The sequence below is a fragment of the Pseudooceanicola pacificus genome (assembly GCF_009789075.1).
Classification (GTDB): Bacteria; Pseudomonadota; Alphaproteobacteria; order Rhodobacterales; family Rhodobacteraceae; genus Pseudooceanicola; species Pseudooceanicola pacificus.
Genome location: NZ_WNXQ01000011.1, coordinates 56,391 through 107,835 on the forward strand (window position 1 = coordinate 56,391; position 51,445 = coordinate 107,835).

The window sequence follows — 51,445 nt, forward strand, 5'->3', positions numbered from 1 at the left end:
GCCTTGCCGAATTGCCGACGGGTCTTCATGTAGTCGCGTGCAAGGTCGAACGCCCCCTCGGCGACACCAAGCGCCAGTATCCCCATGCCGACGCGCGTGGCGTTATAGACACCCAGCGGGCGGACAAAGCCGCTGGAGTTGCCGGCCAGCCCTTCGGTCACGACGTTTTCGGACGGCACCCGCACATCGTCGAAATGGATCTCGCATTCGTTGCAGCCGCGCGCGCCCATCTTCTGTTCAAGAATATGGACCGAAACGCCGGGGCTTTTGCGGTGCACCAAAACGGTTCCGATGCCTCGCGCGCCTTTGCTTTCGCAGAACCGAGCATAGACCAGAAGGTAATCGGCCCTGTCGCCGAAAGTGGTAAAGATCTTGCCGCCGTTCAGCACAAACCCGTCCCCGTCCGGGCGCAGCGATGTCGTCACCGCGGTGGCGTCCGACCCGGCCTCTGGCTCGGTCCAGGAGATCGCGCATTCGATCTCGCCCGCGGCGAAGCGGGGCAGGAAAGACTGCTTCAACGCCTCGCTGCCGCAGGTGGCGATGATCCGGGGCGAGACGTTCTGATCGTGAACGATCAGCGCGGTATTGAAATCCACCTTGGCCAGTTCCTCGATCACGAGATAGCAATCCACCAGCGGCGCACCGCCACCGCCGTATTCTTCGGGAATGGTCATGCCCAGATAGCCAAGCGCGGCCAGCCGATGGTGGTTTTCCTCGGGGTAGATGCCGTCGCGGTCCCAGCGTGCGGCGCGGTCCCGGAATTCCCCGAGCGCCAGTTTTCGCGCGGCATCCTTGAGAGCGACCTGTTCTGTCGTTAGCAACGAGGGATGCATCCGCCCTACCCCCGCCGCTGGTCGAAGCTGTGGCCGTAGACCATGGCGGCGATCGTATTGCGCAGGATTTCGACGGTGCCACCGCCAAGCGCGAAGCCGCGCGCGTCACGCACCATACGTTCCAGCGGGTATTCGCGCGTGTAACCATTGTGACCGTGGATCTGCAGCGCTTCGTTCGTGACCCTCTGCGCCATTTCGTTGGCGTAAAGCTTGGCCATGGTCGCATCCATCGGATCGGGAAAGCCGTTCGGCGCGGGGTTGGTCGCGGCCCGATAGACCATCAGACGCGCAGCATGGATCTGTGTGGCCATGTCGGCGATTTTCCATTGCAGGCCCTGGAATTCCTTGATCGGGCGCCCGAACTGATGGCGAATCTCGGAATACGACTTTGCAGCATCGAAAGCGCCCTGCGCCAGCCCCACGCACATCGCTGCGTTGCCCACCCGCTCGGGTCCGAAACTGCTCATCAACAGCGCGAAGGAGCGCGAGCTTTCCGGGTCCCCTTCGACCAGCACATCCTCGGGACCGGCCTTGTAGTTTTCAAGGATAATCTCGGCCTCGGTCAGTCCCCGGCCACCCATCTTCAGCGATATGTGGCCGATCCGAGCGCCCGGCTTCTTCAGATCGACGACAAAGGCACCAATCCCCTTCGCCCCGCTGGCCTTGCCGAAACGGCAGAAGACCAGCGCATAATCGGCCACATGGGCGCCCGTGGACCAGCATTTGTTGCCATTCAGCACCCATCCGTCGCCGTCCCTTGTGGCCGTGGTGCGCAGGTCTGTCACCGCCGACCCCGCCTCGGGCTCGCTGATGGCGATTGCGATGAATTTCTTGCCGGCCGCCATGTCTGGCAGGAACCGCTTTTTCTGCTCGTCGCTGCCCAGAACGCTGATTGCCCGGGATGGGCCGTTCAGGTAGAGTTGCGAGACCAGCGCCGTGTTGAAACAGACCCGCGCCATTTCTTCCAGAAACACCGTGCCCTGGATCACTGGCGCGCCGGAGCCGCCGTATTCTTCAGGGATGAACATTCCCAGATAGCCAAGTTCGGCCAGCTTGTCGCGGTTCGCGGCTGGAAACTCTTCGGCTTCGTCCCAATGGGCGGCCCTGGGAGCAAACTCGCGCTCAGCCAGCTTGCGTGCCTCGTTGCGAAAATCCTCCAATTCCGGATCGAGCTTGAACATGTCAGTAGGTGTCCTTTGATTGAGCAGAGGGCAGGTCCTGTTCCAGTGCGGTCAGGATGCGCGCCGTATCGGCGCCTACGGTTGGTGCGGGGATAGGGGTGACCTGTGGGTGAGCCGCGAAACGCATCGGCAGCCCTGGAACAGGGACCGTGCCCAGGTCTGGATGCGGAAGGTCATGGATCATGCCGCGGGCGCGCATGTCATCGTCCGACACCACCTCAGCGAGCGTGCGCACCGGGGCGCCCGGCACATGTGCGCTGCTCAGGGCCGCGAAAATCTCGGCGCGGGTCTGACTTGAGGTCCACGCCGTCACCCAGCCATCGACTTGGGCACGCCGCGCGCAGCGCGCGGGTCCCGCGGCCAGTTCGGGATCTTCGGCCAGATTAGGGCGACCCATGGCCCGGGTCAGCTGCTGCCAGTGGCGATCATTCAGGCACATGATGGCCACCTGCCCGTCGCGCGCCGGAAACAGGTCGTAGGGTGCGACCTTGAGCACGGCCTGACTGTTGCCGGCCCGGTCGGCGAACCCGTCAGGCGCCAGCAGATAGCTTGCGACATTCGACGCCAGCGCGTGGTGCGTGACGTCCTGCATCGCGATCTGGACAAAATCCCCGCGCCCTGTCGCGCCGCGCGCATGCAACGCCGCCATAATGCCACCAAAAAGGTGGATACCGCCCAGAAAATCGGTGATCGCTGCGCCGCATTTCACCGGCGGACCATCGGGAAACCCGGTCACCGACATCAGCCCGGTCAGGGCCTGAATAGGAAAATCCATCGCCGGCGCATCGCGATAGACGGAATCGGCCGCGTAGCCCTTTCCTGACCCCATGACCAGGCGCGGATTGCGGGCACAGAGTGTTTCCCACCCCAGCCGCAGTTTCTCCATCGTACCGGGACGGAAATTCTCGATTAGAACATCGGCCGAATCTGCCAGCGCCAGCAGGGCGCTGCGCCCGCCCTCGGACCCCAGATCGAGCGTCACGCTCTGTTTGCTGGAATTGAGCATCATCGCTGCGGGGTTCTCGCGCCCGCCCGCGATGCCGCGGATACTGTCGCCGCCGGGCGGCTCGACCTTGATGACCTCGGCCCCCATGAGCGCGAACATCAGACCGCAATAGGGCCCAAGGTAGACCTGCCCGAGGTCGATCACCCGAAGACCGGCCAGCGGGCCACTATCGGGCGCCGCGTTCATGATCCGACAAAGCGCGGCGGGCGCTTTTCCTTGAAAGAGGCGACCGCCTCGCGGTGATCTGCGGTCTGCATGATATGGGCTTCGGCGGTTGCCTCGATCTCGAGATAGGTCGCGAAATCGCAATCCATGCCACGGTTCAGCATCGACTTGCCCAGCCCAAAGGCTCGGGTCGGCCCTTCGGCCAGACGCGCGGCCAGCGCATCGGCCTCTGCGTCGAGCGCGTCTTCTTCGTGGATTGCGTGGACGATCCCAAGGTCGTGCGCCTCTTGGGCATCGATCACCTGGGCCGTCAGGAACATCGCCTTCGCCCGCTGCGTCCCGACCGTCCGCGCCAGCAAGTAAAGCCCGCCACCGTCGGGCACGATCGCCACGCGCGCATAGGCCTGGCAAAAGCGGGCCGAGGGCGCGGCCAGGATCACGTCAGCCAGAAGCGCAATGTTGAACCCCACGCCAAAGGCCGGCCCGGCAACCGCCGCGACGACCGGCTTTTCAAGATCATATAGCATCCGGGTTACGCGGTGCTGTTGTTTCATGCGGTCCCGCATGGCCACAGGCGAAGAACCGGCGAAAGTGCTGATATCGCCTCCGGCGCAAAACGCGCCCCCGGCGCCCGTGATCAACAGCGCGCGCACGCGGTCATCGTCGCGCACCTGGGTGACGATGCGTTCCATCTCTTTGCGTGCGTCTTGATCAAGGGCATTCTTCTTCTCGGGAAAATCGAAAGTCATCCGACCAACGCTTTCCGAGCGGCTGTAGAGCAATGGCACCGCTTCCTCCTCCCAGGAATGGGCTAGCATGGAACACGATAGGAGTGGCATTGAGCGACGGGCTATAGTCCGGTGCGGAAAATCAGACATGTGTAAAATTCACCCGTTCTGTGTATTTCCTTGCGGTCTGCTGGCACGTTTTTTCGGCTTCCCTTCCCATGCGCGCCCGTCACGGCTACGGGCCTCGGCACCCCCTGTTGAAACAGCAAAGAAGAAATAGACAATGTACTCCGACACCCCTCTCGGCCGCTTGCGCCTGCCTGTGATCTGCTCGCCCATGTTCCTGGTGTCCGGGCCGGATCTTGTCGTCGCCCAGTGCAAAGCCGGCGTCATCGGCAGCTTTCCGGCGCTGAACGCACGCGAGTCCGAAGGTGAACCGCCGCTGCTTGGAGCCTGGCTCAAGCGCATCACTGAAGAGCTTGACGCGCACAATCAGGCCAATCCCGATCGGCCCGCCGCGCCATTCGCGGTCAACCAGATCGTCCATCGATCGAATGATCGGATTGAGCGGGACGTCGAAATATGTGCGCGCTGGAAAGTGCCTGTCTGGATCACATCAATGGGCGCACGGGAAGACGTCAACCAGGCGGCACATGAGTGCGGCGGCACTGTACTGCACGATGTAATCAACAACAAATACGCCAGGAAAGCGATCGACAAGGGCGCCGACGGCCTGATCGCGGTCTGCGCCGGCGCTGGCGGCCACGCCGGGGCCTTGTCACCCTTTGCGCTGGTTCAGGAAATCCGGAAATGGTTCGATGGTCCGCTTGCCCTGTCCGGGTCCATCGCGACCGGGCGCTCAATTCTGGCGGCGCAGGCCATGGGTGCGGATTTTGGGTATATCGGATCCCCCTTCATTGCCATGACCGAGGCGGTCGCGTCGGAGGAGTACAAGCAAATGATCGTCGAAGGCGGGGCCGATGATATTGTCTATACCGACTATTTCAGCGGCGTGCATGCCAACTATCTGAAACCGTCGGTGCGGGCGGTCGGTCTCGATCCGGACAACCTGGCCGGGATCGGCAACAAACTCGATCTGGCCACCGGCGACATTCGCCCCAAGGCCTGGCGTGACATCTGGGGCAGCGGTCAGGGGATCGGAGCGGTGAAAGAGGTGATGACCACGGCGGACTACGTCGACCGTCTCGACCGGGAATACCAGGGCGCCAAAGATGCGCTCTGTTCCTGACGAAAGAGGGCGGCCAGTTGCCCGGCCGCCCATCTGTTTCTGCGGTTGTCGCGAATGATCGAGACCCGATCTTAGCGGTCGTTTTGGTTGACGATCAGTTCTGCATTTTCGGGTAGTTCCGAAACAATGTTCACCTCGTCAGCACGAATTCGTGCATGCAGTTTGAAGGTATCAGCGGCGGCGGCTTCCGCGGCGGAAGCGTCGGCACCGTCTTCCAGCACAAGCGAGAGGCGGATCATGTCGCGATCGTTCTCGCGCGTTACCACGGCCTGCGCGGCCTTTGCGCCCGGCGTGCCGATGACAACTTCTTCAACCACGCGCGGATAAACGAAAATCTCGCGCACTTTGACCGCTGCCCCGACCCGTCCCTGCAATGCTGAAATCCGGCTGACGGTGCCATCCGCGTTGCTTTCCAGGGCAAAGGCGCTGTCGCCGGTGCCGAACCGGATCATCGGCCAGGTGGCATCGCGCGCGGTCACGACAACCTCGCCCGGTTCACCATGGGCGACCTGTTCGCCGCTGATCGGATCGCAGATCTGCACCACGCGGTCGGGATGAACCAGGTAGCCTTTGCCGCCATCCTCATAGGCAACAAGGCCCAGATCGGCGGTGGCATAGGCGGCCCAGGTGGACACGCCGTATTCGGCCTCGATCCGGCGGCGCTTGGTCATCCAGTCGCCCATCTCACCGCCGAGGAAGGCTGTCTTCACCTTCCATGCGTCGCGGCCATAGGTTTCGATCACCTTGTCCGCCAGCGTCAGGAAAAACGCGGTCGAGGCGCAGATCGAAGTCACGCCGGTTTCGACGATGATCTGTGCCTGAAGCTCCGTATTGCCGACGCCGCCGGGGATTACGGTGGCGCCAGCAGCCTGTGCGGCTTCGTCGAACAAAAGCCCCGCGGGCACCAGATGATACATCCAGGTGTTCAGGATGATACCCCCCGGCCCCACGCCTGCCGACTTGAACAGCAGGTCAAGGCCGTGGCCGCCGCCGCCCGAAAGGGCCGGTTCGAAAATCGGGCCGGGGGACACGTAGATCCGCCCGATATCCTTCAGATCAGACGCCAGAAACCCGCCAAAGGGCGGGTTCTCGCGTTGGATTTTCAGAAGTTCTTCCTTTTTCATCACTGGAAGACGCGAGAGGTCCGTCACCGATGTGACGGCTGCCGGATCGAATCCGGCAGCCGCAAATCGCGATTTCAGGCCAGGAGCCTTGTTGGCCGCAGCGGCATAGGCTTGAGCTATATCTTGGTAGATATCATCAGACATTTCCATGCCTCCTCGTCCAATCGGGCGTTAAATCGGGCAGTCCTTGCGGAAGTTCGGCGTGCGCTTCTCGCGGTGCGACAACACACCCTCCTTGACGTCCTCGCTCATGAAGCCAAGCATCTCCAGCGCGGTCGACGCATCAAAGATCGGCCCGGCCTGGCGCAGCCAGTTGTTCAGCGAATACTTGGTCCAGCGGATCGCGCTTTGCGAGCCGTTGGCCAGTTCGACAGCCGTGTCCAAAGCGATCTGCTGAAGCTCGTCATCCTCGACGCACATTGACACCAGACCGATACGCTCGGCCTCTTCGCCCGACACCGGCTTGCAGGTCATCAGATAGTATTTCGCCTTGGCCATCGAGGTCAGCAGCGGCCAGATGATCGCCGCGACGTCACCGGCGGCAACACCAAGGCGGGGATGACCATCGACAATCTTGGCCTTCTTTCCGGCGATCGAGATATCGGCCAGAATGGCAACCACAAGGCCCGCGCCGGCCGCAGGGCCATTGATCGCGGAAATGATCGGCTTGTTGCAGTTGATGATGTTATAGACGAGATCCTTGGCTTCTTTCCACGTCTTCATGATCTCGTGCGAATTGCCAATCATGTTTTCGATCAGGCTGAAATCACCGCCGGCGGAAAACGCCTTGCCCGCGCCGGTCACGATGACCGCGTTAATGTCGGGGTCGCGGTCGATGTCGATCCACATGTCGGTCATCTGGGTGTGGGTTTCCGCATCCACGGAATTGAAGGTCTCGGGCCGGTCGAAGGTGATGCGCAGCACGCGATCCGCCGGGTAGTCAAAATTCAGTTTGTCGTATTTTGCATAACGATCCGACATAGTTCTATTTCCTCCGTGGGGTATTGAATTAACCAGGCAGCCCGAGGACCGCCTTGGACAGGATGTTTCTCTGGATTTCGTTCGATCCACCGTAGATCGTGGTGGGTCTGGCCTTGTAGAAGCTGGCCAGAACATCGACATTTATGTTGCCGACCTGAAGCGGCCCGATGGAGCCGCCATCGGGGCCGGCTGCTTCGATCATCAGCTCGGTGATGCGCTGGAAGCATTCAGTCACCCAAATCTTCAGCATGGAGACATCCGCACCCAGCGTCTCGCCACGTTTGAGCTGATCTGCAAAACGGGCATAAAGTGCGGCATGATCTTCCACATCCAGTGCCGCCTGGGCAAAACGGTCGCGGAACACCGGATCGTCAAACGCGCCACGGCCACGGGCAAAGCTCTCCAATTGCCCCAGCGCGTTCTGGGCCAGACTGGGCGAGCCGATGAAGATACGCTCGAAGCTCAAAAGAGCCTTGGCCATCGTCCAGCCCTTGTTCAACTCACCGACAAGGTTTTCGCGGGGCGTCCGGGCATCGTCAAAGAAAACTTCGCAGAACTCGGTTTCACCCGAAAGGGTGGTGATCGTGCGGACCTCGACACCGGGCTGATCCATCGGGGCCAGAACGAAACTGATGCCCTGTTGTTTTTTCGGCGCTTCCGGATCGGTGCGCACCAGCATGAAGATATGCGTGGCGTCATGCGCCATCGTGGTCCAGATCTTCTGTCCGTTGATGACAAAGTCGTCGCCATCAATATCCGCGCGTGTGCGCAGGTTCGCCAGATCGGACCCGGCGCCGGGTTCCGAGTATCCCTGACACCAGATGTCTTCGCAGGTCAGGATACGCGGCAGCCAGTAATCTTTCTGTTCCTGGGTGCCGAATTTGATGATCAGCGGCCCGACCATCTGCACGCCCATGTCGCGGCCGCGATTGACGCCCCAGCGCTGCTGCTCTTCGTAAAAGATCAGCAACTTGGCGGCGTTCAGCCCCATACCGCCGAATTCAGCGGGCCAGGCTGGCGCGACCCAGCCCTTGGCGTGAAGCTTGCGGTGCCAATGTTCGATCTCGGCGAACTTCGGTCGGTGCGGCAGGTGACGCAGCTCCTCGGGATATTCCGCCTCGAAGAACTGGCGCACTTCTTTGCGGAACTCTGCATCGGTCATAGCGTTCCAGTCGGTCATTGTGCTGCCCCCTCTGCTTCGCGTGTCTCGAACCATATCCGCCTGTGATAGGCATCGTCGCCCAACCAGGCCGACAGCACCAGCGCCCGGTTCAGGTAGAGCCCGATATCGAACTCATCCGTGTACCCGACGGCCCCGTGCAGCTGGATGGCGTCGCGGGTGATTTTCTTGGCGGCCGTGACGGCGCGCGCTTTGGCGCGGCTGGCAATCGGGGCCCGAACCTTCGGATCGGTTTCGCTATCCATCTGCGCAAGCGCCTCCCGCACTCCGGCCTGCGCGACCTCGCACATCACGTTGAGGTCGACGGCACGGTGCTGGATGACCTGGAATGATCCGATCGGCTTGTCGAACTGCTCCCGCGTCTTGATGTAGTCGAGCGTGATCTCGAAGGCGCGCTCGCTCAGGCCGACAAGCTCGGCCGCGGCAAGCGCCGTTGCATCGGCGACAGCCTCGGCCAGTGCAGTGAGAACTGCACCGCTGCTGGCCAATTCCGCGGCCGGAGTTCCCGAAAACGAAAGCTCGCCCAGAGAGCTGCCATCCGCCTGCGTCCGCTTGTCGATGACAAGCCCCTGCGCGTCTGCCTCAGCCAGAACCAGAACCGGACCATCATCCTGTTCGGCCACGACAAGGAACCCGTGCGAACCGATCGCACCGACGACCCAGGCCTTGCCACCGGTCAGCTTTCCGTCCGCGTATCGGCAGGTCGCATCGGCAGGCGCCCCGTCGGGGCCGCGTTCCTGCCAGGCAACCGCCAATGAAATTTCGCCGCCGATGAGCTGTGCCATCTTCGGATGATCCGGACAAAGGCGGCGCAGAAGGCCGAGGCTCAGACCGATCGTCGACACGACCGGTTCCGGGGCAATCACACGGCCGACTTCCTCGGCGATGACACCCCCGGCGGCTAGGCCCATGCCAAGCCCGCCCTGATCTTCGGGCACCGCCACGCCGAAAACACCGGCCTCGGCCAGTTCCCGGACCATCTCCGGATCGAAACCGCCCCCGGCATCACGGAGTTGTCGGGCTCTGTCACTTCCGCCCGCCCGTTCAAACAACGTGCGCACGCTCTCGCGCAACAGGCGAAGGTCTTCTTGTTCGCTGGAAAGGATATCAGTTTGTGTCATTTTGTTTTCGCTGGATCATCACGGGGGTGTCGGTCGAAAAAACGACCTCGCCCTCGGGGTTTTTGGCGCTGAGCGTATAGTGCAAAACACCTCTGTCGGGCTTGCTTTTTGACGGTGTGACCGAGTTGACCGTCAGTTCGACATCAAGGGGTTCGTTCGGGTGCACAGGCCGCAGCCAGCGCAAATTGTCAAAGCCCATGCCGCCGATATTGGCAACATCGACCATCATCTCGGTCATGACCGGCTTGAACACCTCAAGCATGGTCTGAAAGCCCGAGGCGATCAGGCTGCCATGTATGGCGGTTGCATAGTCTTCATCGGTGTGCAGCCGCTGCGGATCCCATTCCTTGGCAAAGGCCTTTATTGAATCCGCGCTCATCGGAGCGCTGCGAAAGCGATAGACTTGGCCCGGCGAGAAGTCTTCCAGATACCTCAAGAGGCACCCTCCTTTGCGAAACCGTCATCGTATCCGCTCGCATCCTTGGATATCCGGATGCGGTTGAATTCTTCCAGCTTCGGATAGGTTTCCTTGAACGCCACCAGGAACTCACCCATCGGCGCGTCGAAATAGAGACCACGGTCGTTCACATATTCCATGTGCCGGTGATTCTGTTCGTCGAACTCATGAAAGAGCGCGTCGTGATAGCCGTCGAAGACCAGGGGTTTGACCCCGAATCTTTCACACAGTTCCATGTTGAATGCAGGTGTCACCTTGTAGGCCTCATTCCCCAACCACAGCTGAACATAGCCGTGGTAGATAAAGAGATCGGTCCCCATCAACTCCTGCAACTTGGGTGTATTCAGGTGGTTGCGCACATCCGCGAACCCCAGAGCGGCGGGGATACCCACAGCACGCAAACAAGCCGCCAGAAGAATTGCCTTGGGAACGCAAAACGCCGCTTCCGCCCCAGCGATACGGCTGGCACGGTAAGAGTCCTCATCCAGCGCAAAACAATAGGGATCATAGCGAATATCGTCGCGCACCGCTTCGAATAGGCGGATCGCCTTGTCGCGATTGGTTGCGCCCACAGGGAGATCACGCAAAGCCGATGTCACGAAACCCTGCACTTCCAAGCTATCGCTTTCCACAAAGCGCGATGGCATGACATAACGCTCAGCTTCAGTCGGCAGGTCATCGTCAGACTTGTCCATTGGCCCCTCCCTTTTTCTAACAAATGTTAGATTACCGATTCAAAACCTGCCCGTCAACGGGATTTACTCTGTCTTTGGTTGGTCCACGCCATAACGCGTATTGTCTTCGCCCAGAGTGGCTGCAACTCCGACCGAATTTCCGGAAGAACGGAACTCCGGCGCAATTGGCAGCGGCAAAGCAGGCGCGTCCCGGCCGGAGATTTTTACGGTCCGCCCGAACACGTCACGCGCTTTGAAATGCGGGTCATGTGCCGCCTCGGCGGGCGTTTTCATGACCGAACAGCAGCAATCTGCCGCTGCCAGCAAAGCCTCCCAATGGGTCGAGGGATGTTCCCTCAGACGACGTGCAACCTCCGCGGCACAGGCATTTGGATCGGACCAATCATCGCGAAGGGCCACCGGCAAACCAATGACATCGCAGAACAACTGCCAAAACTTTTCTTCCAACGCGCCGACGGCGATCTGACGCCCATCCGCAGCCGAATAAAGCCGATACCGGGCCAGGCCACCCGTCAGACGGCTGCCACCGCTTTCGATGTTCTGCCCGGCAATCACACCTTCGGCATGGGCCCAATAGGCAAAGGCGAACGCCCCCTCGGCCATTGCGATATCCAGATGCGTCCCCTGCCCGCTTGCCTGGCGCGCAATCAGGGCCAGCAGGATATTCATCACCGCAGGATAGGTTCCGCCTCCGATATCGGCGACCAGCCCGAACGGGGCCGTTGGCTGGTCATCCGGTCCGCGACTGAGCGACAGGATACCCGCATCACCGACGTAGTTGAGATCGTGGCCGGCGGCGCTGGCCTTTGGTCCGGTCTGGCCATAGCCGGTGATCGAACAATAGATGAGACCGGGATTGATCTTTCGCACCGCTTCATAACCAAGCCCCAGCCGGTCCATCACGCCGGGACGGAACTGCTCTACCAGAACATCGGCCCTCTCGATCAAGGGGCGCAGACGTTCCACTGCGCCCCTTGACTTGAGGTCGATGGCCACCGATCGCTTGCCGTGGTTCAACACGGCAAATCCGATGCTCTCTCCGTCGATCTTGGGCTCGGTTTGGCGCGCGTCCTCGCCGACTCCGGGACGCTCGAACTTGATCACTTCGGCGCCAGCCTCGGACAGCATGAGCGTCGCCATCGGACCGGGAAGAAGTGTGCTGAAATCCAGCACCAGGATATCCTTGAGCGGTTGAGCCATCTTCACTGCCTCAGGCGAAGCGCGCCGCGCCGTTGTTCAGAACAACCACGTCGCGTGCCGGAATAGATGCTCGAAACCGGGCCTCGCCGTCCTCTTCCCAGATTTCGAACCGCACGGTTTCGCCGGGATAGACCGGCGCCGAGAACCGAACATCCAGACCGACAAGCCGGGCAGAATCATAGTCCAGCAACGTCTTGAGAATCGCCCGGGCCGCCAGCCCATAGGTCGCCAGACCATGCAGGATCGGGCGGTCGAACCCGACAGAACGGGCAACATCCGGGTCAGCATGAAGCGGATTGAAATCACCGCTGAGACGATAAATAAGGGCTTGGCGCGGCAGGGTATCGATATCACATATATGATCAGGCGCCCGATCAGGCAGCACTGCGGGTGCCGGACCCGCCTGGTTTTCACCGCCAAACCCCCCATCACCGCGACAGAAAGCCGACATCGCCACGCGCGCTAGTTTTTCGCCGCTGTCCGCGTCGATAATATCGCGGCTTTGGTAAATGACGGCTCCCTTGCCCTCGCCCTTGTCGGCGATGAAATCGATCTTGCTACGGCCGACAAGCCGGGCATGTGTCGGCAGCGGCTTGTAGATGTCGAGCCACTGTTCGCCGTGCAGCACTTTCTGCCAGTTTACGCCGGTCTTGGGATCGCGCAGCCAGAAGCCGGGATACCCCAAAATAACCGCCATCGAGGGAACTGCCTTGAGCCCGTCCTCATAGACATAGGCCAGCTCCTTTTTGTCGGTCGGATCCTCACCGAACCCAAGGCCGAGTGCATACAGGATGGTATCCCGCTCGGTTAGCGTCTGTTCGATTTCCTCAAAGTCCCAGTTCGACAGTGCATCGAAATCCAATGGCATTTGCTTTCCTCCCTTAGTTGCCGTCAGAGCGTGTTTTGAGATCCAAGTATGGCCGTGACCTGACTGGACAGCACACCGCCGTTGCCATGCGCCAGCGCCAGATCAATATCCTTCAACTGAATGCCTGGCGCGTCGCCACGGATCTGGCGGGCAGCCTCGATCACTGTGAAGATGCCGTACATCCCGGGGTGCACACAGGACAGGCCGCCGCCATTCGTGTTCACCGGCAAGACGCCGCCAGGCGCGATGCGTCCGCCCTCGACAAAGGCCCCTCCCTCGCCCTTGGCGCAGAACCCCAGATCTTCAAGAAACAGGATGGTATTGATGGTGAAGGCATCATAAAGCTCGACCGCCTGGATGTCCGCAGGGGTCACGCCGGCCGCCGCAAAAGCGCGCGCGCCCGAGGCGCGGGCGGCGGTCACGGTGAAATCCTTCATTTGCGAAATCTGCCGGTGCGAGCTTTCCGCAGCACTGCCCAGCACATAGACAGGCGCCTTCGGGAAATCCCGGGCGCGGTCCGCGTGGACCATAACGATCGCGCCGCCACCGTCGGTGACAAGACAACAGTCGCGCACGGTCAATGGATCGCCCACCATGCGCGCACCCAGCACGTCCTCGCGGGTCAGCGGGCCGCGCTCGAACGCTTCGGGGTTGCGCTGCGCCCAGGCCCGCGCGGCAACGGCCACGTCGGCCAGCTGTTCGCGGGTGGTGCCGTATTCATGCATGTGCCGCGCCGCGGCCATCGCGTAGGCCGAGATCGGATAGCGCGGATTATACGGCGCCTCGTAGGCCGGCGGACGTGAAGCGGTCACCAGTCTGCCCGATGCGGTGCGCTGGTTGGAGCCATAAACAATCAGCGCGACATCACACAGACCGGCATCAAGGGCCATGGTCGCGGACGTCAGGTAGTTTACGAAGGACGAACCGCCCGACATTGTGCCATCAATGAAACGGGGCTGGATGCCCAGATACTCCGCCGCCATAAGCGCCGGCATGCTGTCTTCCATCATGGTGCAAAACAGCCCGTCGACGTCGGACAGGTTCAGCCCGGCATCGCCAAGCGCCGCAAGCGCGGATTGCGCCATGACATCATAGGCCGTCAGGCCATGGGCTTCTCCGAAACCGGCATGACCGGTTCCCACGATGGCGGATTTTCCCCGAAGTTCAGTGGTCATGGCCTATCCCTCCGACGGTTTGAAAAGCACGGCCGGAACACCCTCAGCCTCGCCCACGAATGCGGTTACAGGCATGTCGATGACGACCTCACCTGGGGCAATGCCCTCGACCCGGCTCATCATCCGGACACCCTCGTCCAGCTCGACGACGCATACGTTGTAGTCGCCGCCCCGTTCGGGCTTTCGGCGCACGACTGTTGTGGTGTGGACCCGTCCCTTGCCGCCTGCCTGCTTCCACGAAATCGCGGCGCCATGACAATGGGGACACAGGACTCGCGGGAAAAAGTGATAGGCCCCGCAGTCGTCGCACTTGGGCAGCAGGATCTCTCCCTCTGCCAGCGCGCGCTGGAAAAACTGGTCTGGTCCTATGGCGTCCTGCACCGGCGTTCTCCTTCAAGCGATCCAGTCTTTGTCTAATCGTATTGATTATGTTTCTAACAATTGTTAGATTTAGTCAACCTTTTAGGATCAATTGAGAGAAACTCATGCCAGGTTCAGACTTAGCCCCCCTTTCCGGCAAACTCGTCGTTGCGTTGGAACAGGCAGTCGCCGCGCCTTTTTGCTCCTCGCGGCTGGCCGATGCCGGCGCGCGCGTGATCAAGATCGAACGCAAGGGAGCCGGCGATTTCGCCCGCGCCTACGATACCGCCGCCAACGGCGAAAGCGCCTATTTCACATGGCTGAACCGAGGCAAAGAAGCGGTCGCCTTGGACATTAAAGCCGACGAAGACCGTGAAATCCTGCTCAGGATGCTGGAAAACGCGGATGTGTTTGTTCAGAACCTGCTGCCGGGCGCGCTGGCCAAGCTCGGGCTCGATTCCGCAAGTCTGCGAGAGAGATTCCCGCGCCTCGTGACCTGCGACATCACCGGATACGGCGAAGACGGCCCGATGCGCAACGCCAAGGCCTATGACCTTCTGGTGCAATGCGAGAGCGGTCTGGCATCAGTGACCGGTACTGCGGACGGACCGGGACGGGTGGGCGTATCGGTCTGCGATATCGCCACAGGTATGACAGCCCATGCCGGAATCTGCGAAGCGCTTGTCGGGCGTGATCGCACCGGCAAGGGCAGCGGCGTTTCCGTGGCAATGTTTGATGTGATGGCCGACTGGATGTCGGTTCCGCTGCTGTATCACGATTACCTTGGCAAGCCGACACCGCGTGTCGGGCTGAACCACACGGTCATCTGCCCTTACGGGGCCTATGAATGCAAGGACGGTCAGCTTGTCGTCATTACCGTTCAGCACAGCGGCGAATGGCAACGGTTCTGTGAACACATACTGGGCGATGCGGCTTTGGCAACCGACCCCCGGTTCCATGACAACACGTCGCGAATTGAAAACAAACCCGCGCTCGAAGTTCTCATCAAGGCCGTGTTCGCCTCGCATGACCGCGCCGAGATGCTGAAGCGGCTTGACGCTGCGGGCATTGCCTCGGGCGCGGTGAACGACGTGGCGACCCTGTCCGGTCACCCCCAGCTTGACCGGTCCGTAATTCGCACGCCTTCCGGTGAAATCAACGTCCCGACCCCCCCGATCCGGCGCAGCCTCGGCGAAACGGCACTGGGCCCCTGCCCGGCCTTCGATGCGCAAGGCAAGGCCCTTCGCGCCGAGTTCGGCCGTTGTTCATAAAAAACGGTAGGCAGCTAAGTGGACAATCAAATGACCGATGAGAACAATCAGGCGATCCTTCAAGACGTGAAGATCGTCGATCTGACTTCTGTAGTTTTCGGACCTTTGGCGACGCAGATGCTGGGCGATCTGGGGGCCGATGTGATCAAGGTGGAAGGCCCCGAGGGCGATCTTCTTCGCCAGGTCCAGCCATCGCGCAACAAGCTGATGGGTGCCGCTTTTCTGGGGGCCAACCGTAACAAGCGCAGTGTCGTACTCGACCTCAAAACACAAACCGGTCTCGATCAGTTGCGCAAACTGCTCATCGATGCCGATGTGATGATTTCGAGCATCCGGCCTGCGGCGCTTGCCAGATTGTCTTTGGAACCCGAAACCCTGCGCCAGGAAAACCCGAACCTGATCACGGTATCCGCCACCGGTTTCGGACAGGACGGGCCCTATGCCGCCAAGCCAGCATTCGACGATTCCGTCCAGTCGGTGTCGGGATTGGCCAGCCTGGCAACCTTGCGCGACCCCGAGGCACCGCCCGCTTATGCCCCGACAATTCTGGCCGACAAGCTTGGCGGGGTCACCGCCGCCTATGCCGTGATGGGCGCCCTGTTCCACCGCGAGCGTACGGGACAGGCCCAGCATGTCGAAGTTCCGATGTTTGAGACGCTGGCCGCCTTCCTGCTGGCCGAACATATGGATGGCGCCACCTTCGAGGAGGCTCCGCAGGATTTCGGCTATGCCCGCATGCTGGTTCCGCACCGGCGTCCGGTTCAGACCGCAGATGGCTACATCACAATTTTGCCTTACACCAACGTACAATGGGCACGGTTTTTCAAGACGGTTGGGCGCAATGACATGATCGACCATGTCTGGGTCACGGACATGGACGCCCGTAGCCGCAACATCGGCGCAGTATACGATATGGTGGCGCACATTGCGCTGACCCGGACCACAGATGAGTGGCTTGACCTCATGGAGCAGGCCGACATACCCGCCATGCCAGTGCGCAACCTGTCAGATTTGCCGAACGATCCCCATCTTGCCGCAACCGGGTTCTTTCAACGGATTGATCACCCGACCGAAGGTGCGATCTGGACGACACGCCCGCCGGTTCGCTTTTCGGCGACCCCTGCGCGACATGATCATCGCCCGGCCCCGCGACTTGGGGAACACAGCGACGAAATTCTGGGGCCGGGCAGGGAGTAGCCCCACCCGGCACCGGACGGATCAAACATCCATCGAGCGTGCGATCAGTTCCTTCATGATCTCGTTGGTGCCGCCATAGATCATCTGGACCCTGCTGTCGGCATAAAGTCGCGCGATGGGGTATTCCATCATGAAACCGTAACCGCCGTGCAGTTGCAGGCATTCATGCATGACCTCGTTCTGCGTCTGGCTGCCCCACCATTTCGCCATCGAAGCCGTGGCCGCATCAAGTTCGCCCGCTTCAAGACGCGCGAGCCCGTCATTTACGAAGGAACGTAGCAATTCGGCCTTGGTTTTGCATTCCGCCAGTTTGAAGCGTGTATTCTGGAAGTCCATGATCCGGCTTCCAAATGCCTTGCGGTCCTGAACATATTTCACCGTTTCATCGATCGCAAAATCAATAAAACCGAGCGCGGTAATGCCGATCATCAGCCGCTCCCAAGGCAGCTGCTTCATCAGCTGGTAGAACCCCTGCCCCTCTTCCGGACCAAGCAGGTTCGCCGTGGGCACGCGCACATCCTCGAAGAACAGCTCAGCAGTATCCGAACCTTTCATACCCAGTTTCTTCAGGTTCCGTCCCCGGCGAAAGCCCTCGGCGCCCTCGGTTTCCAGAACGATCAACGAAACGCCCTTGGCGCCGGCGTTGCGATCGGTCTTTGCCACGATAACAACGAGATCCGCCGTGTGCCCGTTTGTGATAAAGATCTTCGAACCGTTGATCTTGTAGTGGTTGCCATCCTTTTCCGCATAGGTTTGTACGTTCTGGAGGTCAGAGCCCGTTCCAGGCTCGGTCATGGCAATCGCCGCAACGCTGTCGCCGCTGACCAGTTTCGGCAACCACTTTTTCTTCTGTTCCTCACTGCCATATGCGTTGAGATAATGGATTACGATGGACTGAATCCCATAGCCCCAACCCGTATCACCGGTGCGCCCCTGCTCGTAGACGGTAATCGCGTCGAACCCGATGCCGCCACCGAACCCACCATATTCTTCGGCAATCGAGCCACCCATGACACCCTGCTGACCGACTGTTTTCCAGAAGTCGCGGTCAACAATTCCCTGCTCCGCCCATTTTTCAATCTTCGGAGCCATCTCTGCATCGAAGAGCCTGCGTGTACTATCGGCGAACATCTTGTGTTCATCCACTGCCCAACTCGGGGAGTTCTTGATCAGAGACATGTTTTATTCCTATCGGTTCATGCTTGCATTGAAGAAATCTAACAAGCGTTTTATTTCCTGGCAATGAACCCGAGGCGTTCTGACGGGGCGTCACAAGGCTTCGGACCGTGCGCATCCGGATTTATCCAATCACGCGCCGCCCATTCGGCTCGTACAAAAAGGCCCGCCAAAACAGGCGGGCCTTTTTGTAATTTTTTCGCAATGACTTACAGCCTGTCGGTCAGTTCGGGCACGGCGTCGAACAGGTCGGCAACCAGACCGTAATCGGCAACCTGGAAGATCGGGGCTTCTTCGTCCTTGTTGATCGCGACGATGATCTTGCTGTCCTTCATGCCGGCCAGGTGTTGGATCGCACCCGAGATGCCAACGGCGATATACAGGTCAGGCGCGACCACCTTGCCGGTCTGGCCAACCTGCCAGTCGTTCGGTGCAAAGCCCGAGTCGACGGCGGCGCGGGATGCGCCAACGGCGGCGCCCAGCTTGTCGGCCAGTTTCTCGATCAGGGCAAAGTTCTCTTCGGAGCCGACGCCGCGCCCACCGGACACGACCACACCGGCCGAGGTCAGTTCGGGACGATCCGATGCGGCGACCTTGTCTTCGACCCATTCCGACAGGCCGGGGTTGTCCCCGGCACCGATGCTTTCGACCGAGGCAGACCCGCCTTCGCCAGCGGCATCAAAGGTCGAGGTGCGGAAGGTGATGACCTTTTTCGCATCCGACGATTTGACGGTTTGAATCGCGTTCCCGGCATAGATCGGGCGCTCGAACGTTTTGCCATCGATAACGCCGGACACGTCCGACAGGACCATCACGTCCAGCAGCGCGGCAACGCGCGGCATGACGTTCTTGGCGTCCGTGGTGGCCGGGGCGACGATATGTTCATAGTCACCGGCCAGCGATGCGATCAGCGCGGCGGTCGGTTCGGCCAGGCGGTGACCCAGCGATGCGTCTTCGGCGACCAGAACCTTGGTCACGCCGTCGATCTTGGCGGCGGCGTCGCCTGCGGCAGCAGCAGAGGCGCCCGCGCACAGAACGGTCACATCGCCCAGGGCCTTGGCCGCGGTCACGGCCTTGGCGGTTGCGTCGATTGCCAGTTCACCATCGGAGACTTCTGCGAGAAGAAGAACAGCCATTATACAGCCCCCGCTTCTTTGAGTTTTGCGACCAGCTCGTCCACCGAGCCGACCATGATACCGGCCGCGCGTGCCGCGGGCTCGGAGGTTTTGACGATTTCCAGACGCGGCGTGGCATCAACGCCGTAATCATCGGCGGTTTTCTCATCCAGCGGCTTTTTCTTGGCCTTCATGATGTTGGGCAGCGACGCATAGCGCGGCTCGTTCAGGCGCAGGTCCACGGTGACGATCGCGGGCATCTTGACCTTGATGGTCTGCAGGCCGCCGTCAACTTCGCGGGTCACGACGGCACTGTCACCGTCGATGTCCAGTTCCGAGGCAAAGGTACCCTGCGACCAGCCCAGCAGGGCCGACAGCATCTGGCCGGTGGCGTTCATGTCGTTGTCAATGGCCTGTTTGCCCGCCAGAACCAGACCGGGCCGCTCTTCCTCGACGATCTTGGCGAGGATTTTGGCAACGGCCAAGGGTTCGATGTCGGTGTGCACGTCATCGGCAGCGACAACCAAGATCGCGCGGTCTGCACCCATGGCCAGGGCGGTGCGCAGGGTTTCCTGGGCCTGTTTCACGCCGATCGAGACCGCAACGACCTCCTCGGCCTTACCGGCTTCCTTCAGGCGGATGGCTTCTTCGACAGCGATTTCGTCAAAGGGGTTCATCGACATTTTAACGTTGGCCAGATCGACACCGCTTCCGTCCGCTTTGACACGAACCTTCACGTTGTAGTCGATCACGCGTTTCACAGGCACGAGTACCTTCATTGGCGTGGTCTCCTTGAGTTTTGCGATAAGGTTTCAACCGAGCTAACGGTCTTTGAATTCTGGAGTTCTTTTTTCCGAAAACGCTTTCATGGCCTCGGGAAAGTCATGCGCGCACAGCAAAACGCTTTGGGCATCGCGCTCGATATCCAGCGCCTCGAGATAGCTGCACTCGGCTGCGGCGCGCATCACACGCTTGGCGGTCTGAACGCCAAACATCGGGTGCGTTGCAATCTCGCGGGCAATTTCCAGCGCCCGTACCTCGACCTGGTTGGCCGGCACGCATTCTTCGACAACGCGCAGGTCCCTGGCGGTGCGCCCGTCGATTTCACGGCCCGTGAGCACAAGCATCCGGGCAACGCCCGCACCGGCGCGCTGCTGAAGCAGCCAGCTTGATCCCGTGTCGGGACAACCGCCGACGCGTGCAAATACTTCGCACAGCCGGGCATCTTCGGCGGCAACGACAATGTCCGCCGACAAGGCCAGGCTGAGGCCCGCGCCAAAAGCCACGCCGCATACCGCGGAAATCAGAGGTTTGCGAAACAGATAGGCCGCGCGTCCGCCATCGTGAACCAGGTCCACCATTTCCGACGTCGCCCGCGCGCCTTTGGCGATCTCGGACTGAAACCCGACAAGATCGCCGCCGCTGCTGAAATGATTGCCACCGGTCATAACAACGACACGGATCTTAGCGTCCCGTTCGGCTTCGCGCAGAAGCGCCACCAGTTCTTCGACGAACCCGATGCTGTAAGGGTTGCGTTTTGTCGGCTGAAGAAAACGCAGGATTCCGACAGGGCCTTCCCTGTCCAGGCGAATAAGCTTAGTCATTCAAGTCTCCATCAGGTCCCGGTCCAGACGGGTGCTCGCTTTTCAGCAAAGGCCTTTGGGCCTTCAATCGCGTCGTTGCTGGCGTAAACCACCTCGTGAAGGCGCTTGCCCTCTTTCAGGCCACCCGCACAGCCCAGGTCCATGGTCGCGCGAACGCCGCCTTTCGCGGCAACAACCGACAGCGGGGCCGCGCTGGCAATGCGTTTGGCAAGGTCAAATGCCCTTGCGCGGACAGCATCGGGAGTGTCTTCGATATAGTTGGTGAACCCGTATTCGTGCAGGCGCTCGATCGGCATCAAGTCGCCGGTCAGAACGATTTCCATAAGGATGGGCTGCGGTAGCATGGACAGTGCCGGCGATGCCCAGGGCGATCCACGACCGATCTTTACTTCGGTGATACCGACCTTGGTCCCCTTGAGACCGACCCGCAGATCGCAATTCAAGGTCAGCATCATGCCGCCCGCCATCAGCGACCCTGTCATCGCCGCGATGATCGGTTTCTTGCAGGCGCGCATGGTCTCGTGAAACGGGTCGCGCATCTTGGTCAGAATATCGACACCCTCGTCGCGTGCGATTTGTGTGGCTTCCTTCAGATCCAGTCCGGCGCTGAAAACGCCGCAATCGGCAGAAGTCAGAATGGCCACACGAACGCTGTCATCCGCCTCGATCTTCTCCCAAGCGTCGGTCAGCCCGTTCGTCGCCGCCACGGAAAGCGCGTTTTTACGTTCGGGCCGGTTGATACAGACGGTCGCAATTCCGTCTTCGATCTTCACGTCAATGGGGCTCATGATACCTGCTTCGCTTTCTCGGGACAATCTAACTGCGGAAAGCTTCCCCGCGACATGTCTGCCGCGGGGAAGCTCTGTCTTATTCGACGGTGAACGTCGCGGAGCTGTGCTTGATGACATCCCAAACAACGTCAAGATAGTCGGCGCTCCAGTCGGTCAGCGGAACCCAGGTTTCGCCATTCCACTGCTCGACCCGGGTCTTGCCGCCACCACCGTGGTCTTTGTCGGTCACTGTAACCGGGGCCATGATGCCGTTTCCATCGAAGTTCTCGATCGATTCATAGGCATTCTTCATGCTTTCCGGTGTGATCGGCCAACCGTTTTCAGTAATTGCGATCCGCGCGGCTTCGAAACCGGCCGAGTAGATCGCCATGCCCGTGTTGTAGTACACGTCGCGCACCAGGCTCTCGGGACCGCTGCCCTTGCCATTGGCATAGTAGGTGTCCAGCATCGTCTTGACGATCGGAACTTCCTGGCCACCGGCCACGTTGGTCCCGCGCAGGATGCCTTTCGCCTCTTGTGCGCCGATATTGGCGATATCGACTTCGTTCAGCCAGTTCACCGACAGATATCGGTCGATCGGGAAACGGTTGCGGCGCATTTCCTTCGAGGCGACCACATGCCCGCCCGCCAGCAGCCAGCTGATCACGTAGTCAGGCTTGTCGCGGCGGATTTTGCTCCATGCGCCGGCCTGATCCGACCCGGGAAGCGGTACGGGATACAGCTCCAACTCGAACCCTTCCTTTTCGGAAAGCGTTTTCAGGATCTCGATCGGTTCCTGGCCAAAGGGATAATCCAGATAGATGAACCCGATCTTCGCCTTGCTCAAGTCACCGCCCATCTGACCCTTGATGAAGGCAACGTCATTTGCCGCCTGCTGCCAGTACGTCGGACCGACCGGGAAAACCCATTCGAACACTTCGCCGTCCACCGCGTCACCGCGGCCAACGAAAGACTGCATCAGTACGTTACCGTCCTTCATGGCACGCGGCAAAACCGCGTTCGTGACCGGCGTGGACAGAAAGTTGAACAGGAACACGCCTTCGCGCTTGAGCTGCTCGTAGCATTCCACACCGCGCTGCGGTTCGTTGCCGTGATCGCGAATGATGACTTCAACCGGATGACCTTCGATACCGCCATTTTCGTTGGTGTACATCGCCAGGTCCTGCGCGGCCTGGGCCACCTGCGGTGAAATGAACGTGTAGGATTTACTAAGGTCGAAGCAGAGTCCGAAGCGGATAGGCTCCTTGTCCTGCGCTGAGGCAACAGTCGCGCTTGCTGCCAGTGCAGTAGCAACGGCCACTGCCTTAATGTGCTGTTTGACTTTCATGTTATCTCTCTCCCGTTGGTTTAGTGTAGGGCGGTGATACCGTTTCGTAAGCGCCACTGCCGCCCCGCGTAGCGTCACACTTCCTGCAATCAGTCATTCACTGCTCGTATTTCGCGGAACTCTCTTTAACCACACCCCACACAACGTCCGTGTACTCAGAGATCCAGTCGGTTTGCGGCACCCAAGTCTCTCCGTCCCACATTTCGATACGGGTCTTGCCCCCGCCGCCATGATCTTCGGCCGTCACCGTAATGGGGGCCATCAGCCCGTTCGCGTCATAGCCCTCAAGCGACTCCAGTCCGGCCTTGTAGGATGTCGGAGTGATCGGCAGCCCCTCGGCTTCCGCCGCCTTGCGCGCGGCTTCGAACATGATAGAATACATGGCCAGCCCGGTGTTGTAGAAAACGTCCTGCGTCTTCTCGATCGGGCCGGATCCCTCGCCCTTGTCATAAAGCTCGGCCATGATTTCCTGATACAGGGCAATATCCTGACCGCCCACGACATTGGTCCCGCGCTTGATACCTTTGGCGGCCTCTTTACCGATGTTGGCGATATCGACTTCGTTCAGCCAGTTGACCGAGATGTATTTGTCCATCGGAATGCGATTGCGCTTCATCTCTTTCGAGGCAACCACATGGGCACCGCCCAGCATCCAGACGATCACATGATCGGGCTTGTCGCGGCGCACCTTGGACCACACGCCGGCCTGGTCGCTGCCAGGCAGTGGCACGGGGTACAGTTCAAGCTCGAAACCCTCTTTCTCGGACAGGGTTTCCAGGATCTCGATCGGCTCCTGCCCGAAGGGATAATCGAAGTAAACAAACCCGACCTTCACATCTGACAGATCGCCGTCATTCAATTGCTTGATGTAGGCGACATCGTTGGCGGCCTGTCCCCAATAGGTCGGCCCGATCGGATAGACCCAATCGAAGACGGTGCCATCAACGGCATCGCCGCGCCCGACAAGAGACTGCATCAGGATACGCCCGTCTTCCATGGCCCGCGGCAGGATAGCCAGAGACACCGGAGTGGACAGGGTATCGAAAACAAAGACGCCCTCGCGGCTGAGTTTCGAGTAGCACTCGATTCCGCGCTGCGGTTCGTTCCCGTGGTCACGCACGATGACTTCGACCGGTTCCCCACCGATGCCGCCCTTCATGTTGATGAGCTTGGCAAGGTCCATCGCGGCCTGCGAAACCTGCGGCGTGGCAAAGGTATAGGCTTTGCTGAGATCGTAGCAGATGCCGATCTTGAATGGCTCGGCCAGCGCCTGGGTGCCAAACATTGCTCCGCCGAACATTGATAATACGGCCAACGCTTTGGTAAGTTTCTTCATTTGTTCCTCCCTGAACAGCTTCTGATTAGTACCTCAACTCAACCAACGTTTGCGTCGGCTGTAGTGTTTGACGTTGTGAAAATCGGTCTCTCCGCCGCCTAGATAGAACTCCTGAATGTCGGAGTTAGATTTGAGCGCCTCGGCGGTGCCGTGCATAACAACGCGGCCGTTTTCGATAAGGTACCCTTGCGAAACGATTTCCAGAGCCGCCAAGGCGTTCTGTTCCACCAGCAGGACGGACAGGCCCTCATCCTTATTGATCTTTTGTAGGATGCCGAAGATTTCCTCGACCAGGAACGGAGCAAGCCCGAGACTTGGTTCATCAAGCATCAACAGCCTCGGCTGGGTCACGAGGGCCCGCCCAATGGCAAGCATCTGTTGCTCACCACCCGACAAATAGCCTGCTTGCGAATTTTTGCGTTCGGCAAGCCGCGGAAAATATCCGTAGATCTTTTCCTTTTCCGCATTCAGCGTTGATCGGGACATTCCGCGTGGCGCGGCGGCGGTCAGGTTCTCGTCGGGGGTCAGGTGTTCGAAGACCCGCCGCCCTTCGATGACATGACAGATGCCCATCTCTACGCGTTTTTGCGCGAGCGCTTCGGTAATGTCCGTTCCCTGGAACGTTATCTCACCTCGGCTGATGCGTCCGCGCTCGGCTTTCAAAAGACCGCTGATCGCTTTCAACGTGGTGCTTTTTCCCGCTCCGTTAGAACCCAAAAGTGCGATCATCTCGCCCTTTGGAACCTGAACCGAAACACCTTTGATCGCCAGCATTACATTGTCGTACAGCACCTCGACACTGTTCATGGACAGAATGTTCTGGGCTTCAACTTTTTCTTGCATCGGCATTCCCCTATTTCTTGAACTGATCGAAGGGCCAGACCATCAGATAGTCTCTGATGTTGCCGTAGAGTTTTCCCAAACCGAGTGGTTCGATCAGAAGGATAATGACGATCAGTGCGCCATAGACTGCGTTCGGGATGTGAGCGAGTGTTTCAACATCGATCTGCGTGCCAAGCCCGTCACTCAACGTGACGACGAGACCGTTCACGATACCCGGAACAAGAAGGATCAGGGCAACACCGAAATAGGAACCGATAATGCTGCCAAGGCCGCCAACAATCACCATCGCAAGAACCTGGATCGAAACGGCAACCGAGAATTGCTCGGGTGCGGCGAGAAAGAAAAAGGTGGCAACAAGCAACGCACCGCTGACGCCTGCGATGAACGAAGAAGTCGCGAATGCGAGGATTTTGTAGTAGAAACTGTTCACACCCAGGATCGCGGCCGCAAAGTCTTTTTCCCGGACAGCGACCAAGGCGCGACCGAGTCCAGTCCGCTTTAGATTAAGCATGAAGATCGTCACCAACACACACCAGCCGAAGGCGACATAGTAGAAGCCAGTATCAGTGGTAATCTCTTGCCCGAGCAGCGCCAATGTCGGTGACTGGAGCGACGCGTGTGAGCCCCCCGAGATCGCCGGAGAGTGGGTCAGAACCCAGTCCATCACGAATTGCATAGCGAGAGTAGTGAGAGCGAGATAGAGGCCCTTGACCCGCAAAGCGGCAAAAGCGAACAGGCTGCCGATCACGGATGACGTCAATCCGCCGATGATAAGGGCGAATTCCCACGGCACCCCGAAACGCGCGGCATGGATCGACGAATACGCTCCGACGGCCATGACTGCAGCATAACCCAAGTGAAGTTGGCCTGCCCAACCTGTCACCAGATTCAATCCAAGCGCGGCGGCCGTCCAGATCAGCCAAGGAAGCATGTAGCTGTTCAGATAAAGCGACGGGATGATGAATGGTGCGGCAAGGCCAATCAAGAAGATGAATGCTGTCAGATTCCGGTCAGCAGGCACCTTGAAGATTCGGCTGTCCGAAACGTAGTTGGCGTGATGGACGCCAGAAAGTCTGTAAAACATGCCTTACACCCTTTCGATGTCGTGACGACCGAACAGCCCGTGCGGACGGATCATGACGGTAAGAATGAGCACGGCAGCGACGATAAGCTCACGGCTTCCGCCTCCGACAAGCGGATCGAGGAAATCAGCGCCAACGTTTTCGACGACGCCCAGGATGATGCCTGCGATCACGGCGCCAAGGATACTGTCGAGACCACCGAGAACGGCAACCGTCAGACCTTTGAGAAGCAACAGCGACAGCGCCTGATCGACACCCTGAATCTCGCCCCAGATAACGCCAGCGGCGACGGCAACAACGGATGCCAATGCCCAGGACAACCCAACGCCGCGCTCAACCGCGATACCGACCGACCACGAAGCCATGTAATCATCCGCGATCGCCCGCAACTTGATCCCGGTCCGGGTTCGGAAAAACAGCATGAATGCGACAAACAAGGCGAGCGCAACACCGGCACCAACCAGATGGATGCGGCTGATGAAGATGTCGCCCAGGAACAGCGGATCATAGCTGACGCCCAGTTCCATCGAACGCGACGTCCCGCCCCAGATCGCAAGCGTTGTACCCCGCAGAAAAATGTCGAGGCCGAGTGTCAGCATCAAGATCATGACAACCGGCCGACCTGCGAGACGGCGCAGGGCAACACGCTCAATGCCGAACCCAAGGCCGAACATGACAACCGCAGCCAGAGGGATGGCCAGCCACAAGGGTAAACCCACGTCGCGTGCCAGCGCCAGGACCACATAGGCCCCGACCATGGTCAACCCGCCCTGCGCCAGATTGGGCACCGAAGATGCCTTGTAAATCAGCACGAGGCCGATGGCGAATAGCGAGTACAGCAGACCCGTCAAGGCTCCGTTGATCGCAAGCTCTGATAGAAAGACCCAGTCCATTTATACCTCCCTGATGGGAAGGCTTCTTTCGACCTTCCCTACTTCCCCGGTCTCGTAAGTCACCTGCGCGCTTACATGGACCTCTTTTGAACCGTCGTAGAGCGCCGCGATCACGTCAGCATAGCGTTCCTGAACGACCTTCCTCCGCAGTTTTCGGGTTCGCGTGATTTCACCATCGTCCGGGTCGAATTCTTTCGGCAGACTGACAAAGCGTTGCAGGCGCAATGGTTCGGTGACGGCCTTGTTGACCCGTTGGAAGGCCTCGCGAAGCAACGTCGCGACCTCTTCACGCTGAGAAAGATCGGCATATGACACGTAAGGTACGCCGTTCACTTCGGCCCAGTGCCCCACGGCCTCGAAATCCACGCAGACCATCGCCGTCAGTTCCTTCAGCCCGGCGCCAATCACGGCCGCATCCTTGATATACGGGCTGAATTTCAACCGGTTCTCGATGTAGTTTGGAACGTAACGTTCACCGTCGGCGGTGTGCATGACCTCGGATACACGCCCCAGAACAACCAGGTGTCCGTCGTCCTCCAGATAGCCGGCATCACCTGTATGCAGCCACCCGCCGTCAAGGGCTTCGGCGGTCGCTTCGGGTTTGTTGAAGTACCCTTCAAACACGCTGTCCGAGCGCACCAGGATCTCACCGTCTTCGGCAATGCTGACCTCGACGCCAGGCGCGGGTTTGCCAACCGTATGAAGACGGACCTCGCCCGGAGCCTGAATCGCGTTGATCGCGCTGTTCTCGGTCTGGCCGTAGAGCTGACGCAACTTGATCCCCAGGGCGCGGTAGAACACAAAGGTGTCTTCCCCGATCGCTTCACCGCCGGTGAACGCATTCTTGAGGCGGCTCATCCCGAACTGGTCCTTGATCGGACCGAAAACAATCGCCTCGCCCAGAAGCCGGCCCAATGGCTCAAGAACACCGCCGCTTTTGCCATTCAGCTTGCGCGTTTCCGCCGCGATGGCCCGATCCATGAAAAAATGGTACAGCCATTTCTTTAAAGGGGTCGAATTTTCGATACCAACCTGGATTGTCGTCAGCATCTGGTCCCAGCTTCTTGGCGCCGCCAGATAGAATGTCGGAGCGATCTCGCGCATGTCGCGCACGACCGTTTCCTGGCGCTCAGGCACATTCACGGTGAAACGCCAAAGGAGTGCCGCGGCAACGGTTATGGCGTAGTCTCCCACCCAGGCCATCGGCAAGTACGCGAGGATCTCCTCATTTTCGTCGAAGGCACCCGCCGCATGTCCATTCCGAGCAGCAGCAAGAACGTTCTTCTGACTCAGTACGATGCCCTTCGGCGCGCCCGTCGTTCCGGAGGAGTGCAGAAAAATGGCCGGATCTTCCGGCTTCGCACGACTAAGCAGTTCCTCACGCAGGCCCGGGGTTTCGTTCAGATCGTGCTGACCAACTTCGATCAGGTGATCCCAGGACAACAGCCCTTCAACCTCGTAGAAGCCAAGACCGCGCGCTTCATCATAAATGATGTGGTCGATGCCCTCGGCGCCCGCGTCCTTCAGTTCCAGGATCTTGTCAACCTGTTCCTGATCTTCGGCGATGGCCGCGACGATTTCGACTTCGCCAAGAAAGTGCCGGAGTTCTTCGAGCGTCGCGCCGGGATAGGCAGGCATTGCATAGGCACCCAGCAACGAAATAGCCAGCATTCCGCCATACAGCCGCGCCCGGTTGTCGCCCAGGATAAGCACCGCCTTGCCCGGTGTTACGCCGATTTTCTCAAGCCCGGCCGCGCAGGCCAGCACCTCTTCGGCGTATTCCGCCCATGTGGTTTCCTTCCAGATCCCACGCTCTTTTTCGCGAAGCGCGATTTCCGAACCGTGTTTCGAGGCGTTCCGCGCCAGAATTGCGCCGATCGTGTCGCCGCCCGAAGACTGTTTCTTCGTCAAATCAGTCATGCGACCCTCCGATATATGCCTCGATGACCCGCGGGTCCTTCACAACCTCCTTGGGGATGCCACTTGCGATCATTTCACCATAATTCAGGGCCAGCATCCGATCACAAATGCCGGTGATGACATCCATATGGTGTTCGATCAGCAGAACGCTGACGCCGCGTTCGGCACGGGCATCCAGAATGAAACGGGACATATACCCTTTCTCTTCCTGGTTCATGCCGGCCATCGGTTCATCGAGAATCAGCATCTGTGGCTCGGCCACCAATGCCCGCGCCAGCTCGACCCGTTTTTTCAACCCGATCGGAAGGCCATCGACCAACTCATGCCGGATGCTCTCGAGTTGTAGAAACTCGATCACCTCTTCGACGATCTTGCGGTTTTCGATTTCTTCACGCTGTGCTGCCCACCAGTAAAGCGCGGTGCGCAGAACGCCCGGTTTCATGTGGATGTGCCGCCCCAGCAGGATGTTGTCCAGAACGCTCATCCCGTTGAACAAGGCAAGATTCTGGAACGTCCGGGCGACGCCGAGCTTGGCAACCTTGTGAGGTGCCGTACCCGTGATTTCCTTTCCTGCCAACCGGACAGTCCCCACATTCGGTGGGTAGAACCCGGTAATTGCGTTCGTCAGTGTTGTCTTGCCGCTGCCGTTCGGGCCGACAAGTCCAAAGATTTCCCCCTGCCGAATGACGAGGTCCACACCGGTGACAGCGACGATGCCGCCGAACCGTCGCTCGACCCCGCTGCACTCCAGTATCGCCCCATCATCGGCTCCGATTGCTGTTTTAATCCTTGTCGTCATCTAGATATCATTGTCCCCCTAAGGTTCATGGCCAACATCAGGTAATCCGGAAGTAGTCCGGCCGCCCCGTTGGCCATGGATCCCCCCACAATTGCTGCCCACCGTCGATGTTCAGAACTTCTCCGGTTACGAATTTCCCTGAATTCGCCGCCATATAGACAACCCCTTCAGCGACATCCCATTCGTCCCCGGCGTGCCGCATCGGGTTGGAGTCCTGAAAGGTCGCAGAACCCTCCGGAGGGTAGTTCCCGAAACCGTTGCTTTCGCAGCAACCCGGCGCCACGCAGTTCACTCGGATACCGTGCGGGGCCGACTCCACCGCAACCGACTTGGACAGGTAAACTACCCCTGCCCGGGCCGCACAGGTATGCGCGATGCCGGGCATGCCGCGCCAGATATCGGCCACGATGTTGACGATGGAGCCCGATTGCTTGTTGGCAACCCAGTGGCGCGCCGTGGATTGCATCATCCACCACGTGCCGTTCAGGTTGGTGTCTATGACCGCATTCCAGCCCTTTGGACTAAACTCCAACGCTGCTTGCGGAAACTGACCCCCAGCATTGTTCACCAATACGTCAATCGCCCCGAACTCCTGGTTCGTCTTGGCGACAAAATCCTCGACCTGCTCAGGCTCCCGGATGGTCATAGGCACAGCGAAGACTTTACCCCCGAAACTTTCGAGGAACTCCCTCGCCAAAGCCAGTTTCTCTTCGTTGCGTCCATTGATCGCCAGATTGGCCCCGAGCCTCGCGAACAGGGTCGCAATTGCCAGCCCCAATCCGCCTCCAGCGCCGGTCACCACAACAGTTTTGCCGGTGAATAAACCGCATGCGTAAACGGTTGCACGTTTTGATAGGTCCTCCCTCGAAGACCCAAACTGCGTCTTATTCATGACGCCTCCTCCCATTCCCCATTAGGGGCAGTTGCCAGCAATCTAACGAGTGTTAGAAAATTGGTCAAGACAACTTTTCCCACCAGCCCCGCCCGTTATCTCCGATCAGTAAGACTTTGGAAGTCCAAGGGCTTTTTCTGCTATGAACGACAGAAGCATCTGCGGTGTCACCGGTACGATGCGGAACAGCAGAGCTTCACGTACCAGTCGCTCCACGTGATATTCCTTAGCATATCCGAATCCGCCAAACGTAATTTGCGCGGCTTCGGTCGCCTCGACCGCGGCGTCGGCGGCCAAAAGCTTGGCGGCGTTCGCCTCGACGCCGCAGGGTTCTCCCGCATCGTAGAGGGCTGCAGCGTGCATCACCATGAGATTGGCAGATTCCACTCGCGCCCAGGCTTTGGCGAGTGGATGCTGAACCCCCTGATTTTGGCCGATCGGGCGGTCAAAAATCACACGTTCGTTTGCATAATGCGCCGCTCGCGCCAGTGCGTTGCGCGCAATACCGATGCATTCACCGGCCACCAGGATGCGTTCGGGATTCAACCCGTGCAAAATTTGCCTAAAGCCTTTGCCCTCCTCCCCGATCAGGTCCTCAGCCGGAATCGGCAATCCATCGATGAAGACTTCGTTCGAATCGACAGCCTTTCGACCCATCTTTTCGATCTCTCGCACGTCAACGAAATTTCGGTCGAGATCTGTATAGAACAGGCTCAGCCCTTCGGTCGGGCTGCTCACATCCTCTAGCCGCGTTGTTCTGGCCAGAAGCAACATCTTGTCCGCCACCTGCGCGGTAGAAATCCAGACTTTTTGTCCGTGCACGACATATCTGTCCCCCTGCCGCACCGCCATGGTCTTCAGCTTTGTGGTGTCTAACCCGATCGTCGGTTCGGTTACGGCGAAACAGGCCTTTTCATCGCCTGCTATTAGAGGGCCAAGCATACGCGCGCGCTGCTCATCGGTCCCAAACTTCACCACCGGGTTGAGCCCGAAAATGTTCATGTGGATGGCCGAGGCTCCGCTTGCGCCGGCCCCCGACTCGGCAATTGCCTGCATCATTATGGTCGCCTCGGTGATCCCCAGACCCGCGCCGCCGACAACTTCTGGCATGGCGATACCTAGCCAGCCGCCATCGGCCATTGCCCTGTGCAGATCATGGGGAAAACCACCGTTGCGATCCCGATCCAGCCAATAGTCGTCGTCGAACCCTGCGCAAATCCGCAGAATCTGGTCGCGAATCTCTTGTTGGTCGGCGGTCAATCGAAATGTCATAGCGCGCGCCCTCCCTCCAATCTTACGAGCCCAGCCTCACATAGGGCAGCGATCCGCTTATCGTTAAAACCAAGATCACGCAGAATGCTTTGGCTGTCTGCGCTAGGCGGTCGTCCCAGCCAACGAAGCTGACCGGGCGTCGCGCTGAGATGAGGGACCGGACCAATGACCTGGGTCTGTTCGCCGTCGACCGACACGATGTCCCCACGATGGCGTATCTGCTCGTTCGTCATGATCTCTTCGACGCTCAACACACGCGAGGCAACCGCATCATGGCGGGCGAATACCGCTTCCACTTCCTTAGCCGTGTGCTGCGTGACGAAATCATTGATCGCGTCAAAGACCACCGTCATGTGCCGCGACATCTCGCCCAATGTCGCGAACCGCGGGTCATCGGCGAGGGCATCGCCTCCGACCGCCCGCAACAGGCGCTGCGCGGTTTCCGCGCTCCCTGCCGAAACGCTCAGCCACACCCCATCGGACGTTCGGAACATCCCCCCCGGAGCAAAGTCCATCGGCTGGCGCAGCCCATTGCGTCGCGGCGAGAGGTTCGCGCCAGTCAATGCGGGAACAGGATAATCCATCAACCGAAGCAGGGCCTCGAATACTGCAATATCGACGACCTGACCGCGTGCTATCCCCTTTTCGCGAGCAAATAGCGCGATCATGATTCCCAAAGCGCCCATTAGCCCTGTCGTGCTGTCAGCCGCCGGAAAGCCGGGGTGCATCGGCGGCCCGTCGGGAAAACCGGTCAGATGCGCTAATCCACTCATGGCCTCCGCAGCACGCCCAAACGCTGGCAGGTCGCGCATCGGACCGTCCTGTCCGTAACCTGAAACCCGCAAGACAACCAAGTCCGGGTTCCAATCGTGCAAGACGTCTGGCCCAACACCGGCACGTTCCAGCACACCCGGTCGGAAATTCTCGATCAGCACGTCGGCATCTTCGACCAACTTTCGCAGGATGTCCCGGCCCTCGTCGGACTTCCAGTCCAGACCTAGTGTTTTCTTGTTACGGCCCAAAGTCTTCCACCAGACGCCCACCCCATCCTCTGCCTTGGGTCCAAGGTCGCGCATCATATCCGTCCGGTTGGGGGCTTCGATCTTGATGACATCTGCACCAAAATCCGAGAGTAAAGCTGCCGCAAGTGGTCCGGCAATTACGTGACCAAGTTCTATAATCTTCAGTTGATCAAGGGGTCCAGACATCTGCACTTTCGACTTTGCTAATTTTCTAATGATTGTTCGATTCCTAGCAAAGGCGAAGTCGGACCTCAAGATTCAAAGGTAATCACCTCCCCGAAAACGTAACCGCCCGGTTGTTACCATGGATCAGATCATTGGCGTCCTGTTCCATGGAAGCGGTTCGTTGAGCGGGTTGGTCATGTGATTGTGGATGCGGTCGAGGATTTCGGCCAGCCAGGCTGGCGGATAGAGGCCGTTCATCTTGGCTGTCTCGACAAGGGACATCGCCCAGGACAGCGTTTCGCCACCGCTGTCGGAGCCTGCAAAAAGCCAGTTCTTTCGCCCGACGCTGATCGGGCGCATGACGCGCTCGGCGGTGTTGTCGATGCCGACGCGGCCATCTCCAAGGAAGAGCTCGAATGACGGCCAGCAGCTGAGACCATAGCGGAAGGCCTTCGCGAGATCGCCCTTGCCGGGAATGCGTCGCAGTTGGGCCTCGGTCCATGCCTTGAAGGCCTAGACCATGGAGCGGGAGTGCGCCTGGCGTGCTGCCAGCCGCAGTTCCGCTGTCTTTTTTGCCCACCCGAACTATGGCCTGCCGTGCGTTCTTTCAGGCCTGTGGGACGAAGCGCTCGTCTTTGGCGGCACCGAAGTGGCTCCGACATTCGGCGGTTTTCTCGAAGGCGCGCTTGAGGCGACGGAACATGCCTACACCGTCCTTAAGACGGGTCGAGGGCGCTCAGAGAAACGCTTATAACTGCATCTGCGTTCAGGCTGTCGCTGGGGAACCTGAAGGAGCGGTTTCTTGTTTAGGCGGCTTGATCAAGAAGAACAGCGCATACAATACCGGCACCGCGACCAGTGTCAGGATCGAGGCGAACGCGAGGCCACCCATGACTGTGACAGCCATCGATGCGAAGAAGGCGTCTGATATGAGCGGAATCATACCGAAAATCGTTGTGCCCGCAGCCAGCGCGACGGGCCTCAAACGGCTGACCGAGCCATCGATCAACGCCTGATAGTCCTCGACACCTTCGGCGCGTTGCTGATCGATTTCTTCCACCAGCACAATGGCATTCTTCATCAGCATCCCGGAAAGGGACAAGAAGCCGAGAAGCGCCGTGAACGTGAACGGTAGCCCAGTGAACAGCAGACCAAGAACCATCCCCGTGACCGACATCGGAACCACGAGCCACAGGATCAGTGGCTGGCGCACTTTGTTGAACATCAGGATCGAAATTGTCAGCATTACCAGAAAGCCCAAGGGAAGCTGTTTGCCGAGACTTGCCTGCGCTTCTCCAGCGCTTTCGAACTCGCCACCCCATTCCATCGTGTAGCCTTCGGGAAGCCGAATGGCTTCGATATCAGAGCGGACACTGCGAAAGGCCTCATCTGCTGTCAGGTCGCCGCCTGCGCCGCCGAGGACCGTTATCGTACGCTCACGGTCGCGGCGGTGGATAAGGGCCTCGACGAGGCGGGGCTCAAAGCCGGAGACGAGGTTGGCCATCGGCACATAGCCATTTGCACCCGGCGACCAGACGGAGAGATCGCGCAAACGATCCAGCCCGTCGCGCTCGACCTCGGGAAGCCGCAGATACATCGGGATTTCGGCATCGCCTTCGCGCAGGGTGCCGACCCGCAAGCCCGAGGTGCCGTATTGCACGGTGTCGGCGATCGAAGCGCGAGTCGCACCGGCCAACCGCATGCGAGCCTCGTCGACGATGGGTTCGACGAGAATTTCGCGCTGCCGCCAGTCTGTGCGCGGGTTTGTGATCGTGCCGGCCTCGTCGAAGATCGCAAGCGCGTTATCCGATAGCTGCCGAAGGACCACCGGATCGGGTCCGGAAAATCGCACGGCGACATCGGCCCCGGCAGGAGGACCGAAGACGATCTCCTCGACGCGGATAAGAGGATTGGAGAATTGCGCCGGCAGTTCGCGATTGAGACGCGCCGCAACATCGGGGATGAGTGTGGCATCGGTCGCACGCACGATCAGCTGACCGTAGCTCGCATCGGCCTGCTCAGGGTTGTAGGTCAGCATGAAGCGGCTGGCCCCTCGCCCGACAAGCGTCGTCACGTCTGTCACGATCTCCTCGCCTAAGATGATCGCCTCCAGCCGAGCGATTTCTTCATTCGTGACTCGAATGTCCGTGCCTTGCGGCATCTGGAATTCGACGTAGAATATCGGTGTGTTCGACGCCGGAAAAAAAGCCTGCTTGACCTGGCCGAAGGCCATGACCGACCAGACCGTGATTCCGGCGATCGTCAGGACGACGAGCACGCGGGCGCGCAGCGCCATCCAGAGGAAACCGCGATAGGCCGAATAGATGAGGCCGCCATAGGGATCCTTGGAAATGTCTTTCGGTGCCCTCAGAAGAAGCTTCCCGAGATAGGGTGTGACGGTTACGGCGAGGATCCAGCTCATCAGCAACGAAATCGCGATAACCGCGAACAGCGAGAACAGAAATTCGCCGGTGGCATCTGGCGACAATCCAATTCCAGAGAACGCCATGATCCCGATCACGGTGGCCCCAAGCAGAGGAAACGATGTCGCGGTCTCGGTATCGGCGGCGGCGTCTTCGGCGGACTTGCCCCGCGCCATGCCAATCAGCATGCCTTCGGCGATCACGATGGCGTTGTCGACCAGCATACCCATGGCGATGATCAGTGCCCCGAGACTGATCCGTTCCATCTCGATGCCGAAGACAGACATGAAAAACAGCGTGGAAAACACCGTTAGGCCCAGGGTGGCACCCACGACCAAACCCGCGCGCCAACCCATGGTCAGCATCAGCGCCCCGATGACGATGGCCACGGATTGACCGAGGCCGACGAGAAAGCTCGAGACCGCTTCGTCGACGACCTTATGCTGTTCATAGATCGGTACGATCTCGACGCCGTCCGGCAATTCGGTCTTCAGCTGGTCCAGCCGTGCCTCGACCGATCTGCCGACCTCGACAACGTTGCGGTCCACGAGCGCCGAGACCCCGAGGGTGAAGGCCCGCGTGCCATTGTGACGCACGATCTGGCTCGGCCGCTCTGTCTCCTCTCGGACCACGCGAGCGATGTCGTAGAGCGCAATCTGCCCGACCTCTCCGGGGGCGCCGAGCCGCAGCGCCTCTATGCCCTCGACGCTGACATAACCCGGCGGAACGGACACGCCCAGCCGAGACAGCCCTTCGCTGATCTCGCCGTTGGAGAAAACCTGGTTTTCGTCGGCGATGATACCGAGGATCTGGTCCGGTGGCAGGCCCAGTTCGGTCAGGCGCGCCGAAGGGATCGAAATGATGATCTCCTCTTCAGCCAGCCCCTGAACCTCGATCTTGGCCACCCCGTCGACGGTGACAAAGCCGCGCCGCAGTTTAGTCGCGAGGTCTCGCTGTTCCGAGGCGCTCAACCCATCGGCCGTCACAGCGTAGAACATGCCGTAGACGTCGCCGAAATCGTCATTGATGATCGGAGACTGCGCACCGGAGGGGAGCTCTCTTTCGATGTCGCGGATGCGGCGGCGCATTTCGTCCCAGACCTGTGGGATCTCGTCGGGCCCATAGGTCATCTCGATCTCGACCGTGATCTGGGCCATGCCCGGCATGGATTTCGATTCCACCCGGTCGAGCTGCTTCATCTGTTGGAGTGCGCTTTCCACGACATCGGTGACTTCCTCTTCCACCTCCATCGCCGTCGCGCCCGGATAGGGCACGAAAACGAGCGCCGTCTTGAGCGTGAAACTCGGGTCTTCGAGGCGTCCGACCGTGTTCAGCCCCCACAAACCGCCGAGAAGGCAAAAGATAATTGCCAGCCAAACGGCGACCGGACGTCGGATGCTTGCGCGGGAAATACTCATTGTCATGGTTTCGGTTTTCCGGTCCAGGATCGTTCAGAGGCCGCGAACCGCGACTGTTTCGTTTTCCTTCAGGCGCCACCACCCGCCGGACACAACCAGTTCGTCTCCGGAGAGCCCCTCAAGCACGACGATTTCGTCGTCGTTCGGCAGCCCCAGGCGGATCGTCTTACGGGACACCCGGCCGGTCCCCTCGTCATACAGCCAGATGGACGGCTCGCTCCGGCTCGTCGTGTCGATCGCTGAGACCGGGACGACTACCAACCGCGATTGCGCACCCTCCGCGGCGGCGGCTACGCGCACATTCGCCGTCATTCCGGGCAGCAATCTCGGGTCGATGGCGCCCTCGATTGCAAGCTCGAAGTCATAGGTTTGGGCTGTGGGGTCTGCATCGGTCACGAATGTCCGCAGATACAGAGTTGCGTCATATCCCGGCACAGCGGGGAAAGAGGCGGTTACCCTGAATGCATCGGGCTGGGCCCGTGCGATCGCGGCGAGTTCCTCGGGCAGCGAAATCCGCACCCGCATTTCACTGATGTCCTGCAACCTGGCAATCGGAGCCGCAGGGGTGACGTTCGAAAACTCCTCCAGAAAGATGCGCGCGACAATGGCCTCGAAGGGCGCCGCGATCGTGGCTTGAGCCAGACGACGCTTCGCTTCACGGAGGGCGACTTCTGCCTGGGCAAGCTGCGCGCGGTTCGTTTCAAGTCGGGCGTCGGTCGCCACCCCCCTCTCGGTCAGACTCAACGCACGATCGTATTCGGATTTTGCGAGGTCGAAAGAGGCCTGTGCCCGGTCCAGAGCCAATTCGAAATCGACCGGGTCGAGCGCGGCGATTAAATCGCCTTTCTCGACCCGAGTCCCAGCATCTACCGCGAGGTCGGAAAGCTGACCCGAAACCTGAAAGGCAATATCCACGGTCCGGGCGGGCTCCACGCGGCCTGCCAGGCTGCGCGCCCTATCGCTATCGCGAAGCTCGGCACGCGATACTTCGACCGTGACCGGTTGGGCCATGTCTTGCTCGGCGCTCCCTTGCGCATCGGCACCGGAAACCTCATCCGTAGTCTGCGCGAAGACCTTGGATGCGAGGTTCGGGCCGAATTGCACGAGAAGGACAATGGCGAGAAGGAGGGCGACCAATCCGGCGACACCTCCTCGGAAGTATCTGGTTCTATTCGAGCTCATCGATCATGTCCTTGAATCTGTCGATGGTGGCGTCTTGCTGATCGGCATCACCATCCGCGAGGCGAAGGAGCCTCTGGAAACGAAGACCCTGGATCGCCAAAAAGAGAACCATCGCCGCAGTGTCGTCCTGCGCGTCCGAACGGATGCGCTCGACATCACGGGACAGTTCTTTTCTCAGCGGGTCCAGAAGATTCGGATCCGACGCCGAAACCGCGAGAATAGCCATCGAAAGGTCATCATCGGTGCTTCCGGCTTGCAGAACTGTCTCGAGATGACCGCGCAGGGTGCGGGAACTGTGCCCTTCCGGGACCGACGCCAGACGTTCGCGGTGCTCCGCGAGCATTTCGTCGAGCAGCCCGGCCAGAAGCGCTTTCTTGGTGGGGAAGTTGTACAACACCCCACCCTTGCTGAGGCCGGATTCCCGAGCGACGGCGTCGATCGTGATCTTTCCCGCGCCTTCTCGCAGCGCAATCGCCCGCGCAGCGCCGAGAATCTTCGGCGAGGCGTTCTTCGGTTGCTTTTCCACTTGTGCAGTCACCCTGTACCGTCCGGTCGGTTAAGTCATTGGGCGAGCTAATGCGCTGCCCCGTATTTGGCAAGCGAGCTCAATCTGAAAATTTGTCTCTGTGGCCGCTACCGTAAAGTCGCAGGAATGCAGCGACCGCTTCGCGCGCATGTTGCTCGCGGTGGACAGCTCGTTTCACTGCGAGAAGGCGCGGCATAAGTAGCCCCGAAACGCAAAGGTGTATGAAGTGATCGGACGCGCGCCGGTCGTCATCGACATCGAGCGCGCCTTCGCGCGTAAGGCGCTCCAGAATCCTACCGACGAGTTCGCGAGCAGGTTTCGGGCCTGCGCGAAAATAAACCTCACCCACTTCGGGCAGTGCCTCGGAGGCGCCAACGCACGTTCGCAGGAGACGGATGTAGGTGTCGTCCAAGGTGAGGTCGACCATGCGAAGGGCGAGTTCTTCCAACTGGGCGCGCGGCTCCAAAGACGCGATCAAGGGCCGGAGGATTTCGTCCGCAAGCCGACCGCATTCGGATTCAACCACGCTCAGGAACAGTTGCTCCTTGGTCGGGTAATACGAATACATGGTTGCCTTCGACACTTTTCCTTCAGCGGCAATCGCATCGACCGTGGCTCCTTCGTAACCGCATCGGAAGAAAACCTCGCGCGCACCAATCATGACGTCGGCCATTTTTCTCACGGGCATCTCGTTCTCTCTATCCCAGGCAGGACTAGGCGGTTACAAGCTTTACTGTACCGTCTAGTGAGTATAGTAGATAGAAGTTGATTTAGCAGCAAAGCGTAAAGCTGTGCGGATCTACCCCACCAAGCGCCGCTTGGCGGCTTTTTCTAGCGCCGTTTTCAATTCGTCATGAGCTTCGGGTCTGATTCTGCCTGAGTTGTTCTCGGGCGCGGGATTATCCCGCGAACAGGAGGGGTACCGTCATTCTGCCGCGCTTGCGGTCCCGACAAAGGCACCCTCGGCCTCCCAGCGGCGTGCGATCGAGCCAAGCTTGTCCAGCACGCCGCGCAGTTCCGCGCCGCGCTCAGTCAGCCCGTAGGTGACAGCGGGTGGGATGGTCATGGCCTGCTCGCGCCATACAACGCCAGCATGTTCCAGCATTCTCAGCCTCTCGGTCAGGACCCGGGTGGAAATGCCGGGCACCAAACGCTTGAGCGCGCCGAAACGCTGCGGTCCCTGCTCGGACAGAACCCAGAGTATATAGATCGTCCAAGGGCCTGTGATGACACGCAGAAGCGCCTCCATCGGGCATGAGGGGGGCTGGACGCTCTTCATCGTGGATTATCCTCGCGGTTAAAGTAATCTAGTTACTTTTAAGTGCCTACTTTCACGAGCGATGCAAGACACCTAAAGGTACTTAGAGCGGAAACTGCGGCTGAACAAGCCCTTGCAAACAGGGAGTGCGGTGATGAGTGACAACGTGGCAAAGTATGTCTACTGGATCGCGACCGGCCTTGTGGCGCTGGTCTATCTGGGTGCGGCGACTTTCTACATCTCATCCCACGATATGGTCGCGGGCATGTATCGCGAGGTGTTGAGCTATCCCACATACATCATCTGGCCGCTCGCGATTTTGAAGATTGTCGGCGCGGTGGTGATTCTTTGGCGCCCTTCGGCGATGCTGGCGGACTGGGCTTACGCGGCGATGTTCTGGCATCTGGTGTTGGCGTTCGGGGCGCATGTGGGCGCGGGCGATCCAGGCTGGCCACCGGCTCTTGCGACCTGGGTGCTCCTGATCGCCTCGTGGATGACAGCCAATCGCGTGCGTGCGGTAAAGTCGGCATATGCGCCGACGTTTCCGACAGAGACGAATTAATCCGATGCGGAGTTGCCACGGCGCTGGCCATCCACCCTCGGGCTTGGGGTTCAAAAGGACGACAGAATGACCGAAAGGCAGCCGACAGTGTTTGTTCCCCATGGAGGCGGCCCTTGCTTCTTCATGGACTGGAACCCGCCTGACACCTGGGACAGGCACCGCAGATTCCTTGAGGCTTTGCCTGCGAGCCTGCCGGCAAAGCCAAAGGCGCTTCTCGTGATCTCAGGCCATTGGGAGGAACGGGTGTTTACCGTGCAGACCAACTCCGCGCCGCCGCTGCTGTTCGACTATCAGGGGTTTCCCCCCCATACTTATCAGCTGACCTGGCCCGCGCTAGGCGATCCTACGCTGGCGGCCCGTGCAAGCGAGCTATTGAATGGCGCGGGTTTTGAAACCCGGGCCGACGCCACGCGTGGCTTCGATCATGGGGTGTTTGTTCCGCTAAAGGTGGCTTTGCCTGAGGCCGACTTACCTACCGTCCAACTGAGCCTGCGCGATGATCTCGACGCTGAGGCGCATCTTGCTGCTGGTCGCGCGTTGGCGCCCTTGCGAGACGAAGGTGTTCTGATCATCGGGTCCGGCAACACCTATCACAACATGGGCAAGATGATGCGGGCGATGAGGGGCGGACCCGATGGCCCGGTGAACGGCGGCGACTTTGACCGATGGCTCACGGGTGCGGTGACCCATGAAGACCCCGGGGCGCGCCGCGCCATGCTGGCTGCTTGGGATCGGGCACCCGGCGCACGCGACGCCAATCCGCGCGAGGAACATCTAATTCCATTGCACGTCGTGGCCGGCGCCGCGCTTGCGGATCGGGGGGAAAAGACCCTCGAGGATCACGTATTGGGCGCGGTCGAAAGCGCGTTCAGATTTGGATAGGACCAGATATGTGCTTCGAACTTCCTTTGCGGCAGGGTCCGCGCCCCGAAGCCACCGAGTGCGCCCCGCATGAGCAAGTGTCGCAGAACTCCTCGGCCGAGATTCACGCATTGTTCAAGCAGAAGGCCTTCGCCCTGCCCTTCGTCGAGCGTTGCCGATCGGGTATTTCGGTCCCCGGCGCCGAGGCATTAGTCCTGCCGCGGCCGCATGCCTGCGGCCCGCGCGAAGCCTTCATGATCGGACGCGAATTTGCGCATGTGCATCCCGCCTATGACGGTTCGTCGCACATGATGCTGCCGCTGCCGGCGATTGAGGAACTCATCGCGAAGGGATGGGGCGAACAGCACCCGATGGCCTCGGCCGGATACATCCCGGCCAATGCGATCATGGCCTTTGCTCCACGCGATGAGGCAGAGGTCGATGTGATGATCAAAATCCTGACCACAAGCTGGGGTTTCGCGCGCGGCAAGCTGGCGAATCCCGCCCCCACCCAAATCCACGATTGATCGCAAGCGCGCTTGCAGAAATATCAAGATAAGAGAGATACCATGTCCAACATCCAGAACGGCCCCTTCATCGTGACCGGCGCGTCCGGACAACTTGGCCGGCAGGTGGTCGACCTGCTGGTTCAGGCAGGTGCCGGGCCGGTCATCGCGATCTCGCGCACTCCCGACAAGCTTGCCGATCTGGCGGGAAAAAGAGTCGAGGCGCGCGAGGGCGATTTCAACGACCCGGCTTCTCTTGAAGCAGCCTTCGCGGGCGGCAAGCGTCTCCTCATCATCTCCACCGACGATCTGGAGCCGGGCAAGCGGCTCGCAGCTCATTCCAATGCGATTGCTGCGGCCAAGACGGTAGGTATCGACCACATCGTCTATACCTCCTTCGCAGGCCCAGTCGCGGAAAGTCCAATCGGATTCGCTCAAGACCACGAAGGGACCGAGAAGCTGATCACGGAAAGTGGGGCGGATCATTCGATCCTGCGCAACAATATGTACACCGACTTTCTGTTGATGGGCGGCCAGCAGAGCGTCGCCATGGGCACGCATTTCTCCGCCGCAGCAGATGGCAAGACCGGATATGTGACACGCGCGGATTGCGCCCGTGCCGCAGCCGCGGCGCTAATGAAAGCTACGGGAAGGAAGACCCTCGATATCACCGGGCCGGAGACGGTCAGCCAGGCCGAGGTCGCGGCGATCTTGTCCGAAATTGCGGGTAAGGAAATCCCCTATGTCGCCCTGCCCGCCGAGGATCTGGTGCAGGCGATGATCGCAAATGGACTGCCGGAGTTCATGGCGAGGGTCTTTGCCTCCTTCGACGAAGCAATCGCGCAGGGCTATCTCGATGTGGCCAGCGGCGATCTCGAATCGCTCACCGGCAAGCCCGGACAGTCGGTGGCCGATTTCCTGGCCGCTAACCGCGCGGCGCTTCTTCAGGCGCCGCAGGAACAATAATGCTGGAAAATGTCATGAGGCTTTACAACGCGAACTTCTCACCGAATGCGCTGCGTGTACGGGCGGTGGCGCACGAACTGGGCGTGGAACTCGAAATCGTCGAGGTCGACATCCGTGCCGGGGACAACCGCGCGGCGGAATTTCTTGCCCGCAATTCAAATGCAAAGGTGCCTGTTTTGGAGGACGGGAATTTCGTGCTCTGGGAGTCCCGGGCGATCTGTGCCTATCTGGCCGGGATCCGGCCCGAGGCAGGGCTCTATCCTGATGGCCTCAAGACGCGGGCCCTCGTCGATCAGTGGGCCTGGTGGCAAGCCATCCACCTTGGCCCGGCGATGCAGAAGTTGTCCTTTGAGCTGTTCCTCAAAGAGAAATTCGGCATGGGCGATCCTGATCCTACTGTGGTCGAAGTGGAACGGAAAGCCACCGATCAGTTCCTTGCCGTTCTGGAAACCGGACTCGACGATAAGGATTGGATTGCAGGCGCACTCAGCCTTGCCGACTTCTATCTGGCGACCACATTCATGTATCGCGACCAAGCGGGGATTTCGCTGGACGAATTCCCCAGAATCGCGGGCTGGATCGGCCGGCTTGAAGCGCGTGACAGCTGGCAGAAGGCCGTAGCACCGCTTCTTGCGCTCTTCGCCTGACATCGCGCTCGCCGCGATGATTGAACGATCTGCATCACGTCCGGCGATCGGCCCGCTATCAGATTTAGACATGAAGCAGTGTCCCAACGGTTGGTGTAATGCCCGCCGGTAGCGCGGGCTGAGCGGAGCCTTCGCGTAGCGAAGCGAGGCCCGCGTGGGTCGCTTGGCGGCCACGGTTGTTCTTCGGCTAAGGTTCGGTTTGCCGACCTGACCGATGACCGAGGAGATCAACCGTGACCAAAGACAGCCTATCAGAGACCGCAGCCTTGCGCGCGCTTTTGTCGGAGACGTCCGACACCCACCTGCTGGCCGAGATGCTCGGGTTTGTTGCCGACCGGCTCATGGCGCTGGATGTCGACCAGCTCTGCGGCGCCGGCGCGCACGAACGCAGCGACGACCGTGTGAACCGCCGGAACGGATACCGGTCCCGGGCCTGGGAGACGCGTGCAGGCCGGGTCGATGTGAAGATCCCGAAGCTGCGCAAGGGCCGCTATTTTCCCGAGTTCCTGGAGCCGCGCCGGGCGGCGGAGAAGGCGATGACGGCGGTCATTCAGGAGGCCTATGTCCAAGGCCTGTCGACCCGCTCGGTGGACGACCTCGTCAGGGCGATGGGCATGACCGGCGTGTCGAAAAGCCAGGTCTCGCGGCTCTGCGGCGAGATCGACGAACGGGTCGACGCGTTCCTGAACCGCCCGCTGGAAGGCGAATGGCCCTACCTGTGGCTCGACGCTACCTACATCAAGGTGCGCCGCGGCGGCCGGATCGTCAGTGTCGCGGCCATAGTGGCCGTGGCGGTCAACCTGGACGGCCGCCGCGAGGTCTTGGGCATCGCCGTCCAGCCCAGCGAGGCGGAGGTCTTTTGGGACGAGTTCCTGCGCTCTCTCGCGGATCGCGGCCTGCGCGGCAACCGTCTGATCATCGCCGACGATCACAAGGGCCTGAAGGCTGCAGCCGCCAAGGTGCTCGGCGCGACCGTCCAGCGCTGTCGCGTGCATTTCATGCGCAATGCGCTAGCCTGCGTCGGCAAGAAGGACCGCCCGATCGTCACCGCGGCGCTCCGGACCGCCTTCGACCAGGACACGCTCGCGGCCTCGAAAGACCACTGGACCAAGCTGATCGACGCGTTCGAACCACGCCATCCAAAGCTCGCCGAGTTGATGCGCCGTGCCGAAGAGGACGTCCTGGCCTACAAGGGCTTCCCCAAGGATCATTGGCCGAAAATCCATTCGACGAATCCGCTTGAGCGCTTGAATAAAGAGATCAAGCGCCGGACCAACGTCGTCGGAATCTTTCCGAACGAGGCCGCGGTGACGCGTCTGGTCGGAGCGCTGATGCTGGAGCAAAACGATGAGTGGGCGATCACGCGGCGCTACATGACACTGGAAACCGTCGCCGCCATTTGCGACACTGACCCCATGGACCCGGCGAAGATCGCCGCCCTGTAACTGCGGCCAAGCCAAGGCCGAAGAGCAAAGTTACACCATTTCCCGGGACACTATCAGCTCTGGGTGTCAGATTTCACCTATGTCTCAAGCTGGCAAGGGATGGTCTACGTCGCTTTCGTCATCGACGTCTTTGCCCGCAAGATTGTCGGCTGGCGCGTGGCGACTTCAATGACCACAGGCTTTGTTCTCGACGCCCTGAACCAGGCCATCTGCCAGCGGGCGCCGTCCGGGGCAGACAAGCTGATCCATCATTCGGATCGCGGATCGCAATACCTGTCGATCAAGTACACTGAGCGTCTGGCTGAGGCCGGCATCGACACGTCTGTCGGCAGCGTCGGGGATTCTTATGATAACGCCCTGACTGAAAGCATCATCGGCCTGTTCAAGACCGAGGTCATCAACTTCCTCGGCCCATGGAAGTCGGTCGGACAAGTCGAATGGGAAACGCTGAAGTGGGTCTCCTGGTACAACACCGAGCGCCTCCACAGCGCCATCGGATATGTCACGCCACAAGAAGCAGAGGAGGCATTCTTCGCAGACTTGAGCGCCACTGAGAAAGCGGCATAACTATTGAACCTCAAACTCTCCGGTAAACCCGGGGCGGTTCAGTCCGAAGGCATCCTCTTTGTCACTTACGCGACTCTGCGTTCCGCCGAACGCGAAGGGAAGGCGTCGCGGCTCGACCAGGTGACGTCCTGGCTGGGCGAAGGGTTCGACGGGGTTATCGCTTTCGACGAAAGCCACGCCATGGCGAATGCCGCCGGCGAAAAGTCCGATCGCGGCGACAAAAAGGCGTCGCAGCAAGGTCTTGCCGGCCTCGCGCTGCAAAATGCCGTGCCAGATGCCCGCGTCCTCTATGTCTCGGCCACCGGCGCCACTGTGGTCGGCAATCTCGCCTATGCCACCCGCCTCGGGCTTTGGGGCACCGGGGATTTCCCCTTCGTGGCGCGGGCCGAATTTGTCGCCGCGATGGAGGCCGGGGGTATTGCCGCAATGGAGATGATCTCGCGCGACCTGAAAGCGCTCGGGCTGTATCTGGCACGCTCGCTCTCCTATGCCGGGGTCGAATACGAGATGCTGGTGCATGAGCTGACCCCCGCCCAGGTCGCGATCTACGACAGTTACGCCGATGCCTATCAGATCATCCACAACAACCTCGAGGCGGCCCTTCATGCCTCGGGTATTTCCTCCGAGACTGGAACTTTGAACGCTCAGGCAAAATCCGCCGCCCGCTCGGCCTTTGAGAGCAACAAGCAGCGTTTCTTCAACCATCTCATCACCGCAATGAAATGCCCCTCGCTGATCCGCGCGATCGAGGTGGACCTGGCGGCGGGGCATTCCGCGGTCATTCAGGTGGTCTCGACCAGCGAAGCGGTGATGGAACGGCGCCTCGAGGATATCCCGCCCTCGGAATGGGACGATCTTCAGGTCGACTTCACGCCGCGGGAGGCGGTCATGGAATATTTGATGCACAGCTTCCCGACGCAGTTCTTCGAGCCCTTCACCGACGAGAATGGCGATCTGCGTTCGCGCCCCGCTGTCGATGCGAGTGGCAACCCCATCATCTGCCGCGAGGCGGAGCGGCGGCGGGACGATCTGATCGAACATCTGGGCGCGCTCGCCCCGGTGCAGGGCGCGCTCGACCAGATCCTCTGGCATTTCGGCGGGGACGCGGTGGCCGAGGTCACGGGGCGCAAGCGGCGCATCGTGAAAACCCTTGAAGGGCGGCTCAAGGTCGAAAACCGCCCTGCCTCCTCCAACCTCGGAGAAACCCAAGCCTTCATGGATGATGCCAAGCGCATACTGATCTTCTCCGATGCGGGCGGTACGGGGCGCAGTTACCACGCCGATCTTGGAGCGAAGAACCAACGGCTGAGGGTGCATTACCTGCTTGAGCCTGGTTGGAAGGCCGATAATGCAATCCAGGGGCTTGGGCGCACCAGCCGCACCAATCAGGCGCAGCCGCCGCTCTTTCGCCCCGTCGCGACCAATGTGAAGGGCGAAAAGCGGTTTCTTTCCACCATCGCGCGGCGTCTCGACACGCTCGGGGCCATCACCAAGGGGCAGCGCGAGACTGGCGGGCAGAACATGTTCCGTGCCGAAGACAACCTCGAAAGCCCCTATGCCCGCGCGGCGCTGCGGCAGTTCTTCTACAAGCTGCGCGCGGGCAAGATCGAGGCTTGCTCCTACGCAAAGTTCCAGGAGATGACCGGGCTGACGCTTGATGAGGCGGATGGGACGATGAAGGAGACCCTGCCTCCGATCCAGCAGTTCCTGAACCGCTGTCTCGCGCTCCGGATCGACATGCAGGACGCGATCTTCGAGGCCTTTGGCACCTTCCTTTCGGCCATCATTGAGGACGCGCGCCAGGCAGGCACGCTCGATGTGGGCCTCGAGACGCTCAAGGCAGAGAAATTCGAGATCGTGGACCGGAAGATGATCTTCGACGGGTGCGACGGCCACTGCCCTGACCGTGGAGCGCACCGATAGGAACGATCCGCTGACCGTGCCCCGGGTCAAGACGATCTGCGCAGGCACGGAGGGTGCGACGCTTTGCTGGAACAAGACGTCAAAGCGCGCGGCGCTGATGGTCAAGGCGCCGGCCTTCATGGACGAGGATGGTGTTCCGATCCTGCGGGTGAAACTCCTGCGGCCCATGGCCACCGAAATCCTCGCGCTCAGCGAGTTTTTGACCTCGTACTGGGAAGAGATCGATGACGCGATGTTCGAGCACCTTTGGCAGACCGAGGTCGACGCTGTGCCGGAGTTCACCACCTCGAAGATCACGCTGATCTGCGGGCTTCTCCTGCCGATCTGGGACCGGCTACCTGCCAACAACATGCGCATCTATCGCCTGCAAACCGAAGACGGGGAACGCGCCATCGGCCGTCTGGTCAGCCAGGAACAGCTCTCGAACGTCTACGCGCGCCTTGGGCTCAACTGCCAGATCGAGATGTCGCCGCAGGAGGTGCTCGCGGCCGTGATGGACGCCAGGACGACCCTGAACCTCCTCGGCGGTTACCAGCTGCGCAGGTCGCTCGTCATGGGGCAGCCGAGGTGTGAGCTGATCGGCGCGTCCGGTGCGGCCCTGCCCGCACTGAAAGCCATGGGCTGCTTCACCGAGGTTATCCAGTGGAAGACGCGGGTGTTCATCCCGGTGGACGGTACTGACGTGCTGGCGCGGGTGCTCGCCGAGCATCCAGTTGGCGCAAGCGTCGCAGATGCTGCCGCATGAACCCGCGGCGCAGCATCGCAGACCTCTCGGCCGATCTTGCAGACCAGGCCGAGAGTTTCTGCCGCCAGTATTTCCCCGAGGGACGCAAGCAGGGCAATTATTGGCAGGTCGGTGACACATCGGGAGCAAAGGGACAGAGTCTCGCGATCCGACTGCAGGCGGAAAGCGGGCGCAAGGCCGGGTCCTGGCAAGATTTCGCGACGGGTGAATTTGGCGACTTGATCGACCTGCTGCAAGAACGGCTTGGTTCGGTGACACTCAAGGAAACCCTAAGGGAGGCCCGGTCCTTTCTCGGCGAGGCCCCCTGCCCTGCCGTAACTCGTGAAACCCAAAGGGCTGAGCGCCACGATACTGCCTCCAGCAAACGCATTGCGCGGGCGCGCAAGCTCTTTGCGGCTGGCAAGCCAGTTCTTGGCACCTTGGCCGCCACCTATCTGCAAGGGTGCGGCATCACGCGCCTCGGTCCCGCGCTCCGCTATCATCCGCGGGTCTTCCTACGTCAGGGCGAGGACGATCCTGATCTGGCAACAAGGTCCCCTGCCCTGCTCACAAAGATCACGGACAATCGGGGCCAGATCACCGGATGTGCGCTGTTCTATCTCGACCCGTCCACCGGCGTTTTGGCCGAAATCGAGAGCCCGAAACGGATCCTCGGGCAACTGCATGGCCACGCCATCCGCTTCTGGTCCGGCAAGGCGCGCTCTGATCTCATCGTCGGCGAAGGTCTCGAGAATACCCTCTCGGTCGGCACGGCTCTCCCGGAGTTCGACCTCGCGTCTTGTCTCACTGCCACCCATCTCGGGCTCTTCATCCCGCCGCCGGGGATCAAACCTATCTGGATCGCACGGGACAATGACGAAGCTGGTCGCTATGCATCTATGAGATTGCGTAACCAACTGGAATCGCTTGGAATTGCCTGTGGTGATCTCGTGCCAAGTATGGGCGATTTCAACGACGATCTGCGGGCTTTTGGCAAGGATGCGCTGCGACGGTCTCTTCTCAAGGCAATGAAGGCGCAAGGTCTGGAGATCGAGCACGGGTGAGCGCCTGTCTCCACTCGTGATGACCGAGGGGGCAAAGGTTCCGCGGGCTCGATCTGATCCCGCTTGGATAAGGGGAGCGATGGACCAGCGGGTCGGGGCTGAGTGCCCCTCGCCCGGGCAGCAACGCGCCCCGCGCCAGAAAATTCCCCTGCCCCTTCAGGGCATTCCTCGCGGGAACAATTTTCCGGCGCGCGGCGCATTCTCCGCTGCGCTGCGATCCTGACGGATGCGGCCCGGTCGCCGCCGGTCCTGATATCGCCCCATCCAAATCGGGTCAGATCAATCAGAGGAACCAGACAATGCCCCATCAGACAGACATCCAAGAGGAAACCGGCGTGACCTCCGCCATCCTCGACCACCTGGCACTTCACGGCGCAACGCCGGGGGCCGGCGAGACCGATCATCGCCCCCTGCCCCAGCCAGATGAGGTCGAACTCGCCATGGCGACCCTCTTTGATACCACCATCGGCCTCCTCACCGGCAGCCAGTTGGAAGACAATCTCGAAGAGATGCTCTGGTCCCTGACCTCGATTTTCCATCGCCGGCTGACCCATATCCAGAAGCTTCTCGACGACAACGAATTCGAGGTCCGGGAAATTCTGGCCATCCAGGACGGCTCCGAGGTCGCCTCGGTCGAACTCGAGCGCCTCCAGGTGATCGGGCTCACGCTCTGGGATCACCGCGACGCTTTCGAGCAGATGCGCGATCTCGCCGTGGACCACTTCTCGGCCGCCACGGGCTCGCCTTGGCTCCCGCGCACCGGATCCAAGGTCTCCCATCGTGGTCTCACCTCCGCCGTGGTGGACAGCCGGGCCTATCTCTCAGCCAAGCGCCGTAAGGAAACCGAAGTGCATTGCCCCGAAGGCACGCGGATCGCCTTCTCTGGCGGCGACTATCAGGCCTACGACCTGATCTGGTCCGTCCTCGATGCCACCCTTGCGAAATACCCCGACATGGTGCTGCTGCACGGCGGTACGCCCAAGGGCGCCGAGATGATTGCGGCCCGCTGGGCAGATACCCGAGGTGTCACCCAGGTGGTCTTCAAACCCGACTGGAAAAGCCACGGCAAGGCCGCCCCTTTCAAGCGCAACGACAAGATGCTCGAGACCATACCGCAGGGTCTGATTGCCACGCCCGGTTCGGGCATCACAGAGAACATCGTCGACAAGGCCCGCAAGCTCGGAATCCGCATCAAGAGGATCGGGGCTTAGGCCCCGGTTCGATCTCGGCTTGGATCAAGGAAGCAACCTTTGGCCCTGTTTTCGCGAATAGGCAGCAATGCGGGACTTTGCTGCCGTTCGCTGTGTCTCTGCGAATGTCAGCTCTGGGTCCGGCGGGTCAACTTCATCAATCGCGGCTGTTGCCACATCGCAATCCCGCTCAACGCGATAATCGGAAATACGCCCAACTGGATCATTGCCTGAAACGCTGCATTGCCGCTTAACGTTGGACTGTAGACGTATGCGCCAATTAAGAGCCCGGCGACCAAATGGACGTATCGAAGTGGTTTGCGCATCTACATGCTCCTTCTTGCGTTGTCGGAGGGTAGTTGATATTGTCATTGTCAATATAACTTCAAATTGACAGCGTCAATATGCCGAAGACAAAAAACTATCATCGCGGTGATGTGAAAACCGAGTTGATCAATGCCGCCGTGGAAGCGCTTAAGACGCAATCGTTTCAAGCGGTAAGCATGCGCAAGTTGGCGAGTGCGATCGGCGTAAGCCACAACGCGCCATACATGCACTTCAAAGATAAAGAAGCGCTATGGCTAGCGATCTCGGATCACGGCTTTGAAATGCTGAGCAACGAGATCACCCGGGAGATCGCCACACATTCGACTTGGAGGGACCGGCTGGAAGCAGGCTGCAGGGCCTATGTAAGGTTCGCCGAAAGGAATCGAGAATACATGCTCGTGATGTTCCGCCCAGCAACCCCGGGTAATGTTCGAGCGCTTTCTCCAAAAGGCGCGGAAGCCCTAGACTTATTGACACTTGAAATTGCCGCCGGGGGAGCGTCCGGCCAAATCGAACTCACAGAGCCCGCAAAACTTGCGGTATTGCTCTGGATAATGCTCCACGGTCTGACGATGGCGAAACTTCAAATCGGCGGCGAGCGCGGTCCGCTGCTGGAAATCGCCGGTGACGACCATATCGGTTGGATGTTGGACAAGGTGCTTGCAACGGAAAAATGAGAAGCGGCCATTAGCTACCTCTGCAACATCTGAGCTACTCCCCATCTCTTGGACAGGATCTGGCGTAAATTAAGCTACTCGTTGCACCTGCTGATCGGGTTGGTTGATATCATTTCTTTGCCAATAGACCAGCGCGGGAGGTTGGCCGCCC

Annotated in this window: 47 protein-coding genes and 3 pseudogenes (1 of these 50 running past the window's edge); 14 read left to right on the top strand and 36 right to left on the bottom strand. The window is 60.1% G+C overall.

Annotated features, from left to right (window positions below):
* The 4 genes in view from GLS40_RS15660 to GLS40_RS15675 are tightly spaced (at most 17 nt apart) and all read right to left on the bottom strand, a layout consistent with a single transcriptional unit that may run on beyond the window.
* Positions 1-821 carry the 5' portion of an acyl-CoA dehydrogenase family protein gene (locus GLS40_RS15660; RefSeq protein ID WP_229737781.1) on the bottom strand. 322 nt of this gene lie to the left of the window's left edge, so the window shows 821 of its 1,143 coding nt (coding positions 1-821); it begins with the start codon at positions 819-821; its stop codon lies off the left edge, out of view.
* A gap of 17 nt (positions 822-838) precedes the next feature.
* Complete coding sequence (locus GLS40_RS15665) at positions 839-2,014, bottom strand: acyl-CoA dehydrogenase family protein (protein WP_027264328.1); 1,176 nt, start codon at positions 2,012-2,014, stop codon at positions 839-841.
* Between the two features lies 1 nt (position 2,015).
* Positions 2,016-3,206, bottom strand: coding sequence for a CaiB/BaiF CoA transferase family protein (locus GLS40_RS15670; protein ID WP_043753070.1), 1,191 nt, complete (start codon positions 3,204-3,206; stop codon positions 2,016-2,018).
* A complete protein-coding gene (locus tag GLS40_RS15675; protein WP_238318808.1) occupies positions 3,203-3,973 on the bottom strand; it encodes an enoyl-CoA hydratase/isomerase family protein in 771 nt (256 codons plus the stop codon). The genes GLS40_RS15670 and GLS40_RS15675 overlap by 4 nt, the downstream gene beginning before the upstream one ends.
* Before the next feature lie 223 nt (positions 3,974-4,196).
* Between GLS40_RS15675 and GLS40_RS15680 the strand changes: the two genes are divergently transcribed.
* Positions 4,197-5,162, top strand: a complete 966-nt coding sequence (locus GLS40_RS15680) for an NAD(P)H-dependent flavin oxidoreductase (RefSeq protein ID WP_043753074.1) — start codon at positions 4,197-4,199, stop codon at positions 5,160-5,162.
* Positions 5,163-5,233: 71 nt separating this feature from the next.
* Here the strand turns inward: GLS40_RS15680 and GLS40_RS15685 are convergent, their stop codons facing one another.
* From GLS40_RS15685 to GLS40_RS15730, 10 genes are all read right to left on the bottom strand, one after another.
* On the bottom strand, positions 5,234-6,430 hold the full coding sequence (locus GLS40_RS15685; RefSeq protein WP_229737779.1) for a phenylacetate--CoA ligase family protein: 1,197 nt from the start codon (positions 6,428-6,430) through the stop codon (positions 5,234-5,236).
* Positions 6,431-6,457: 27 nt separating this feature from the next.
* The gene (locus GLS40_RS15690) at positions 6,458-7,267 is read right to left on the bottom strand and encodes an enoyl-CoA hydratase/isomerase family protein (protein WP_160383641.1); all 810 of its coding nucleotides are present in this window, start codon (positions 7,265-7,267) and stop codon (positions 6,458-6,460) included.
* Between the two features lie 28 nt (positions 7,268-7,295).
* Positions 7,296-8,447 (bottom strand): acyl-CoA dehydrogenase family protein, encoded by a 1,152-nt coding sequence (locus GLS40_RS15695; protein WP_043753080.1) that lies wholly within the window; start codon positions 8,445-8,447, stop codon positions 7,296-7,298.
* Positions 8,444-9,568 (bottom strand): acyl-CoA dehydrogenase family protein, encoded by a 1,125-nt coding sequence (locus tag GLS40_RS15700; RefSeq protein WP_043753081.1) that lies wholly within the window; start codon positions 9,566-9,568, stop codon positions 8,444-8,446. Before GLS40_RS15700 ends, GLS40_RS15695 begins: the two co-directional genes overlap by 4 nt.
* On the bottom strand, positions 9,555-10,004 hold the full coding sequence (locus tag GLS40_RS15705; RefSeq protein ID WP_027264320.1) for a MaoC family dehydratase: 450 nt from the start codon (positions 10,002-10,004) through the stop codon (positions 9,555-9,557). The genes GLS40_RS15700 and GLS40_RS15705 overlap by 14 nt, the downstream gene beginning before the upstream one ends.
* The gene (locus GLS40_RS15710; RefSeq protein WP_028284916.1) at positions 10,001-10,720 is read right to left on the bottom strand and encodes a transglutaminase-like domain-containing protein; all 720 of its coding nucleotides are present in this window, start codon (positions 10,718-10,720) and stop codon (positions 10,001-10,003) included. Before GLS40_RS15710 ends, GLS40_RS15705 begins: the two co-directional genes overlap by 4 nt.
* A 63-nt stretch (positions 10,721-10,783) precedes the next feature.
* Positions 10,784-11,920 (bottom strand): CaiB/BaiF CoA transferase family protein, encoded by a 1,137-nt coding sequence (locus GLS40_RS15715; protein ID WP_043753082.1) that lies wholly within the window; start codon positions 11,918-11,920, stop codon positions 10,784-10,786.
* 10 nt (positions 11,921-11,930) lie between these two features.
* Entirely contained in the window at positions 11,931-12,788 is an 858-nt protein-coding gene (locus GLS40_RS15720) for a MaoC/PaaZ C-terminal domain-containing protein (protein ID WP_028284918.1), read from the bottom strand.
* A gap of 23 nt (positions 12,789-12,811) precedes the next feature.
* Positions 12,812-13,963, bottom strand: a complete 1,152-nt coding sequence (locus tag GLS40_RS15725; protein ID WP_043753083.1) for a thiolase — start codon at positions 13,961-13,963, stop codon at positions 12,812-12,814.
* A gap of 3 nt (positions 13,964-13,966) precedes the next feature.
* Positions 13,967-14,344, bottom strand: coding sequence for a Zn-ribbon domain-containing OB-fold protein (locus GLS40_RS15730; protein WP_043753084.1), 378 nt, complete (start codon positions 14,342-14,344; stop codon positions 13,967-13,969).
* A gap of 104 nt (positions 14,345-14,448) precedes the next feature.
* Here GLS40_RS15730 and GLS40_RS15735 point away from each other — a divergent pair, with 104 nt between their 5' ends.
* Entirely contained in the window at positions 14,449-15,594 is a 1,146-nt protein-coding gene (locus GLS40_RS15735; protein WP_048534182.1) for a CaiB/BaiF CoA transferase family protein, read from the top strand.
* 30 nt (positions 15,595-15,624) lie between these two features.
* Positions 15,625-16,791 (top strand): CaiB/BaiF CoA transferase family protein, encoded by a 1,167-nt coding sequence (locus GLS40_RS15740; RefSeq protein WP_043753088.1) that lies wholly within the window; start codon positions 15,625-15,627, stop codon positions 16,789-16,791.
* Between the two features lie 21 nt (positions 16,792-16,812).
* Here the strand turns inward: GLS40_RS15740 and GLS40_RS15745 are convergent, their stop codons facing one another.
* The 21 genes and pseudogenes from GLS40_RS15745 to GLS40_RS15845 all read right to left on the bottom strand — a co-directional run bounded on the left by GLS40_RS15745 (position 16,813) and on the right by GLS40_RS15845 (position 39,856).
* Positions 16,813-17,970 (bottom strand): acyl-CoA dehydrogenase family protein, encoded by a 1,158-nt coding sequence (locus GLS40_RS15745; protein WP_081979662.1) that lies wholly within the window; start codon positions 17,968-17,970, stop codon positions 16,813-16,815.
* A 206-nt stretch (positions 17,971-18,176) separates the two neighbouring features.
* Complete coding sequence (locus GLS40_RS15750) at positions 18,177-19,103, bottom strand: electron transfer flavoprotein subunit alpha/FixB family protein (RefSeq protein WP_048534184.1); 927 nt, start codon at positions 19,101-19,103, stop codon at positions 18,177-18,179.
* Entirely contained in the window at positions 19,103-19,861 is a 759-nt protein-coding gene (locus GLS40_RS15755) for an electron transfer flavoprotein subunit beta/FixA family protein (protein ID WP_043753092.1), read from the bottom strand. Before GLS40_RS15755 ends, GLS40_RS15750 begins: the two co-directional genes overlap by 1 nt.
* A 42-nt stretch (positions 19,862-19,903) precedes the next feature.
* Positions 19,904-20,686: an enoyl-CoA hydratase/isomerase family protein gene (locus tag GLS40_RS15760; RefSeq protein ID WP_160383642.1), complete on the bottom strand. Its 783-nt coding sequence runs from the start codon at positions 20,684-20,686 to the stop codon at positions 19,904-19,906.
* Positions 20,687-20,697: 11 nt separating this feature from the next.
* Positions 20,698-21,474 (bottom strand): enoyl-CoA hydratase/isomerase family protein, encoded by a 777-nt coding sequence (locus GLS40_RS15765; protein ID WP_028284927.1) that lies wholly within the window; start codon positions 21,472-21,474, stop codon positions 20,698-20,700.
* Positions 21,475-21,553: 79 nt separating this feature from the next.
* Positions 21,554-22,804, bottom strand: coding sequence for an ABC transporter substrate-binding protein (locus GLS40_RS15770; RefSeq protein ID WP_043753095.1), 1,251 nt, complete (start codon positions 22,802-22,804; stop codon positions 21,554-21,556).
* 97 nt (positions 22,805-22,901) lie between these two features.
* Entirely contained in the window at positions 22,902-24,140 is a 1,239-nt protein-coding gene (locus GLS40_RS15775) for an ABC transporter substrate-binding protein (RefSeq protein ID WP_043753096.1), read from the bottom strand.
* Positions 24,141-24,173: 33 nt separating this feature from the next.
* The gene (locus GLS40_RS15780) at positions 24,174-24,983 is read right to left on the bottom strand and encodes an ABC transporter ATP-binding protein (protein WP_160383647.1); all 810 of its coding nucleotides are present in this window, start codon (positions 24,981-24,983) and stop codon (positions 24,174-24,176) included.
* A gap of 10 nt (positions 24,984-24,993) precedes the next feature.
* Positions 24,994-26,067 carry a branched-chain amino acid ABC transporter permease gene (locus GLS40_RS15785; RefSeq protein ID WP_048534186.1) on the bottom strand — a complete coding sequence of 358 codons (1,074 nt, stop codon included), beginning with the start codon at positions 26,065-26,067 and terminating at the stop codon, positions 24,994-24,996.
* A 3-nt stretch (positions 26,068-26,070) separates the two neighbouring features.
* The gene (locus GLS40_RS15790; RefSeq protein ID WP_043753101.1) at positions 26,071-26,958 is read right to left on the bottom strand and encodes a branched-chain amino acid ABC transporter permease; all 888 of its coding nucleotides are present in this window, start codon (positions 26,956-26,958) and stop codon (positions 26,071-26,073) included.
* Positions 26,959-28,878: an AMP-dependent synthetase/ligase gene (locus tag GLS40_RS15795; RefSeq protein ID WP_048534188.1), complete on the bottom strand. Its 1,920-nt coding sequence runs from the start codon at positions 28,876-28,878 to the stop codon at positions 26,959-26,961.
* Positions 28,871-29,677, bottom strand: a complete 807-nt coding sequence (locus tag GLS40_RS15800; protein WP_043753103.1) for an ABC transporter ATP-binding protein — start codon at positions 29,675-29,677, stop codon at positions 28,871-28,873. Before GLS40_RS15800 ends, GLS40_RS15795 begins: the two co-directional genes overlap by 8 nt.
* A 37-nt stretch (positions 29,678-29,714) precedes the next feature.
* Positions 29,715-30,569, bottom strand: a complete 855-nt coding sequence (locus GLS40_RS15805; RefSeq protein WP_160383643.1) for an SDR family oxidoreductase — start codon at positions 30,567-30,569, stop codon at positions 29,715-29,717.
* Between the two features lie 105 nt (positions 30,570-30,674).
* On the bottom strand, positions 30,675-31,841 hold the full coding sequence (locus tag GLS40_RS15810; protein WP_043753107.1) for an acyl-CoA dehydrogenase family protein: 1,167 nt from the start codon (positions 31,839-31,841) through the stop codon (positions 30,675-30,677).
* Positions 31,838-33,049, bottom strand: coding sequence for a CaiB/BaiF CoA transferase family protein (locus tag GLS40_RS15815; RefSeq protein WP_043753109.1), 1,212 nt, complete (start codon positions 33,047-33,049; stop codon positions 31,838-31,840). Before GLS40_RS15815 ends, GLS40_RS15810 begins: the two co-directional genes overlap by 4 nt.
* Positions 33,050-33,172: 123 nt before the next feature.
* A pseudogene (locus GLS40_RS18040) lies at positions 33,173-33,592 on the bottom strand (IS66 family transposase); the annotation flags it as partial.
* Positions 33,593-33,794: 202 nt separating this feature from the next.
* Positions 33,795-36,875, bottom strand: coding sequence for an efflux RND transporter permease subunit (locus GLS40_RS15825; RefSeq protein ID WP_081979666.1), 3,081 nt, complete (start codon positions 36,873-36,875; stop codon positions 33,795-33,797).
* Between the two features lie 27 nt (positions 36,876-36,902).
* Positions 36,903-38,006, bottom strand: a complete 1,104-nt coding sequence (locus GLS40_RS15830) for an efflux RND transporter periplasmic adaptor subunit (protein WP_229737778.1) — start codon at positions 38,004-38,006, stop codon at positions 36,903-36,905.
* Positions 38,007-38,037: 31 nt separating this feature from the next.
* Entirely contained in the window at positions 38,038-38,589 is a 552-nt protein-coding gene (locus tag GLS40_RS18235; protein ID WP_229737777.1) for a TetR/AcrR family transcriptional regulator, read from the bottom strand.
* A 67-nt stretch (positions 38,590-38,656) separates the two neighbouring features.
* Positions 38,657-39,265, bottom strand: coding sequence for a TetR/AcrR family transcriptional regulator (locus GLS40_RS15840; protein ID WP_043753118.1), 609 nt, complete (start codon positions 39,263-39,265; stop codon positions 38,657-38,659).
* Positions 39,266-39,502: 237 nt separating this feature from the next.
* Positions 39,503-39,856 carry a winged helix-turn-helix transcriptional regulator gene (locus GLS40_RS15845; protein WP_229737775.1) on the bottom strand — a complete coding sequence of 118 codons (354 nt, stop codon included), beginning with the start codon at positions 39,854-39,856 and terminating at the stop codon, positions 39,503-39,505.
* Positions 39,857-39,989: 133 nt separating this feature from the next.
* Between GLS40_RS15845 and GLS40_RS15850 the strand changes: the two genes are divergently transcribed.
* The 10 genes and pseudogenes from GLS40_RS15850 to GLS40_RS15895 all read left to right on the top strand — a co-directional run bounded on the left by GLS40_RS15850 (position 39,990) and on the right by GLS40_RS15895 (position 50,311).
* On the top strand, positions 39,990-40,397 hold the full coding sequence (locus tag GLS40_RS15850; protein ID WP_043753122.1) for a DoxX family protein: 408 nt from the start codon (positions 39,990-39,992) through the stop codon (positions 40,395-40,397).
* A 66-nt stretch (positions 40,398-40,463) separates the two neighbouring features.
* Positions 40,464-41,279: a DODA-type extradiol aromatic ring-opening family dioxygenase gene (locus GLS40_RS15855; protein WP_043753124.1), complete on the top strand. Its 816-nt coding sequence runs from the start codon at positions 40,464-40,466 to the stop codon at positions 41,277-41,279.
* A gap of 8 nt (positions 41,280-41,287) precedes the next feature.
* Positions 41,288-41,785, top strand: coding sequence for a luciferase domain-containing protein (locus GLS40_RS15860; RefSeq protein ID WP_043753126.1), 498 nt, complete (start codon positions 41,288-41,290; stop codon positions 41,783-41,785).
* A 42-nt stretch (positions 41,786-41,827) separates the two neighbouring features.
* The gene (locus GLS40_RS15865) at positions 41,828-42,730 is read left to right on the top strand and encodes an SDR family oxidoreductase (protein ID WP_043753128.1); all 903 of its coding nucleotides are present in this window, start codon (positions 41,828-41,830) and stop codon (positions 42,728-42,730) included.
* Entirely contained in the window at positions 42,730-43,377 is a 648-nt protein-coding gene (locus tag GLS40_RS15870) for a glutathione S-transferase family protein (RefSeq protein WP_048534191.1), read from the top strand. Before GLS40_RS15865 ends, GLS40_RS15870 begins: the two co-directional genes overlap by 1 nt.
* Positions 43,378-43,610: 233 nt before the next feature.
* On the top strand, positions 43,611-44,822 hold the full coding sequence (locus tag GLS40_RS15875; protein ID WP_043753130.1) for an IS256 family transposase: 1,212 nt from the start codon (positions 43,611-43,613) through the stop codon (positions 44,820-44,822).
* A 54-nt stretch (positions 44,823-44,876) separates the two neighbouring features.
* Positions 44,877-45,389: pseudogene (locus GLS40_RS15880) on the top strand (IS3 family transposase); the annotation flags it as partial.
* Between the two features lie 45 nt (positions 45,390-45,434).
* Positions 45,435-48,057 (top strand): annotated as a pseudogene (locus tag GLS40_RS15885) (strawberry notch family protein); the annotation flags it as partial.
* Positions 48,054-49,100, top strand: a complete 1,047-nt coding sequence (locus GLS40_RS15890; protein WP_160383644.1) for a DUF7146 domain-containing protein — start codon at positions 48,054-48,056, stop codon at positions 49,098-49,100. The pseudogene GLS40_RS15885 and the gene GLS40_RS15890, both read left to right, overlap by 4 nt.
* Before the next feature lie 299 nt (positions 49,101-49,399).
* On the top strand, positions 49,400-50,311 hold the full coding sequence (locus tag GLS40_RS15895) for a DUF2493 domain-containing protein (RefSeq protein WP_160383645.1): 912 nt from the start codon (positions 49,400-49,402) through the stop codon (positions 50,309-50,311).
* A 107-nt stretch (positions 50,312-50,418) separates the two neighbouring features.
* On the opposite strand, the gene GLS40_RS15900 is transcribed toward GLS40_RS15895, so the two are convergent.
* Positions 50,419-50,616 (bottom strand): hypothetical protein, encoded by a 198-nt coding sequence (locus tag GLS40_RS15900; protein ID WP_043753136.1) that lies wholly within the window; start codon positions 50,614-50,616, stop codon positions 50,419-50,421.
* A gap of 78 nt (positions 50,617-50,694) precedes the next feature.
* Here GLS40_RS15900 and GLS40_RS15905 point away from each other — a divergent pair, with 78 nt between their 5' ends.
* Positions 50,695-51,294 (top strand): TetR/AcrR family transcriptional regulator, encoded by a 600-nt coding sequence (locus tag GLS40_RS15905; protein WP_052418460.1) that lies wholly within the window; start codon positions 50,695-50,697, stop codon positions 51,292-51,294.
* Positions 51,295-51,445: the final 151 nt, after the last annotated feature.

Excerpts from the sequence above, each read along its gene's own strand:
- GLS40_RS15700 (WP_043753081.1), bottom strand. The coding sequence starts at position 9,568 with ATGACACAAACTGATATCCTTTCCAGCGAACAAGAAGACCTTCGCCTG.
- GLS40_RS15795 (WP_048534188.1), bottom strand. The coding sequence starts at position 28,878 with ATGACTGATTTGACGAAGAAACAGTCTTCGGGCGGCGACACGATCGGC.
- GLS40_RS15695 (WP_043753080.1), bottom strand. The coding sequence starts at position 8,447 with ATGACCGACTGGAACGCTATGACCGATGCAGAGTTCCGCAAAGAAGTG.
- GLS40_RS15780 (WP_160383647.1), bottom strand. The coding sequence starts at position 24,983 with ATGCAAGAAAAAGTTGAAGCCCAGAACATTCTGTCCATGAACAGTGTC.
- GLS40_RS15850 (WP_043753122.1), top strand. The coding sequence starts at position 39,990 with ATGAGTGACAACGTGGCAAAGTATGTCTACTGGATCGCGACCGGCCTT.
- GLS40_RS15745 (WP_081979662.1), bottom strand. The coding sequence starts at position 17,970 with ATGTCTCTGATCAAGAACTCCCCGAGTTGGGCAGTGGATGAACACAAG.
- GLS40_RS15670 (WP_043753070.1), bottom strand. The coding sequence starts at position 3,206 with ATGAACGCGGCGCCCGATAGTGGCCCGCTGGCCGGTCTTCGGGTGATC.
- GLS40_RS15790 (WP_043753101.1), bottom strand. The coding sequence starts at position 26,958 with ATGGACTGGGTCTTTCTATCAGAGCTTGCGATCAACGGAGCCTTGACG.
- GLS40_RS15760 (WP_160383642.1), bottom strand. The coding sequence starts at position 20,686 with ATGACTAAGCTTATTCGCCTGGACAGGGAAGGCCCTGTCGGAATCCTG.
- GLS40_RS15690 (WP_160383641.1), bottom strand. The coding sequence starts at position 7,267 with ATGTCGGATCGTTATGCAAAATACGACAAACTGAATTTTGACTACCCG.
- GLS40_RS15860 (WP_043753126.1), top strand. The coding sequence starts at position 41,288 with ATGTGCTTCGAACTTCCTTTGCGGCAGGGTCCGCGCCCCGAAGCCACC.
- GLS40_RS15740 (WP_043753088.1), top strand. The coding sequence starts at position 15,625 with ATGACCGATGAGAACAATCAGGCGATCCTTCAAGACGTGAAGATCGTC.
- GLS40_RS15720 (WP_028284918.1), bottom strand. The coding sequence starts at position 12,788 with ATGCCATTGGATTTCGATGCACTGTCGAACTGGGACTTTGAGGAAATC.
- GLS40_RS15755 (WP_043753092.1), bottom strand. The coding sequence starts at position 19,861 with ATGAAGGTACTCGTGCCTGTGAAACGCGTGATCGACTACAACGTGAAG.
- GLS40_RS15715 (WP_043753082.1), bottom strand. The coding sequence starts at position 11,920 with ATGGCTCAACCGCTCAAGGATATCCTGGTGCTGGATTTCAGCACACTT.
- GLS40_RS15900 (WP_043753136.1), bottom strand. The coding sequence starts at position 50,616 with ATGCGCAAACCACTTCGATACGTCCATTTGGTCGCCGGGCTCTTAATT.
- GLS40_RS15765 (WP_028284927.1), bottom strand. The coding sequence starts at position 21,474 with ATGAGCCCCATTGACGTGAAGATCGAAGACGGAATTGCGACCGTCTGT.
- GLS40_RS15905 (WP_052418460.1), top strand. The coding sequence starts at position 50,695 with ATGCCGAAGACAAAAAACTATCATCGCGGTGATGTGAAAACCGAGTTG.
- GLS40_RS15680 (WP_043753074.1), top strand. The coding sequence starts at position 4,197 with ATGTACTCCGACACCCCTCTCGGCCGCTTGCGCCTGCCTGTGATCTGC.
- GLS40_RS15895 (WP_160383645.1), top strand. The coding sequence starts at position 49,400 with ATGCCCCATCAGACAGACATCCAAGAGGAAACCGGCGTGACCTCCGCC.
- GLS40_RS15775 (WP_043753096.1), bottom strand. The coding sequence starts at position 24,140 with ATGAAGAAACTTACCAAAGCGTTGGCCGTATTATCAATGTTCGGCGGA.
- GLS40_RS15890 (WP_160383644.1), top strand. The coding sequence starts at position 48,054 with ATGAACCCGCGGCGCAGCATCGCAGACCTCTCGGCCGATCTTGCAGAC.
- GLS40_RS15805 (WP_160383643.1), bottom strand. The coding sequence starts at position 30,569 with ATGAATAAGACGCAGTTTGGGTCTTCGAGGGAGGACCTATCAAAACGT.
- GLS40_RS15825 (WP_081979666.1), bottom strand. The coding sequence starts at position 36,875 with ATGACAATGAGTATTTCCCGCGCAAGCATCCGACGTCCGGTCGCCGTT.
- GLS40_RS15750 (WP_048534184.1), bottom strand. The coding sequence starts at position 19,103 with ATGGCTGTTCTTCTTCTCGCAGAAGTCTCCGATGGTGAACTGGCAATC.
- GLS40_RS15800 (WP_043753103.1), bottom strand. The coding sequence starts at position 29,677 with ATGACGACAAGGATTAAAACAGCAATCGGAGCCGATGATGGGGCGATA.
- GLS40_RS15685 (WP_229737779.1), bottom strand. The coding sequence starts at position 6,430 with ATGTCTGATGATATCTACCAAGATATAGCTCAAGCCTATGCCGCTGCG.
- GLS40_RS15770 (WP_043753095.1), bottom strand. The coding sequence starts at position 22,804 with ATGAAAGTCAAACAGCACATTAAGGCAGTGGCCGTTGCTACTGCACTG.
- GLS40_RS15845 (WP_229737775.1), bottom strand. The coding sequence starts at position 39,856 with ATGAAGAGCGTCCAGCCCCCCTCATGCCCGATGGAGGCGCTTCTGCGT.
- GLS40_RS15725 (WP_043753083.1), bottom strand. The coding sequence starts at position 13,963 with ATGACCACTGAACTTCGGGGAAAATCCGCCATCGTGGGAACCGGTCAT.
- GLS40_RS15665 (WP_027264328.1), bottom strand. The coding sequence starts at position 2,014 with ATGTTCAAGCTCGATCCGGAATTGGAGGATTTTCGCAACGAGGCACGC.
- GLS40_RS15870 (WP_048534191.1), top strand. The coding sequence starts at position 42,730 with ATGCTGGAAAATGTCATGAGGCTTTACAACGCGAACTTCTCACCGAAT.
- GLS40_RS15735 (WP_048534182.1), top strand. The coding sequence starts at position 14,449 with ATGCCAGGTTCAGACTTAGCCCCCCTTTCCGGCAAACTCGTCGTTGCG.
- GLS40_RS15855 (WP_043753124.1), top strand. The coding sequence starts at position 40,464 with ATGACCGAAAGGCAGCCGACAGTGTTTGTTCCCCATGGAGGCGGCCCT.
- GLS40_RS15840 (WP_043753118.1), bottom strand. The coding sequence starts at position 39,265 with ATGCCCGTGAGAAAAATGGCCGACGTCATGATTGGTGCGCGCGAGGTT.
- GLS40_RS15865 (WP_043753128.1), top strand. The coding sequence starts at position 41,828 with ATGTCCAACATCCAGAACGGCCCCTTCATCGTGACCGGCGCGTCCGGA.
- GLS40_RS15810 (WP_043753107.1), bottom strand. The coding sequence starts at position 31,841 with ATGACATTTCGATTGACCGCCGACCAACAAGAGATTCGCGACCAGATT.
- GLS40_RS15710 (WP_028284916.1), bottom strand. The coding sequence starts at position 10,720 with ATGGACAAGTCTGACGATGACCTGCCGACTGAAGCTGAGCGTTATGTC.
- GLS40_RS15815 (WP_043753109.1), bottom strand. The coding sequence starts at position 33,049 with ATGTCTGGACCCCTTGATCAACTGAAGATTATAGAACTTGGTCACGTA.
- GLS40_RS15785 (WP_048534186.1), bottom strand. The coding sequence starts at position 26,067 with ATGTTTTACAGACTTTCTGGCGTCCATCACGCCAACTACGTTTCGGAC.